The sequence below is a fragment of the Sphaerimonospora cavernae genome (assembly GCF_042435035.1).
Lineage (GTDB): Bacteria > Actinomycetota > Actinomycetes > Streptosporangiales > Streptosporangiaceae > Sphaerimonospora > Sphaerimonospora cavernae.
The window spans coordinates 55,114-112,441 of the sequence record NZ_JBHMQT010000055.1 but is presented as its reverse complement, the minus strand read 5'-3'; the positions used below and the strand labels follow the sequence as shown (position 1 = coordinate 112,441).

The 57,328-nt window shown below is 68.3% G+C and carries 50 protein-coding genes and 1 pseudogene (2 of these 51 running past the window's edge); 38 read left to right on the top strand and 13 right to left on the bottom strand.

Annotation, left to right across the window (positions count from 1 at the left end; translation table 11 throughout):
* Positions 1-560: the 5' portion of a LysR family transcriptional regulator gene (locus tag ACFHYQ_RS24535; protein WP_394303484.1), read on the bottom strand. It extends 355 nt beyond the left edge of the window; the window shows 560 of its 915 coding nt (coding positions 1-560); its start codon is at positions 558-560; its stop codon lies beyond the left edge, outside the window.
* A 292-nt stretch (positions 561-852) separates the two neighbouring features.
* Here ACFHYQ_RS24535 and ACFHYQ_RS24530 point away from each other — a divergent pair, with 292 nt between their 5' ends.
* Both ACFHYQ_RS24530 and ACFHYQ_RS24525 read left to right on the top strand, forming a co-directional pair.
* Positions 853-1,509 (top strand): CGNR zinc finger domain-containing protein, encoded by a 657-nt coding sequence (locus tag ACFHYQ_RS24530; RefSeq protein ID WP_394303483.1) that lies wholly within the window; start codon positions 853-855, stop codon positions 1,507-1,509.
* A gap of 308 nt (positions 1,510-1,817) precedes the next feature.
* Positions 1,818-3,206, top strand: coding sequence for a vanadium-dependent haloperoxidase (locus ACFHYQ_RS24525; protein WP_394303482.1), 1,389 nt, complete (start codon positions 1,818-1,820; stop codon positions 3,204-3,206).
* A 48-nt stretch (positions 3,207-3,254) separates the two neighbouring features.
* Here the strand turns inward: ACFHYQ_RS24525 and ACFHYQ_RS24520 are convergent, their stop codons facing one another.
* Positions 3,255-3,893, bottom strand: coding sequence for a CGNR zinc finger domain-containing protein (locus ACFHYQ_RS24520; protein WP_394303481.1), 639 nt, complete (start codon positions 3,891-3,893; stop codon positions 3,255-3,257).
* Between the two features lie 189 nt (positions 3,894-4,082).
* Here ACFHYQ_RS24520 and ACFHYQ_RS24515 point away from each other — a divergent pair, with 189 nt between their 5' ends.
* Together ACFHYQ_RS24515 and ACFHYQ_RS24510 are read left to right on the top strand one after the other, a co-directional pair.
* Positions 4,083-4,619, top strand: coding sequence for an HPP family protein (locus ACFHYQ_RS24515; protein ID WP_394303480.1), 537 nt, complete (start codon positions 4,083-4,085; stop codon positions 4,617-4,619).
* A 9-nt stretch (positions 4,620-4,628) separates the two neighbouring features.
* A complete protein-coding gene (locus ACFHYQ_RS24510) occupies positions 4,629-5,243 on the top strand; it encodes a pyridoxamine 5'-phosphate oxidase family protein (RefSeq protein WP_394303479.1) in 615 nt (204 codons plus the stop codon).
* A 53-nt stretch (positions 5,244-5,296) separates the two neighbouring features.
* On the opposite strand, the gene ACFHYQ_RS24505 is transcribed toward ACFHYQ_RS24510, so the two are convergent.
* Both ACFHYQ_RS24505 and ACFHYQ_RS24500 read right to left on the bottom strand, forming a co-directional pair.
* Positions 5,297-6,973 carry a DNA repair helicase XPB gene (locus ACFHYQ_RS24505; protein WP_394303478.1) on the bottom strand — a complete coding sequence of 559 codons (1,677 nt, stop codon included), beginning with the start codon at positions 6,971-6,973 and terminating at the stop codon, positions 5,297-5,299.
* 59 nt (positions 6,974-7,032) lie between these two features.
* Complete coding sequence (locus ACFHYQ_RS24500; RefSeq protein ID WP_394303477.1) at positions 7,033-9,627, bottom strand: helicase-associated domain-containing protein; 2,595 nt, start codon at positions 9,625-9,627, stop codon at positions 7,033-7,035.
* A gap of 130 nt (positions 9,628-9,757) precedes the next feature.
* On the opposite strand from ACFHYQ_RS24500, the gene ACFHYQ_RS24495 reads away from it, so the two are divergent.
* The 3 genes from ACFHYQ_RS24495 to ACFHYQ_RS24485 all read left to right on the top strand — a co-directional run bounded on the left by ACFHYQ_RS24495 (position 9,758) and on the right by ACFHYQ_RS24485 (position 14,022).
* Positions 9,758-10,156 carry a cold-shock protein gene (locus ACFHYQ_RS24495; protein ID WP_394303530.1) on the top strand — a complete coding sequence of 133 codons (399 nt, stop codon included), beginning with the start codon at positions 9,758-9,760 and terminating at the stop codon, positions 10,154-10,156.
* A gap of 72 nt (positions 10,157-10,228) precedes the next feature.
* A complete protein-coding gene (locus ACFHYQ_RS24490) occupies positions 10,229-10,987 on the top strand; it encodes a DUF3027 domain-containing protein (RefSeq protein ID WP_394303476.1) in 759 nt (252 codons plus the stop codon).
* Between the two features lie 2 nt (positions 10,988-10,989).
* Positions 10,990-14,022 carry a sacsin N-terminal ATP-binding-like domain-containing protein gene (locus tag ACFHYQ_RS24485; protein WP_394303475.1) on the top strand — a complete coding sequence of 1,011 codons (3,033 nt, stop codon included), beginning with the start codon at positions 10,990-10,992 and terminating at the stop codon, positions 14,020-14,022.
* On the opposite strand, the gene ACFHYQ_RS24480 is transcribed toward ACFHYQ_RS24485, so the two are convergent.
* A complete protein-coding gene (locus tag ACFHYQ_RS24480; protein ID WP_394303474.1) occupies positions 14,014-14,241 on the bottom strand; it encodes a DUF2530 domain-containing protein in 228 nt (75 codons plus the stop codon). The genes ACFHYQ_RS24485 and ACFHYQ_RS24480 overlap by 9 nt on opposite strands.
* 133 nt (positions 14,242-14,374) lie before the next feature.
* On the opposite strand from ACFHYQ_RS24480, the gene ACFHYQ_RS24475 reads away from it, so the two are divergent.
* The 8 genes from ACFHYQ_RS24475 (at position 14,375) to ACFHYQ_RS24440 (ending at position 22,146) form a co-directional block, all read left to right on the top strand.
* The gene (locus ACFHYQ_RS24475) at positions 14,375-15,847 is read left to right on the top strand and encodes an NCS2 family permease (RefSeq protein ID WP_394303473.1); all 1,473 of its coding nucleotides are present in this window, start codon (positions 14,375-14,377) and stop codon (positions 15,845-15,847) included.
* Positions 15,848-15,981: 134 nt separating this feature from the next.
* Entirely contained in the window at positions 15,982-16,425 is a 444-nt protein-coding gene (locus tag ACFHYQ_RS24470; RefSeq protein WP_394303472.1) for a MarR family winged helix-turn-helix transcriptional regulator, read from the top strand.
* 20 nt (positions 16,426-16,445) lie between these two features.
* Positions 16,446-17,726, top strand: a complete 1,281-nt coding sequence (locus ACFHYQ_RS24465) for an MFS transporter (protein ID WP_394303471.1) — start codon at positions 16,446-16,448, stop codon at positions 17,724-17,726.
* The gene (gene thpR, locus ACFHYQ_RS24460; protein WP_394303470.1) at positions 17,689-18,240 is read left to right on the top strand and encodes an RNA 2',3'-cyclic phosphodiesterase; all 552 of its coding nucleotides are present in this window, start codon (positions 17,689-17,691) and stop codon (positions 18,238-18,240) included. Before ACFHYQ_RS24465 ends, thpR begins: the two co-directional genes overlap by 38 nt.
* Before the next feature lie 436 nt (positions 18,241-18,676).
* Positions 18,677-18,841, top strand: coding sequence for a hypothetical protein (locus ACFHYQ_RS24455; RefSeq protein ID WP_394303469.1), 165 nt, complete (start codon positions 18,677-18,679; stop codon positions 18,839-18,841).
* A 321-nt stretch (positions 18,842-19,162) separates the two neighbouring features.
* Positions 19,163-19,804: an ABC transporter ATP-binding protein gene (locus ACFHYQ_RS24450; protein ID WP_394303468.1), complete on the top strand. Its 642-nt coding sequence runs from the start codon at positions 19,163-19,165 to the stop codon at positions 19,802-19,804.
* Complete coding sequence (locus tag ACFHYQ_RS24445; protein WP_394303467.1) at positions 19,801-21,957, top strand: ABC transporter permease family protein; 2,157 nt, start codon at positions 19,801-19,803, stop codon at positions 21,955-21,957. The genes ACFHYQ_RS24450 and ACFHYQ_RS24445 overlap by 4 nt, the downstream gene beginning before the upstream one ends.
* A 39-nt stretch (positions 21,958-21,996) precedes the next feature.
* The gene (locus ACFHYQ_RS24440; protein WP_394303466.1) at positions 21,997-22,146 is read left to right on the top strand and encodes a hypothetical protein; all 150 of its coding nucleotides are present in this window, start codon (positions 21,997-21,999) and stop codon (positions 22,144-22,146) included.
* 720 nt (positions 22,147-22,866) lie between these two features.
* Here the strand turns inward: ACFHYQ_RS24440 and ACFHYQ_RS24435 are convergent.
* Positions 22,867-23,835, bottom strand: a complete 969-nt coding sequence (locus ACFHYQ_RS24435; RefSeq protein ID WP_394303465.1) for an aldo/keto reductase — start codon at positions 23,833-23,835, stop codon at positions 22,867-22,869.
* A gap of 117 nt (positions 23,836-23,952) precedes the next feature.
* On the opposite strand from ACFHYQ_RS24435, the gene ACFHYQ_RS24430 reads away from it, so the two are divergent.
* The 3 genes from ACFHYQ_RS24430 to ACFHYQ_RS24420 all read left to right on the top strand — a co-directional run bounded on the left by ACFHYQ_RS24430 (position 23,953) and on the right by ACFHYQ_RS24420 (position 26,028).
* Positions 23,953-24,270 carry a type II toxin -antitoxin system TacA 1-like antitoxin gene (locus ACFHYQ_RS24430; protein ID WP_394303464.1) on the top strand — a complete coding sequence of 106 codons (318 nt, stop codon included), beginning with the start codon at positions 23,953-23,955 and terminating at the stop codon, positions 24,268-24,270.
* Between the two features lie 79 nt (positions 24,271-24,349).
* The gene (locus tag ACFHYQ_RS24425) at positions 24,350-24,733 is read left to right on the top strand and encodes a hypothetical protein (protein ID WP_394303463.1); all 384 of its coding nucleotides are present in this window, start codon (positions 24,350-24,352) and stop codon (positions 24,731-24,733) included.
* Positions 24,734-24,936: 203 nt separating this feature from the next.
* Complete coding sequence (locus ACFHYQ_RS24420; protein WP_394303462.1) at positions 24,937-26,028, top strand: YjiK family protein; 1,092 nt, start codon at positions 24,937-24,939, stop codon at positions 26,026-26,028.
* A 38-nt stretch (positions 26,029-26,066) separates the two neighbouring features.
* Here the strand turns inward: ACFHYQ_RS24420 and ACFHYQ_RS24415 are convergent, their stop codons facing one another.
* Positions 26,067-26,501 (bottom strand): CBS domain-containing protein, encoded by a 435-nt coding sequence (locus ACFHYQ_RS24415; protein ID WP_394303461.1) that lies wholly within the window; start codon positions 26,499-26,501, stop codon positions 26,067-26,069.
* Positions 26,502-26,608: 107 nt separating this feature from the next.
* On the opposite strand from ACFHYQ_RS24415, the gene lhgD reads away from it, so the two are divergent.
* From lhgD to ACFHYQ_RS24385, 6 genes are all read left to right on the top strand, one after another.
* Entirely contained in the window at positions 26,609-27,799 is a 1,191-nt protein-coding gene (gene lhgD / locus ACFHYQ_RS24410) for an L-2-hydroxyglutarate dehydrogenase (protein ID WP_394303529.1), read from the top strand.
* Between the two features lie 12 nt (positions 27,800-27,811).
* Positions 27,812-28,522, top strand: coding sequence for a response regulator transcription factor (locus tag ACFHYQ_RS24405; RefSeq protein ID WP_394303460.1), 711 nt, complete (start codon positions 27,812-27,814; stop codon positions 28,520-28,522).
* Positions 28,523-28,529: 7 nt separating this feature from the next.
* The gene (locus ACFHYQ_RS24400) at positions 28,530-29,924 is read left to right on the top strand and encodes a sensor histidine kinase (RefSeq protein WP_394303459.1); all 1,395 of its coding nucleotides are present in this window, start codon (positions 28,530-28,532) and stop codon (positions 29,922-29,924) included.
* Positions 29,925-30,054: 130 nt separating this feature from the next.
* Positions 30,055-30,780 (top strand): response regulator transcription factor, encoded by a 726-nt coding sequence (locus tag ACFHYQ_RS24395; protein WP_394303528.1) that lies wholly within the window; start codon positions 30,055-30,057, stop codon positions 30,778-30,780.
* A gap of 105 nt (positions 30,781-30,885) precedes the next feature.
* Positions 30,886-32,661, top strand: a complete 1,776-nt coding sequence (locus ACFHYQ_RS24390; protein WP_394303458.1) for an ABC transporter — start codon at positions 30,886-30,888, stop codon at positions 32,659-32,661.
* A complete protein-coding gene (locus ACFHYQ_RS24385; protein WP_394303457.1) occupies positions 32,658-34,340 on the top strand; it encodes a GTPase in 1,683 nt (560 codons plus the stop codon). Before ACFHYQ_RS24390 ends, ACFHYQ_RS24385 begins: the two co-directional genes overlap by 4 nt.
* Here ACFHYQ_RS24385 and ACFHYQ_RS24380 read toward each other — a convergent pair.
* From ACFHYQ_RS24380 to ACFHYQ_RS24370, 3 genes are all read right to left on the bottom strand, one after another.
* A complete protein-coding gene (locus ACFHYQ_RS24380; RefSeq protein WP_394303456.1) occupies positions 34,298-35,422 on the bottom strand; it encodes an SPFH domain-containing protein in 1,125 nt (374 codons plus the stop codon). The two genes, ACFHYQ_RS24385 and ACFHYQ_RS24380, sit on opposite strands and share 43 nt — an antisense overlap.
* A 3-nt stretch (positions 35,423-35,425) precedes the next feature.
* A complete protein-coding gene (locus ACFHYQ_RS24375) occupies positions 35,426-35,857 on the bottom strand; it encodes an NfeD family protein (protein WP_394303455.1) in 432 nt (143 codons plus the stop codon).
* Between the two features lie 208 nt (positions 35,858-36,065).
* Entirely contained in the window at positions 36,066-37,238 is a 1,173-nt protein-coding gene (locus tag ACFHYQ_RS24370; RefSeq protein ID WP_394303454.1) for a homogentisate 1,2-dioxygenase, read from the bottom strand.
* 209 nt (positions 37,239-37,447) lie between these two features.
* Between ACFHYQ_RS24370 and ACFHYQ_RS24365 the strand changes: the two genes are divergently transcribed.
* Positions 37,448-38,167 carry a CAP domain-containing protein gene (locus tag ACFHYQ_RS24365; protein WP_394303453.1) on the top strand — a complete coding sequence of 240 codons (720 nt, stop codon included), beginning with the start codon at positions 37,448-37,450 and terminating at the stop codon, positions 38,165-38,167.
* 13 nt (positions 38,168-38,180) lie between these two features.
* Here ACFHYQ_RS24365 and ACFHYQ_RS24360 read toward each other — a convergent pair whose 3' ends face one another.
* On the bottom strand, positions 38,181-38,900 hold the full coding sequence (locus tag ACFHYQ_RS24360) for a helix-turn-helix domain-containing protein (RefSeq protein WP_394303452.1): 720 nt from the start codon (positions 38,898-38,900) through the stop codon (positions 38,181-38,183).
* 78 nt (positions 38,901-38,978) lie between these two features.
* A complete protein-coding gene (locus ACFHYQ_RS24355; protein WP_204015376.1) occupies positions 38,979-39,182 on the bottom strand; it encodes an EF-hand domain-containing protein in 204 nt (67 codons plus the stop codon).
* Positions 39,183-39,804: 622 nt separating this feature from the next.
* On the opposite strand from ACFHYQ_RS24355, the gene ACFHYQ_RS24350 reads away from it, so the two are divergent.
* From ACFHYQ_RS24350 to ACFHYQ_RS24315, 8 genes are all read left to right on the top strand, one after another.
* Positions 39,805-41,190 carry a cytochrome P450 gene (locus tag ACFHYQ_RS24350; RefSeq protein ID WP_394303451.1) on the top strand — a complete coding sequence of 462 codons (1,386 nt, stop codon included), beginning with the start codon at positions 39,805-39,807 and terminating at the stop codon, positions 41,188-41,190.
* Positions 41,187-42,074, top strand: coding sequence for a terpene synthase family protein (locus tag ACFHYQ_RS24345; RefSeq protein WP_394303450.1), 888 nt, complete (start codon positions 41,187-41,189; stop codon positions 42,072-42,074). Before ACFHYQ_RS24350 ends, ACFHYQ_RS24345 begins: the two co-directional genes overlap by 4 nt.
* Positions 42,071-43,651, top strand: a complete 1,581-nt coding sequence (locus ACFHYQ_RS24340) for a prenyltransferase/squalene oxidase repeat-containing protein (RefSeq protein ID WP_394303449.1) — start codon at positions 42,071-42,073, stop codon at positions 43,649-43,651. Before ACFHYQ_RS24345 ends, ACFHYQ_RS24340 begins: the two co-directional genes overlap by 4 nt.
* 237 nt (positions 43,652-43,888) lie before the next feature.
* Positions 43,889-46,186, top strand: a complete 2,298-nt coding sequence (locus ACFHYQ_RS24335; protein ID WP_394303448.1) for a sensor histidine kinase — start codon at positions 43,889-43,891, stop codon at positions 46,184-46,186.
* Entirely contained in the window at positions 46,183-46,602 is a 420-nt protein-coding gene (locus ACFHYQ_RS24330; protein ID WP_394303447.1) for a roadblock/LC7 domain-containing protein, read from the top strand. Before ACFHYQ_RS24335 ends, ACFHYQ_RS24330 begins: the two co-directional genes overlap by 4 nt.
* Positions 46,599-47,021, top strand: coding sequence for a DUF742 domain-containing protein (locus ACFHYQ_RS24325; RefSeq protein WP_394303446.1), 423 nt, complete (start codon positions 46,599-46,601; stop codon positions 47,019-47,021). The genes ACFHYQ_RS24330 and ACFHYQ_RS24325 overlap by 4 nt, the downstream gene beginning before the upstream one ends.
* On the top strand, positions 47,002-47,589 hold the full coding sequence (locus ACFHYQ_RS24320; protein ID WP_394303445.1) for a GTP-binding protein: 588 nt from the start codon (positions 47,002-47,004) through the stop codon (positions 47,587-47,589). Before ACFHYQ_RS24325 ends, ACFHYQ_RS24320 begins: the two co-directional genes overlap by 20 nt.
* A 210-nt stretch (positions 47,590-47,799) precedes the next feature.
* Positions 47,800-48,606 (top strand): GNAT family N-acetyltransferase, encoded by an 807-nt coding sequence (locus ACFHYQ_RS24315; protein WP_394303444.1) that lies wholly within the window; start codon positions 47,800-47,802, stop codon positions 48,604-48,606.
* A 66-nt stretch (positions 48,607-48,672) separates the two neighbouring features.
* Here ACFHYQ_RS24315 and ACFHYQ_RS24310 read toward each other — a convergent pair whose 3' ends face one another.
* Positions 48,673-49,650 carry an AraC-like ligand-binding domain-containing protein gene (locus tag ACFHYQ_RS24310; RefSeq protein ID WP_394303443.1) on the bottom strand — a complete coding sequence of 326 codons (978 nt, stop codon included), beginning with the start codon at positions 49,648-49,650 and terminating at the stop codon, positions 48,673-48,675.
* A 336-nt stretch (positions 49,651-49,986) separates the two neighbouring features.
* On the opposite strand from ACFHYQ_RS24310, the pseudogene lanKC reads away from it, so the two are divergent.
* The 5 genes and pseudogenes from lanKC to ACFHYQ_RS24285 all read left to right on the top strand — a co-directional run.
* A pseudogene (gene lanKC / locus ACFHYQ_RS24305) lies at positions 49,987-52,566 on the top strand (class III lanthionine synthetase LanKC).
* Between the two features lie 79 nt (positions 52,567-52,645).
* Positions 52,646-52,777, top strand: a complete 132-nt coding sequence (locus tag ACFHYQ_RS24300; protein WP_204015418.1) for a SapB/AmfS family lanthipeptide — start codon at positions 52,646-52,648, stop codon at positions 52,775-52,777.
* A 232-nt stretch (positions 52,778-53,009) separates the two neighbouring features.
* Complete coding sequence (locus tag ACFHYQ_RS24295; protein WP_239089565.1) at positions 53,010-53,714, top strand: ABC transporter ATP-binding protein; 705 nt, start codon at positions 53,010-53,012, stop codon at positions 53,712-53,714.
* Positions 53,711-56,200 carry an ABC transporter permease gene (locus ACFHYQ_RS24290; protein WP_394303442.1) on the top strand — a complete coding sequence of 830 codons (2,490 nt, stop codon included), beginning with the start codon at positions 53,711-53,713 and terminating at the stop codon, positions 56,198-56,200. The genes ACFHYQ_RS24295 and ACFHYQ_RS24290 overlap by 4 nt, the downstream gene beginning before the upstream one ends.
* Before the next feature lie 74 nt (positions 56,201-56,274).
* A protein-coding gene (locus ACFHYQ_RS24285; protein ID WP_204015427.1) for an ABC transporter ATP-binding protein crosses the window boundary here: on the top strand, positions 56,275-57,328 show its 5' portion. It continues 743 nt past the right edge of the window; the window shows 1,054 of its 1,797 coding nt (coding positions 1-1,054); its start codon is at positions 56,275-56,277; its stop codon lies beyond the right edge, outside the window.

Sequence of the window (57,328 nt, the reverse complement as noted above, 5' to 3'; positions counted from 1 at the left end):
TCTTCCGCCTGGGCCAGAGCCGTTGAGCCCACGGGGACGACCTCGATGGGTTGCAGCGATTCGACGACCACGCCGCTTGACTCCGGCGGCCGGGCCCAACTCTCGGAGTGGATTAGCGCCAGATCCACCTCGCCGTTCCGGACTGCGTCGATCAGGTCTCCGATCACCATCTGCCGCGGGGAGACATCGAGCTTCGGATGCCTGTACCGGCATTCACGTATCAGTGCCCCGACACGCTGCTCCATAAGTAAGGATGACGCACCCACGACGACACGCCCCTTTTTCTCTCCGGAGGGATCGAGGGCTCCGCTCATCTCGTCAAGAACGCCGAAAATTCGGCTGACATACTCGTGGAATATCTCTCCCGCCGCAGTAAGCCGCACCCCGTGCGGAAGACGCCGTACCAGTTGGGTGCCGACCTGAGTTTCGATTGTTCGTATATGGGAGGTGACACTCGATTGTGCATATCCAAGGCTCCGCGCAGCCTTAGTGAAACTCCCCAGACGTGCGACTTCACGGTAAGTACGGAGTTGGTAGAGCGCAAGATCGTACGTGGTCACGCGGCCTCCATGCAACGACGAATTCCCGCTATGAGAAAACAGGATCTCCGCCCGAGGGCGACCGGTCGCTCACACACAGTTGCCGAGCTAACCGACCCCCAGCCGTACGTTTTCTCCCCGTCACGAGCGAACCGGCACGCCCGTGGTCCGTCGACCGATTACAGAAGCCGATCACTCAGAGACCAACGGTAACCGATCACGTCTAACGGGGGATAGAATACGGCGCATTAGGAACCTTTTGTCAACAGGTGGATGTCAGGGCCCTGCGCGCTAACCCTACGGAAGGATCTTCATGGCCTCACACACCGAACCCACCACGTCCGCCGAGGGGGTGCCGCCTGTACGGGGGGAACCGCTCGCGCTGGAATTCGCCAACACGCTGTATGCGGAGCATGGTGTGCTTCGGGAGGGCATCGGCTCCCCAGGGGAACTGAGGCGCTGGCTTGAAGCCTGCCGCGACCGATTCGCCGTCGCACTTGACGGCGACTGCCTCGAACACATCAAAGGCGCCGACGTCCGGTTCTTCACGTTGCTGCGTGACGCCGTCCGCGGTCTCCTTCAGGCCTACGTCGACGGCTCCATTCCGAGCCCCTGGGATGTGGCCCAACTGAACCGTGCCAGCAGCATGAACTGCCTGTGGATGCTGCTGGAGTGGGCGCCTGGAGATCGGCCGACCGCGCTCGTGGCGGGGGTCGCCTCCCCGCTGCTCGGCGTGCAGGCGGAGCTCGCCCAAAGCGCTATCAAACTGCTGACCGGGGATACGGGATCGGCGGTTCGGCGCTGTTCCGCACCGGGCTGCGTGCTCTTCTTCGACCACACCCGCTCGCGCCGTGAGTGGTGTTCAACCGCGTGCGGCAACCGCGCCCGCGCGGCGCGTCACTACGCCCGGCACAACCGCAAGTGCCCGCGGACCGACGAGCACAGTGGCGACCCTGACGGAACAGCGTGAACGGTAGCCCCGACAACAGGTCCTCTTTCTAACGGCCGCGTATAGCCACTGCGTTATAACTTGTGTCGCGATGGCCTCAGCCATCTTCAGCCATCGCCAGAATCGATATCTCCCATCTGAGTACCTCTCAGTCGTGGTGTGTGATCGAGAACTAGTGTTCCCGTCGAGGCAAGACTTCGCTCAAGCGACACGCCTTGCCCCCCACCCGCCCGCATCGAGGCACGCGTCCGCATGCCTGTGGTTCGCCATGCCTCGCATCGGGTCCGCGGGTCTGGGCCATTCACTGGGTAAGCAAGTCGAGGAATCGCATGCACCGTTCACGTCTTACGCGCAGGTCCCTGTTCAAGTTGGGGGTCGCCGGTTCAGCTCTGGCCGGCGTTGTCTCGCTGACCGTGACCCCCGCGCTCCCTGCCGCGGCGGACATCAGCACCCAATCCTTCTCTCTCGGCAAGTACGACCACGTCCTGTACTGGAACCGTGTCATCCTGGATGTTTTCCGACACACCGGTGGCACGCCGGGCCCGCTGACTCGGGGCGGCGCCATGATGAACCTCGCCGTTTACGACGCGGTGAACTCCGTCTTCCCGATCGGCAAGCCCTATCTGACCAAGGACCCGGCTGCCTTCGGTGCTGTCGGAGCACTGAACACCGCGATCGACTACGCTGCGTACACGGCGCTGAAGAGCGCTTTCCCGAGCTATCCCACCCCCGACCTCGACACCAAGCTCAACACCGCCCTGGCGATGCCGGACTTCGGCTCGACGTCGGACAAGAACAAGGGGCGCCTGCTCGGGATAAAGACCGCCAACGCGATCATCGCGGACCGGACGGGCGACGGATCTGAAGACACGACTCCCTATGTCCCCACCATCGAGCCGGGTCACTGGCGCCCGGACCCGGCCCGCCCAGCCGGCGGGGCGAACTGGGGGAAGGTCAAGCCTTTCGCCCTCACCTCCGGCTCCCAGTTCCGGCCGGGTCCCATCGGAGGGTTCACCAACGCTGAGCAGATGCTGAAGAGTCCCGAGTACGCCGCGCAGGTCAACGAACTCAAGGCCATCGGCGGCAGGACCTCGACCGCCCGGACCGCCGACCAGACCCAGGCCGCCCACTTCTGGGCCAATGACATCGAGGGCACGTACAAGCCTGTGGGCCAGCAGTACGACCACACCATCGCGGTTTACACCAAGTACCGTCCGTTCGGCACCTCGTTCAACAGCGCCAAGCTGTTCGCTCTGACCTCCATCGCCCTCGCCGACGCGGGCATCGCAGTCTGGGACTCCAAGTACAGCACCGACTGGGACGTCTGGCGGCCCGAGCACGCCATCAACCTTGCCGATCAGGTGCCCAACCCTGCGATCACCCCCGACCCCAGTTGGAAGCCGCTGGAGCAGGACCTGGCCGGGAACAGCTTCAGCCCCAGCTTCCCGACCTATACCTCCGGGCACTCTGGCATCGCGGCCGCGTGGGCGGGCATCCTGCGCAACTACTTCGGAACCGACTCGCTGTCCTTCACCGGCGCCACCGATGACCCCTTCGCCCAAGGCGTGACCCGGTCGTTCTCCAGCCTGAGCAGCGCGGCGAAGGAGAAGGCAGACAGCCGCAAGTGGCTCGGTGTGCACTTCGAGTGGGACAACGCCGCCGCCTTGGAGTTGGGCTACAAGGTCTCCGACTACGTGTACGCCAACGTGCTGAACTGAGCCCAGCATCAATCACTCGGGCGCCGCGGCACGAGCCGCGGCGCCCGCTCACTCTGGCGGGTCGCCGACGAACCTCCGGCTGTACCGGGCGACCCGCACGCGGTTGCCACAACCCACAGTGCACCATTCGCGTCGTGGATGACTCTTGATGAAAAAGAGGACGCACCCCGGCGCCGAGCAAGCTCGCAGGCCGACTGCCGAGGCTCCGGCGAGCAGCCGCACACCCTCCTGCGCGACGACACCCAGCGCGACAAGACGGGGGTCGGCCTCACCCCACCTGCGCAGCGCCACGAATGGATCCGCCGGGTCCAGTTCATCCCAGTGTGCCGACAACTGGGCGGTTCGGTTGACCAGCCCCACCGCCGCAGCGCTTGGCGCCGTGCCATCCGTCCGTGCGGTTGCGAGGGCGCGCAGCGCCCGGCGCAGGACACGGAACCGACTCAGGTGATCGCCGCTGGCGGGAGCCACGTCTCGCAGGGCGGCACCCAGCGAAGCATCGAAGTTGTCCTGATGTAGCGCAAACCACTTGTCCAGATCCTCGGGGACGCACAGCGCGTCGACCACCGAGCCCCGCATCCCACCTTTGACGTACGTGGTGTTCACCAACTCTAGAGGAAGGGGCTCACCGATCAGCGGAAGATCGTCGATCGTCCCGCAGGCTCGGTGCTGCTCCGCCGACTCGCTCATCACTCCATCCTGGCGTTTCGATCCCGCTCCCGCCACAGTCTCCTCCGGCGGCGGGCACCGGAGGAGACCGCCGCCACAGGAATATCTTGCTCCGGCAGCCGACACCCTGCTATATCTAGCTAATGCTTAGATCTTCATTTATGCATTAGGTCGCCTCAGCTCTTGTCGAGACTCCCGTAAGGAATCCACATGGTCGACACGCAGCTTTCCTCCATCACGAAGACCAGCCGCGTCCGTGTACAACTGCACGGGAAGGCGCCCGCCAGGAACCCGGCCGCGGCGATCGGCGTCGCCACGGCGGCCGGCGTGGTCGGTCTGACACTCCTGGTCGTGATCGGCGAGATCCTGAACCAGCCCGTGCTGATCCCTCCCCTCGCCGCGAGCGCGGCTCTCGTCTTCGCGGCTCCCACACTCCCCTTGGCCCAGCCTCGTAGCGTCATCGGCGGGCAGCTGATCTCCGGTGCGGTAGGCCTGATCTGTCTGGCCGCCATCGGCAACTCCCTGTGGTCGGCTGGTGTGGCCGGAGGTCTTGCCATCGGGGCCATGGCCCTGGCGCGAGCTCCGCATTCCCCCGCTGCGGCCACCGCGGTCATCGCGGTTCTCACTGAACCCCCTGCCATGAGTTTCCTCGCCCTGCTGGCGCTGGCCACGCTCGTCCTCGTCGCGGTCGGCATCGCTGCCGGCCGCATGGGCAAGACTGCCCGCTATCCCGCCTACTGGTGGTAGGAGCCGCTCATGACCAGCCGCTATGCGCAGTTGCTGTTCACCGAGGAGGTACAGCGCCACCAGCGGATGCACGGCAGTCGCACCGCATACGCACGTATGGCGGCCAGCGCCGAGGATGCGGACCGCCTCGGGCCGGAGGAGATGATGTTCGTCTCCAGCGTGGACACCTTCTTCATCGCCAGTGCCGGTTCCACCGGTTGGCCCTACGTCCAGCACCGCGGAGGTCCGGTCGGCTTCCTCCAGGCTCTGGACGACTCCACTCTGGGCTTCGCGGACTTCCGCGGAAACCGGCAGTACATCACCACGGGTAACCTGGACGCGGACAATCGAGTGTCACTGCTGCTCATCGACTACCCCTCCCAGACCAGACTTAAGATTGCCGGGTGGGCTCGTCCCGTCGCCTCCGAGCCGCATCCGGACATCGCCGAGCGCCTGCGCCCTCGTGAGTACCGGGCCATCGTCGAACGCCTCATCCTCATCAAGGTCGAGGCCTACGACTGGAACTGCCCGCAACACATTGTTCCTCGCTACAGCATGGAAGAACTGCGGCCCGCTGTGGAGTCGCTCCAGCAGCGAGTAGCACACCTGGAAAGGGAGAACGCGGAGTTGAGACGACAGCGATGACGTCGCGGTCGGCGCGCTTCCACCACCGTTCGGGGCACGCGGCCGAAGATGAACTACTCGTGTTCAGTCCTTGGGAACGGGTTCTCCTCACCGACGTCGTCGGCGTCGATGATGTGGTACGCGTAGCCCTGCTCGGCGAGGAAGCGCTGCCGGTGGGCGGCGAAGTCCTGGTCGACGGTGTCACGGCTGACGATCGAGTAGAAGCGCGCGCCGCCGCCGTCGGCCTTCGGCCGCAGCACGCGGCCGAGCCGCTGCGCCTCCTCCTGACGTGAGCCGAAGGTGCCGGAGACCTGGATGGCCACGGCCGCCTCCGGCAGGTCGATGGAGAAGTTGGCCACCTTCGACACCACAAGGACCTGGATCTCCTTGTCGCGGAACGCCTGGAACAGGCGCTCCCGCTCCCGGACCCGAGTCTCTCCCTTGATCACGGGCGCGTCGAGGTGCTCGCCCAACTCGTCGAGCTGGTCGATGTACTGCCCGATGACCAGGACCTGTTCGCCCGCGTGCCGCCGTACCAGCGCCTCGGCCACCCGGTTCTTCGACGGGGTGGTCGCGCAGAAGCGGTAGCGCTCGTCGGCCTCGGTCATGGCGTAAGCCAGCCGTTCCTCGTCGCTGAGCGTCACCCGCACCTCGACGCACTCGGCCGGCGCGATCCAGCCCTGGTTCTCCATCTCCTTCCACGGCGCGTCGTACCGTTTCGGCCCGATGAGCGAGAAGACGTCGCCCTCGCGGCCGTCCTCGCGTACCAGGGTGGCGGTCAGGCCGACCCGGCGACGCGCCTGGAGATCGGCCGTCATCCGGAAGATCGGCGCGGGCAGGAGGTGCACCTCGTCATAGACGATCAGCCCCCAGTCGCGGGCGTCGAACAACTCCAGGTGCCGGTACGCACCCTGCCGTCTCGTCGTCATCACCTGATAGGTGGCGATGGTGACCGGGCGGATCTCCTTCTTCGTCCCGGTGTACTCGCCGATCTCGTCCTCGGTCAGCGAGGTGCGCTTGATCAGCTCCTGCTTCCACTGGTGGGCTGAGACCGTGTTGGTGACCAGGATGAGCGTGGTGGCCTGCGCGTGCGCCATCGCCGCGGCCCCGACGATCGTCTTGCCCGCGCCGCAGGGCAGCACGACCACGCCCGATCCGCCGTTCCAGAACGCGTCCGCGGCCTCCTTCTGGTATGGCCGCAGCGTCCAGCCCTCCTCGCGCAGCGCGATCGGGTGATGCTCGCCGTCCACGTACCCGGCGAGGTCCTCGGCCGGCCAGCCGAGCTTGAGTAGCAGTTGCTTGATGTTGCCGCGCTCGGAGGGATGCACGGCGACCGCGTCGGGGCTGAACCGCTCACCCAACAGCGGCTGCACCTTCTTGGAGCGCAGCACCTCCTCCAGGACGGCGCGGTCGGTGGCGGTGAGGGCCAACCCCTGGGTCGGATGCTTCTCCAACCGCAGCCGGCCGTACCTGGCCATCGTCTCGGCGACGTCGACCAGCATCGCGTGCGGCACCGGATAGCGGCTGTAGGTGATCAGCGCGTCGACGACCTGCTCGGCGTCGTGCCCCGCGGCCCTGGCGTTCCACAGCGCAAGCGGGGTCACCCGGTAGGTGTGGACATGCTCGGGGGCGCGCTCCAACTCGGCGAACGGCGCGATCGCCTTGCGGCACGCGTCGGCCAGCTCGTGATCGACTTCGAGCAGCAGCGTCTTGTCCGACTGGACGATCAGCGGCCCGTTCATCCCGGTCATGTCGATGCCCACTCCCCCCTCGTACGGCTGACGCCTATCCAACACGAGACCGGGCCGAATCAGTCCCGGCTCGGGGAATCTCGGCCGGGGCCGGAGATGCCGGTGATCCGATGGAGGGCGAAGCGGTGGATGGTGGCTCGGGCCTCGTCATAGGCGGTGAGGTAGCCGCCCTCCACCCTGGCCGGTTCGAGGATGCGGCTGATGGCATGCCCCTGTGAGTCGAGGTAGCCGATCCTGACCCGCGAACCCTGCCTGATCGCCTCCCGGAGCGCCTCGATCGTGGCGCTCGACGGAGACCGCGGCACCTCGCCCTCGGGGGCCCGCTCGGGGTGCCGATGCGCCAGGCGCGCCTCATCACCGGCCCGTACGGCCCGGACGGCGGCGGCCACCATGTCGGCCTCCGGCCGTACCGGGGCCGGGGCCCGGGTGATCGGCGGGCCCTCGGTCCGCCTGGCATCGGCCCTCGTCACCAGGACGTCGCCGTCGCTCGACTCGGCCATCGGCGCGTAGCCCATCGCGCGCAGCGAGTCGACCAGCGCGGCCCGCGACGTCCTGGACGCCAGCACGGTCGGTGCGAGCCGCCGCAGCCGCAGCAGTGCGGCCCGCCGGTCGGCGAGCACCTCATCGAGGATCGCCGGATCATCACAGCGGACGTAGGCGGAGGCGGTGCCGACCCGGATGCGTCCGTGCCGCCGAGCCACGTCGGTCACCAGGTAGCGCAGCGGCTGGGGGACCGGCGTGGCCGAGTGCCGTTCGAGCATGGCGATCAGTTCGTCCGCCGACTGCCCGGCGTCGAGTGCCCGCCTGATCGACGCCTCGCGAAACCGGTAGACGGTCGCGCCTCCCTTCGACTCCACGTCGGCCATGAGCGCGAGCCCGCGCTGGAGGTCGGTGGTGAGCGGTCCCGGCGCCACGGCCGTGAGATCGGCCTGCAGCAGCACGTGGTCCACCGGCTGGGGCAGCAGCGGCGCGAGCGATTCGGCCGCCGCACGACGACGGTCGGCACCCGGCCCGGCACCCAGCGCGGCTTCCAGAGCCGCACCGTGCGCCGACAGCGCGCCGAGCCCGGTCATCCCGAGTTGCTCGGCCTCGCGCAGCGTGAACTCGACGACCCGGTCGAGGTCGGCCACCCGCTGGCGCGGCCGTTCCCACGCCAGCCCGGCCAGCACGGACTCGACGGTGGGCGCGACGCCGGCCGCCGACGCGAGCACGCCGAGCACCCGCGCACGCACCCGCGCGGCGCCCGCCCGGCGCAGGTCCGGATGCAGGGCGTTCAGCGGCCGGTCGCGCTCGTCGCGCTCGCCGATCAGGCCGGGCACGCGGTCCATGCCCGCCCAGGCGGCCGCCAGCTCGACCCACCGGTTCTCGGTGACCCTGACCCGCCACGAGTCGTAGACGTCGGTCGGCAGCCACTCCCCGTCTCCGGCCGCGACCAGCCCCGCCGCGTGCGCGACCTCCACCACCAGGCCGGCGACCCACTCGGGCACGTCGAGGACCTGTGTGACGCGCTTCAGATCCCGTACGGCCAGGCCGCCGGCCCGCAGGACCCCGGGCGGGTCGGTGCTCCACCACTCGCACAGTTCCTCGACGGTACGGGTGAACGTGAACGCCTGCCCGGCGGCCGTACGGTCGGCGCGGCCCCGGTCGCGTACGGCACCGGCCGGCTCGGGCGGGCAGGGGGACAGATCATGGTGGATGCGGCCGCCCCGCAGGACCAGGGCGACCTCGCGGGGAAGTGTTACGGTCTCCTCCCCGGTCGCGCCGAGCAGGCCCCGGGCGAGGAGCTGATCGATGGGCGACCGGGCGGTGGCGACGGTCACCTCGCGCCGGGCGTTGGGCAGCTGCCCGTTCGCCGGACCCCAGATGAGACCCTTGAGCGCGGCGCGGGCCTGGGGCGGCACCTCTTCGACGAGGTGGGCGACCGTCGCGGGATCGGACAGCCGGGCGGTCAGCCGTTCCAGCGAAGTGCCGCCGGTCCGCTGCGGTCTGTTGTGGTCGACGCCCGTTCCGGCCGGTGTTCCGGGTGGCATTCCCGGTGGCGTTTCGGGTGGTATTGCGGGGGACATTCCGGCGAGCATGGCCTCGATCTGCTCGGGCGGGTGATGGCGGAAGACCTCCGCGGCGGGTGGCCCGAGCCCGGCCGGAGGGTCGAGAGCCTCCGGAACTCCCGGCGCCGGCAGCGGAACGACCGAGTCCGCGTCGGAGTCTCGGGGCTCGGTGTTGTCTCGGGGCTCGGCGTTGTCTCGGAGTTCGGCGTTGCGAATCGGGACGTCGTAGATCAGGGCGCTTTCCCGAAGCCGTTCGAGTGCCGCTTCGAGTGCGGCTTCGAGTGCCGCTTCCAGCGTCGTTCCGTTGAGTGCGGGATCCCCACCCTCACCGGCCGTGCCGTACGAGGCCCGGGCCAGCAGCGCGCGCAGGGAGCCGTGGTCGGCGGGGCACGGCCGCGCGACCACGAGGGTTTCGAGCACGGACAGTGCGAACCGGTCGAGCCGGTCGAGCGCCCGGCTGAGGGCGGAGGGGCTGCTCGCGCGGGCGGCGAGGCTCTCGATGTTGGCGGGAACGGGCGTGACGAGTTCCGGCCGTGCCGTCACGAGCGCCCTGAGCTGCTCGTCGGAGCGGCCGCGCAGCCACTCGGTGAACCCCTCGCCCTTCATCCTTTTAATCGTATGGCCGGTCTTCTGGGCGAGGCTTCTGATTCCCGTCCGGTAGATGGGTCCACGAGGGCCCCTTGTGGGCATAACCTACATCCATCACCTTCACGACAGTCTGAACGAGGTCAGCTCTGTGCCGAGTGGCAAGGTCAAGTGGTACGACGCCGACAAGGGTTTCGGTTTTCTCACGCGCGATGACGGCGGCGAGGTCTTCGTGCATTCCTCCGCGCTGCCCAAGGGCGTGGAAGCGTTGAAGCCCGGGCAGAAGGTCGAGTTCGGTGTGGCCGAGAGCCGCCGAGGTCAGCAGGCGCTTTCGGTCAGGCTGGTCGAACAGCCGCCTACCTTGGCCAGGCCCCCGAGAAGCAAGGCCAAGCGGAAGAAGCCGGACGAGTTGGTCGTCATCGTCGAGGATCTGATCAAGTTGCTCGACGACATCTCCAACTCCTATCAGCGGGGCAAGCATCCGGACGCGGTCCACGCCAAGAAGGTCGCCACCGTGCTGCGGGCCGTCGCCGACGACCTGGACGCCTGAGCCCGAGCCCGAGCCTCCGGCCTTTCTGGGAGTCGAGGGGAAGTTTGGTCTCGGCGTGGGTGAAAATGGAGTGTGAGTCGAACCCGAATCCGTAGCACTCCAGTCGATGCGGCCTGTGCGGCGGCGGTAGATCTCGCCCGTGAGGCCGCCGAGGTGATCGCGCGCCCCGGCGAGGTGGGGGAGCACCTGGGCTTCGACAACGAGGGCGACCGGGTCGTGACCCATTACTTCGAATGCCTGGACCGGGCCTACCAGGGGTGGCGTTGGGCGATCACCGTGGCCCGCGCCTCGCGTGCCCGTAACGTGACCGTGAGTGAGACCGTGCTGCTGCCCGGGGCCGGCGCGCTGCTGGCCCCGCGCTGGGTGCCGTGGAACGAACGGCTGCGCCCGGGTGACCTAGGCGTGGGCGATCTGCTGCCTGTCGAGGCGGACGACGATCGGCTGGTCCCGGGGTACACGGCGACCGACGACGAGACCGACCGCCAGGCGGTGTTCGAGCCCGGTATCGGCCGGGCCCGCGTGCTGTCGCCCGTCGGCCGCGACCTCGCCGCACACCGCTGGCGCGCGGGGGAGCCGGGACCGGACGCGCCGATCGCGCACGCCGCTCCCGCGCAGTGCTCCACCTGCGGGTTCTACTGGCCGCTCGCCGGCGCCCTCGGCCACGCCTTCGGCGTGTGCACCAACGAGTACGCCCCGGACGACGGCCGGGTCGTCGCCGTCGACCACGGCTGCGGCGCCCACTCCGAGGCGACCACGGTCCCCTCGATGGTCACGGAACCCGCGCCCCCGATCCTCGACGACATGGGCTACGACCTGATGGACCAGTCCTGATCATGTTCGATTGCGCGCGCCTGCGTGAGACGGTCCTCGCGGCATGGACGGCCTCCCCGGCCCGGTTCCGTGAGGACGCCAACGCCGAGGAGGACTTCGCGCTCGGCGGTTACCGCGACCGGCTGGTCGTGGAGCTGGCCCAGAACGCCGCCGACGCGGCGTTGCGCGCCGGTGTGCCCGGCCGTCTGCGGCTGGAGCTACGCGACGGCGTGCTGCTGGCCGCCAACGTCGGCGCGCCGCTCGACGCGGCGGGCGTCGAGGGCCTGAGCACGCTGCGGGTCTCCGGGAAGCGGGACGAGGCCGGGACCGCCGGCCGGTTCGGCGTCGGTTTCGCCGCGGTGGTGTCGGTCACCGACGCCCCCGCCATCGCCTCCCGTGAGTCGGGTGGCGTGCGCTGGTCCCGGGACGAGACGGCCGCGCTCGTCGCCGCCCGCCCCGAACTGGCCGCGGAGCTGGCCGGCCGCGAGGGGCACGTGCCGCTGCTGCGCCTGCCGTTCTCCGATGAATCGATCGAGGGTCTGGCCGGCGGAGTCCCCGACGGCTTCGACACGGTCGTACGGCTCCCGCTGCGCGACGAGGCGGCCGAGCAGGCCGTACGGCAGATGCTGGAGGAGGCCGGCCCGGCGCTGCCGCTGGCGATGCCGGCGTTGAAGGTCATCGAGATCGAGGTCGAGGGCCGGAGCCGTACGATCTCGGCCGAAGGCCGGCACGTGGTCGCCGAGTCCGGCGTCTTCATGCCCGAGCAGGTGGCCGAGCTGTTCGCCGACCGTCCCACCGAGGAGCGGGCCCGGCCGTACTGGGAGGTCCGCTGGGCCGTACGGCAGCAGCCCGGCGAGGCGCGCGGCGGTGACGTTCGTGACGTCCCGCGCGTCGTGCACGCGCCGACGCCGAGCGACGAGCCGCTCGACCTGCCCGCGCTGCTCATCGCCACGTTCCCGATGACGACCGACCGACGGCACGTCGCCCCGGGACCGCTCACGGACTTCCTGGTCCAGCGGGCGGCCGAGGCGTACATCCGGCTGCTGGGCGAGCTGCCGAGGACACCTGAGCTGCTCGACCTCGTGCCCGGAATGATGGGCAAGGGGGCGCTCGACGCGGCGATCCGCCGCGAGATCATCCGGCTGCTGCCGGACACGCCGCTGCTGCCCGCCATCGGTGCGGCCGATCCCGTGCCGGGAAACCAGGCGCGTGCGGTCCTCGGCTCGGCCGAGTTCCTGGAGAAGATCAGCGGTGTCGTCCCCGGGCTGCTGCCCGCCGGGTGGGCGTCCCGCCATCCGGCGCTGACCACGCTCGGCGTCCGGCGGGTGGAGCTCGCCGACGTGGTGGACATGCTGACCGGCGATGCCGTTGAGGATCGGGATCCGGCGTGGTGGCGGTCGCTGTACGAGTCGCTGCCGGCCGACGACCTGGAGGCGATCGCCGCGGTCGCGGTGCCGCTCGCCGACGGCCGCCTGGTGCGAGGCGCGCGCGGCACGCTCATCTTGTCCGGCGCTGTCGACTCAACTGTGATCGGCACTGTGATCGGCACTGCGATCGACACGGCGATCGACCCTGCCGCGCTCGCGCCGCTCGGGCTGCGGATCGTGCACCCCGACGCCGCTCATCCGCTGCTGCTGCGCCTGGGCGCGGCCGAGGCGACGCCGAGGACCGTGCTCGACGACCCGCTCACCCACGCCGCGGTGGCCGAGTCGCTGCACAGCGCCGATCCCGAGCCGGTGGCGCAGGCCGTGCTGGCCCTGGTCGAGGCCGCCGGGCTGACCGCGGGGGAGGCGCCATGGCTGGCCGACCTCGCGCTGCGCGGCGCGGACGGCGAACTCTACGCGGCGGGCGACCTGCTGCTGGCCGAGGGGTCGCTGGCGGGCCTGATCGATCCCGACGTGCCGTTCGGCGTGGCCGCGCCGGAACTGGTGACGAGGTTCGGGCCGAACGTGCTGGCGGCCGCGGGCGTGCTCGACGGGTTCGCCGTCGTCAACGACGCCGACGTGCTGCTCGACCCGGCCGACTGCGATCACGATCTCGATCTCGAGGACGAGTGGCTGGAGGCGGTCCTCGATCTCGTGCACGACCAGCTTCCCGATCTCGACGTGCCGCCGGTCGCGCCGGAGTTCACCGCTGTCCGCGACCTGGAGTACGTCGCGGACTGGCCGGCCGCGCTGGCGCTGCTGTCGAGGCCGCCGCTGCGTGCCGCCCTGCGCCCGCTGCGGGTGGTCGCCGCCGGGCAGACCGTGGAGGTCCCGTCGTACACGGCGTGGTGGCTGTCTCGCCATCCCGTGCTCGGCGGCAGGCGTCCCACCTCGCTGCGGCTCCCCTCGGGCGACCCGCTGCTGTTCGGCCTGTACGGCGACGCCCCCGCGGGGATCGACGAGGCCGCGCTGGAGTTGATCGGCGTCAGGTCGACGCTCGACGCCTTGCTGTCGTCGCACGGTGGGCCGGACGAGCTGCTCGACCTGCTGGCCGATCCGGCCGTCGAGGTCGACCGGGCGCAGTTGCGCGCCCTGTGGATCGCACTCGCCGCCGTCGACCCGGCCGGGGTCGGCCCGCCGGATGCGGTCCGAGCCGTACAGAAGGGCTCGATCGTCGTGGCGGAGGTCGGGGAAGGGCCGGGCCCGGTCGTCGTGGAGGCCCCCGACCTGCTGCCGCTGGTAGCCGACCGGCCGCTGGTGCTCGCGCCGTTCGACCTGGCCGAGGCGCTGTCCGAGGTGCTCGACCTGCCGCTGGTCGGCGAGATCGTCACCGGTTCTGTCACCTCATCCGGAGGCGAGCGACCAGTCCCGGAGGAGGTGCGCTCGCTGCTTCCGTCGGCCCCGCCGACCTACGTCGAGCACGAGAACCTGCTGGTCGACGGGGTTCCGGTGCCGTGGCGGTTCTTCGAGGGCAAGGTCCACGCTTCGGGGGTCGAGGGCCTGGCCCGCGGGCTCGCGTGGGCGTCCGGACAGTGGGGCGACCGACTGGCCGTGGCCGCGCTCCTGCGCGATCCCGGCCGGGTGCCGCTGCTGCTCGCCGAGGCCGACCTTGATCCGGTCACTTCACTCTGACTGGTCGCGTCGGCGGGAGTCACGGCGGCGGACGTAGAGGAGGCCGAACACGCCCAGCCCGATGCCGACGACGCAGGTCCAGATCGGGCGGCCGTCCGCCGGCCGGACGACCAGCAGAACCACCACGAGGGCGACGGCCCACAGCCCCGTGCCCACAAGAATCGTGGGAGTGTCGCGGGTCTGCAGCGGCTGGGGGTCAGGCCGACGTGGCTGGGTCACGTGAAGCAGTTTACGCGGCGGTTCACAGGTCATGCCCTGCTGCGACAAATCGGTCACGGTGCCACTACGCTGCTTTCCTGCCCCTTTTCGCAGGTGGTATCCGCCTGACCCGCTGCGGCTAGTGAGTGAGACCGTGACCAAACCCCTCAATCCCCTTGATCGTTTCTTCTTCATATCGGCGCGTGGTTCGACCATCGGCCAGGAGGTCCGCGGCGGCTTCGCCACGTTCTTCACGATGGCCTACATCGTCGTGCTCAACCCGATCATCATCGGTACGGCCGCGGACAAGACCGGCCAGTTCCTCGGGGGCGGCGAAGCCCCCAACCTGCCCCTGGTGGCGGCCGCCACGGCGTTCGTGGCGGGCATTCTGACGATCGCGATGGGCGTGTTCGGCCGGGTGCCGTTCGCGCTGGCGGCCGGGCTCGGCCTGAACGCGTTCGTGGCGTTCGGCATCGCGACCCAGATGTCGTGGGAAAGCGCGATGGGCCTGGTCGTGCTGGAGGGCATCGTCATCGCGATCCTCGTGGTGACGGGCTTCCGCACGGCCGTCTTCCACGCGATCCCGGCCCAGCTCAAGACCGCGATCAGCGTCGGCATCGGCCTGTTCATCGCGCTGATCGGGTTCGTCGACGCCGGGTTCGTACGGCGCATTCCGGATGCGAGCAACACTACGGTCCCGGTCAAGCTGGGGGTGGCCGGCACCGGGTCGCTGACCGGATGGCCGACCTTCGTCTTCGTGATCGGCCTGCTCATCATGGCGTTCATGGTCGCCCGCAAGGTCAAGGGCGCGATCCTGCTCGGCATCGTCGGCACGACCGTGCTCGCGATCGTCGTGGAGGCCATCGCCAAGCTGGGCCCGCAGGTCGCCGAGGGCAAGCCCGCGAACCCCGACGCGTGGTCGCTGATCGTCCCGACGTGGCCGTCGAAGGTGTTCGAGTTGCCGGACCTGTCGCTGCTCGGGCGGTTCGACCTGCTCGGAGGTTTCGCCCAGATCGGCGGACTCGCCGCCGTGATGTTCGTCTTCACGCTCATGCTCGCCGACTTCTTCGACACGATGGGCACGATCGTCGGCGTCGGACGCCAGGCCGGCCTGGTCGGCCCGGACGGCACCGTCGAGCGCACCCGCGAGATCCTGCTGGTGGACTCGCTCGCCGCCGCGGCGGGCGGCGCGGCGAGCGTGTCGTCGAACACCACGTACGTCGAGTCGGCCGCCGGCGTCGGCGAGGGCGCCAGGACCGGACTGGCCAGCGTGGTCACCGGCCTGCTGTTCCTGCTGGCGATGTTCTTCGCGCCGCTGACCGAGATCGTGCCGTTCGAGGCGGCGACTCCGGCGCTCGTGATCGTGGGCTTCCTCATGATGACCCAGATCAAGGAGATCGACTTCAGCGACTTCGAGATCGCGATCCCGGCGTTCCTCACGATCGTGCTGATGCCGTTCACCTACTCGATCACCGCGGGCATCGGCGCCGGCTTCGTCAGCTTCATCGCGATCAAGGCCTTCCGAGGCAAGATCCGGGAGATCCACCCGCTGATGTGGATCGTGGGCGTGCTGTTCGTCGTCTACTTCACGCTGGAGCCGATCAAGAGCCTGCTCGGCGTCGGCTGACGGGAGCCCGAGGGCGTACGGCGCGGCCGCCATGGTGAGGTGATCACCATGGCGGCCGTTCCATGTTGGTCGACGAGGTCGGTGGGTCGGGGGAATGCCCGCGTGTGCGGTATAGTTAGCAAAGGTAATGACCTATGCTAACGAACCCAGAGAATCTGCGCAGCGATGCGGGGCTCGCCGCGGCGCTGCGCGTGTCACTCGCGCGACTGACGCGGCGGCTGCGCAGGCAGGCCGCCCACCACTCGCTGACGCCCACCCAGTTCGCGACGCTGTCCGCGGTCGGGCGCCACGGCGCCATCACCCCTGGCGAGTTGGCGGAGCACGAGAAGGTGCAGCCGCCTTCGATGACCCGCGTGATCGCCAAGCTGGTGGAGCGGGGCGTGCTGGAGCGCAGGCCGCATCCGACCGACCGGCGCCAGGTGACGGTCAGCCTGACGGACCAGGGGGCGGTGCTGCTCAAGGAGGAGCGCCGCGCCAAGGAGGCGTGGCTGGCGCAGCGGATCAGGGAGCTGACGCCGGAGGAGAGGACGACACTACGGGCGGCGGCGCCGATCCTGGAGAAGCTCTCCAAGATGTAGGGGGCCGGGAGGTAGGGGGGATGTTCCGCTCGCTGCGGAACCACAACTACCGGCTGTTCGCCGTCGGCGGCGTCGTCTCCAACACCGGCACCTGGATGCAGCGGACCGCACAGGACTGGCTCATCCTCGATCTCACCCGCGGCAGCGGCTCGGCCCTCGGCGTGACGGTGGCGCTGCAGTTCCTCCCCGTGCTGCTCTTCGGGCTGTGGGGCGGCATCGTCGCCGACCGCTATCCCAAGCGCCGCGTGCTCGTCGTGGCCCAGTCCCTGCTCGGCCTGCTCGCGCTGATGATGGGCGTCCTCGTGGTGACCGGCACGGCGCAGGTGTGGCATGTCTACGTCATGGCGTTCCTGCTGGGCCTGGTCGCCTGCGTCGAGGTGCCGACCCGGCAGTCGTTCGTCGTGGAGATAGTGGGCCGCCGCGACCTGCCGAACGCCATCGCGCTGAACAGCTCGTCGTTCAACCTCGCCAGGATCGTTGGTCCGGCCGTGGCGGGTGTCCTGATGTCCTGGACGGGCACCGGGCAGATCTTCCTGCTGAACGCCGCCTCGTTCCTGGCGGTGATCGCCGGGCTGCTACTGATGCGGCCGTCGGAGCTGCACACCCCCGAGCCCGTCCCACGGGCCAAGGGCCAGCTCAGGGAGGGCCTGCGGTACGCCGCCGGTCGGCCCGAGTTGCTGCTGCCGCTGCTGATCGTCGCGTTCGCGGCGATATTCACCCAGAGCCTGTCCACCGGCATAGCGCTGATGGCCAGGCAGGTCTTCGGCGCCGGGGCCTCCTCGTTCGGCATCGCGTCCAGCGCGTTCGCCGTGGGGGCGTTCGGCGGCGCGCTGCTGGCGGCCAAGCGGGTCAAGCCCAGCCGGCGGTTTCTGATCGCGGGCGCACTGTGCTTCGGCGTGTTCCAGATCGCCGCCGGATTCGCCCCCGCCTACTGGGCGTACCTGCTGCTGCTCGTCCCTGCAGGGATGGCCGTGATCACGGTGAACACGACGGCGAACACGTTCGTACAGCTCGGCTCCTCGCCAGAGATGCGCGGCCGGGTCATGGGGATGTACGTGCTGGTGGTGACCGGGGGAGCGCCGATCGGGGCGCCGCTGGTGGGCTGGCTGGCCGAGCTGGCCGGTCCCCGGGTGGCCGTGGCGACCGCCGGGGTGCTGACCGTCGTCGGTGTCGGCCTGGCCGTACTGCTGACCCGGGCGATCGCTTCGCGTGCCGTCACACGCGAGGGGGCATCGCGTGACCGGGTGGGGGGACAATCGCCGGGTGAGCAGATTGTTCGTGGCGCTGCTGCCTCCGCCTGAGGCTCTGGCGGAGGTCGCCACGGCGGTCGAGCCCGTCCGCGCCGGCTGGCCCGAGCTACGCTGGATCGATTCGACGCTGTGGCATGTGACGCTCGCCTTCCTCGGCGAGGTGCCCGATCAGGCGCTGCCCGAGTTGAGCGTACGGCTGGCCCGGGCGGCCGCCCGATACCGGCCGGTCACGCTGTCCTTCACCGGGGCGGGAGCGTTCCCGTCGGCTTCACGTGGGCGGGTCTTCTGGCTCGGCCTCGACGCCGTGCCGCCGCTGCCGAGGCTGGCCGACTCGGTCGCCGCCGGCGCGCGGCGGGCGGGGGCCAAGGAGACCGACCGGAAGCGGTTCCATCCCCATCTGACCTTGGCCCGCTCGCGCTACGGCGACGACCTGCGGGACCTGGTCGGCTCGCTGAGCTCGTTCAGCGGCCTGCGGTGGCGGGCCGACGCCGTACACCTGGTCCGCAGCCACCTCGGCTCGTCCGTACGCTACGAACCCCTCGAGGCGTACCCGCTAGGGGAATGACCCTCAAGGGTCGCCGTGAACGGCTCGCAGAAGCCTCGAAACGTCCGCGACGCCATCTGCCGCGAGGACCACTCAAATAGTCCGGGCCGGTCCCTCGCCATGGGTGAGGTGACTCTCCGCAACCATGCGATCGGCCTGCCCCGCCTGATCGGCTGGGACGAAATCGCAACGGCCACCGACCGCCGCCGAGCACATCCCGACCACGGCCTTCAGCTACTCCGTCGCACGAATCGAGGACGCAGTGGTCCCGGTCAACGGCCCTGTGACGGCCCTGTTGAGGGCTGTGGCATATGTAGGACCATTTCCATCCTGTGAGGAATTGACTCTTTATGTGTAATCGATACAATCTTGGTGTCGACGCTGCGGGTCAGATTTCCACGGCCGACCCGCAGCGCGGCGTTGACACAACCGAAAAGATACATCGGTGGAGCACAAAATGGGATCCCGCCTGATCCGTGGTGCGGCCGTTCTGGCTGGCAGCATGTTGGCGGTGGGCGCGCTGACGCCGTCGCTGGCAGCGCTTGCGCTGACCGCGCAGAAGGATTCGGCCTACGCCTGGACCGCTGCCAATGGAGTGGTCAAGCTCACCAACAACAGTTGACAAACCAACCCCGACGCGGTGTACGCGCAGTACTACCGTAGCGCCGCAGTCAGCACCGTGCGTGTTCTCAACAACAAGGCGGCGGGCACGACTGTGCAGTCAGGGACGGGGACCACGGTAATCGACCTTCGCGCTTGCGTCACTGTCATTGCCCTTCCCGACCGCTGCAGCGGCTGGGTGACGGGCAATCACGGGTAACCGTTAATCGACCGAGCTGGGAAAGGAAGTGGGGCTGAAATTCTTCGGCCCCACTTCCTCATCTGGAAGGTGTACTCCATAATGTCCCCTCTCCGTAGCTCAATCGTACTGAAGATCGCTGAGATGAGCTACGCAGTCTCTGATTCTCCACTCTTTGACAACCTTGATTTGGCGATCCGTTCGGGCGAGTCGGTTGCCCTACAAGGGCCTAGTGGTAGCGGAAAGACGACACTTCTGAACTGCATCATGGGTCTGACCCGGCCCGCCACCGGCAGAGTCGAAGTATGTGGCCACAATCTCTCATCCTTGTCGGCACGTCGGCTTGCCGCGGTCCGTCAGCAACACGTCGGGATGGTCTTCCAGTTCGGGGAGTTGCTCTCCGAACTATCGGCGATCGACAACGTCGCCATCGCGGCTCTGCTGGCCGGGCAGCGGCGAAATGCTGCCTATGAGCATGCGGAAGGCCTTCTTCGTGAGCTGGGTGTGCCATCGACGGCCACTCCGGCGGGCATGCTGTCAGGCGGAGAGCGGCAGCGGACAGCTGTGGCGAGAGCCCTGATCACAAATCCTGCTTTGTTGTTGGCTGACGAGCCGACCGGGGCGCTCGACTATGAAAGCCGTGAATCCGTCGCCGATCTTCTCTTCGGTCTGCCCGGCAAGCACAGTTGTGCTCTCCTGGTGGTGACGCACGACGATGCCGTAGCACGACGAGCCGATCGGACGTTCCGCCTGCGGCAGGACCGTCTGCTGGAGGCTGCAGCATGACGCGCGCAGCGCTGAGGTACCATTTGTTGCGCGTCGGGTTTTCCGCTGGGTCGGGGACTCACGGCAGCAAGATACGGTTCGCAGGCCTCATGATGGCTGCGGCGGCACTGACCGCGACATTCCTCTCCGTTATTGCCGCAGTAGCCACCTACGACGGACGGGCTCAGCGTGATTTCGCTCGTGGATGGGCACTGTCCCATCGCCACCCGGCGGCGATGGTCAAAGAGGTAAACGACTCCATTGGCGGAGTATCGCACGCTGTGGTCTATGTCGTGCCGCTTTCAAGCGCGATCAAGCCGCCACCCGGCCTGCCACGATGGCCAGGCCCGGGCGAGGTGTTCTTGTCACCCGAATTGGCGCGAGTCGGCGTAGCGGAGGAGATCGGCTCACGCTATGGGCGGGTTGTTGGCCACATTGGCAGTGAAGGACTTGCTTATCCGAACGAGAGATTTGCTTACGTAAGGCCCAACGTTGAGGCTACTCGAGAAGGCGGGTGGTTCGGCATCAGGCGTTTCGGTGCGGATTCCCTACCCCTAGGTGATTCTCGGGATGCTGCCCCGATCGGTCAGTTCCTGGTCATGCTACTCGCTACTTTGGGCTTTGCCACGATGGTCCTGATCGTGATAGCTGCGCGTTTGGGGTCGGCGGCTAGGGACCGGCGTATCGCGTTGTTAGCTGTGCTCGGGGCTACGTGGCGACACCGAGCACTGGTGAATATTGGCGAGGCCGCTGCCCCTGCCTTTATTGGTGCGATCGTCGGCACACTTCCGTTCATCGCATCGACTTTCATTCCTCTCCGTTTACCAGCGACTGGTTTCGTGGTAAACCCAGATGATGTCCGGTCTTGGGTGTGGGGTGTGCCGACGGCCGTTGCCGTGTCCGTGCTCGTGATACTGCTGGCAGTCGTCCTGCTCCACCGCACCTCGGCGCTCGGAAGGGCGAACGCGTATCTGGTTCCGCTCCGACGAGTCCCGCGATGGAGATTGTTTTTCGGCTTGTTAGGGCTAGTGACCATTGCCGCCACTCCATACATGCCACGGCTGGGCGGTTTTGCGGCTTATCTAGGCGGTACGGCACTGCTGTGGGCGGCTCTACCGTCTGCAGCGGCACTTATGGTTCAGCGACTGGGCGAGTGGCTGACGAGACGAGGCCGCCATGCTGGGTGGGTGGCGATGTTAATTGGTGGCCGCTGGGCGGTTGCCAAGCCCGGTGTGATAATTCGGATCACGGCTTCCTTGATCATCGGTATAGGTGTGCTGGTGCAAGCACAGGTATGGACCAGCCGGCTTGAGGAGCCCGCAGCACAGTCCCGCCTCCAGCAGAGTGAGATAAGGGACAGCGTGCTCTTTGTCTCTTCGCCGTACCTGACCCCTGATGCGGTTGCTGCGTTTGCCGATGGGTTGCCCAGGGATACTCATTGGTTGGCTGTCACACAAGGGAACCCTGACGAGCCGGGCGAACTGTGGGGAAGCTGTGCGGAATTGACTTCCATCGGCCTGGAATGCGCCCGGACGGTGGACCTCGGCGGCGGGGATTTGCGCGCCCGGTCGCTCACGGAAGTTACCGGAGCAGAGACCGGTGTTCGCGTTCACCTGACCGACGTCCGCAATCGGTGGCCGGAGATTCAGAATCTGGATCTGGTGCTACTGTCGCCGATCGGTACCATGGACCTGGCACCTTCTGTGAAGGCTGCGGCGTCGCAATTCTTCGGCGTGGCAACGGTGGTACGGCCGGGCGAGATATGGGCCTGGGGTGATCAGAACCTTGTTGCGATGGCCAGATGGGTGGTTCTGCTCGTATCGGTTATGATGGCCATTCTCGTAGTGGTGATGATGTTGAGCGCCGCTGCCGAGTTCATAGCACTTAGCCGGTCCCTATCCCCCGTGGCGGTTCTCACTCAGGGGCGGCGGTTCTTAATGGGTATCGCGTTGTGGAACCTTACCGTGCCGGGCCTGGTCGCGGTGGTCACCGGGGCAGGAGTTGCGACATGGCATGGCTTATTCTTTGTCGGTCTTTCCAGATCTGGGCAGTTTTCCTGGGCCTGGCTCTTCAGTATTGTAATCGTGTCAGGGATGATTTCTCTGGCCCTTGGACTGGCGGGGGGGCTTAGTTCACTCCGACTGGCATCAAGGTGGCGCCCCGTCGCAGACTAGGGAGTAGTGCGAATAGACCGCCATAACTAGTCGAAGCCGGTGGCTGTCGGCGATCTGCGTGATCTCGTCGGCTCGCTGAGCTCGTTCAGCGGCCTGCGGTGGCGGGCCGACGCTGTACACCTGGTCCGCAGCCACCTCGGCTCGTCCGTACGCTACGAACCCCTCGAGGCGTACCCCCTGGCGCCCTGAGCGGCGGCCATGCCGTTACGGATATCCAAGCGTCGACCAGTTCAGAGGCCGCGGCCTCAAGCCCGGCTAGCTTGGCGCTGACCCGCCGGTCGGTGTCCGCCACCTCGTCGACACTTCTGATGATGCTGTTGAGGAACTCCTCGACTGCTGTGATCAAGTTTTCGGTGACTTCGACCCGAGTCCAGTGGTCTGCGGTCCGATCGTCTCTGGCGAGGGTCAGAACAGCCTCTTTCCCCAGGAATCGATCTTCTACGAATTGACGTAGCGCGTCGAGGGAGTCGAAGCAGACGTTGGTAGCCACGTCCGCCTCCTCAGGGGTGAGGCAGGTGTCGACATCGGGCATCACGTCCCGTCAGATCCTGACGGTCTCCAGTGACGGCCGACGTCCGTGGCGAGCCAGGTTGCGTGGTCCTCGGTTCCACCCGCCGCCGCGTGACATCTGTCCCGCGCGAGCCCTACGCCTGTCATCCGTGAAGGTTTGCACACCCCGGGGAGGTGATGAGGCGTCCCCGGGGCGGGCGCCCACTGACGGCACGAGGCCGTACGCATGGTGGGCCGGTGACTTTGGTCCCTGGTGAGCTCGGCCTTCAGCGCGATACGAGCGCCGGGAGACCCACCCATTAGGGTAGAGACGTGGATCGACCTCGACATTGGGTGCTGCCCGCGGTGCTGGTGCTGCTTTTGCTCATCGTGGTCGTCGGCGCTCTGCTCAGGGGTTGATCACCAGGCGTACTCCTCCGGAGCGGTCCGGTAACCGGGGAAGATTTCGTCGATGCGGGCCAGCGCCTTGTCGTCCAGCCTGACCTCCAGGGCGCGTACGGTGCCATCGAGCTGGGCGATCGTACGGGGACCGATGATGGGCGCGGTGACGGCCGGCCGGGTCAGCAGCCAGGCCAGCGCCACGTTGGCCGGGTCCTCGCCGATCTCATCGCAGAGCGCCTCATATCGCTCGATCTTGTCCCGGTGCTTGTCCAGCTCGGCGACCATGTGGTCCGTGGCCGACCGGCCCTTGTCGATCTTCCGCAGGATGCCCGCGAGCAGGCCGCCGGCGAGCGGGCTCCACGGGATCAACCCGAGCCCGTAGTCCTCGCACGCCGGGATGACCTCCAGTTCGGGGGCCCGGACGAGCAGGTTGTAGTGGGACTGCTCGCTGACCAACCCGAGGAAGTTACGGCGGCGGGCGGTCTCCTGTGCCTTGGCGATGTGCCAGCCGGCGAAGTTGGAGGAGCCGACGTACAGGATCTTGCCCTGCTGCCGCAGCACCTCCATGGCCTCCCAGAACTCCTCGAACGGCGTGTCCCGGTCGATGTGGTGGGCCTGGTAGACGTCGATGTGGTCGGTCTGCATACGCCTGAGCGAGGCGTCGGCCGCCCGCCTGATGTTCAGCGCCGACAGGCGGCCGTCGTTCGGCCAGTCGCCCATGTCGCCGTAGAGCTTGGTGGCGATGACCGTACGCTCCCGCCGGCCGCCGCCCTTGGCGAACCAGCGGCCGATGATGTTCTCGGTGACCCCCTCACCCTTCTTCCAGCCGTACACATTGGCCGTGTCGAAGAAGCTGATCCCGAGTTCGTGGGCGCGATCCATGATCGCGTGGGAGTCTTCCTCCGTCGTCTGCGGGCCGAAGTTCATCGTGCCCAGGCAGAGCCTGCTGACCTTGAGTCCCGTGCGTCCAAGCTGTCCGTACTCCATGCCGTCCACGATAAGAACCTGGAGTGGACTCCAGTCGAGCCGGACGCGCGGTTGTTCACTCAGCGGTTCACCGACAAAATCGCTCCGCCTTGTATTACGCCGTGTTACGCTGGTTGCGTGGCTAAGATGCGGATCTCTATCAGTCTCACTACGGACCAGGCCGAACGGATCAGGGCCGCGGCGGCGGAGGGCGGGCAGGACGTGTCCGCGTTCATGGTCTCAGCGGCCCTGAGTGAGGCTTTGCGGCGTGCACGCGTGACGGCCGCTTTCGCCGACATCGATGCCATGATCGCCGCCGCCGAGGCGGAAGCGGAGAGCGTGGAGTGGCCGGTCGCGGAGGACGTGGCGCCAGAGGAGGCGGAGCGTATCCGCCAGGAGATCGCCGTGGCTCGCGCGCGGGCGACGGCCGCCCGTGCCCGCCGGTCTGCCGCGTGAACCGGCCTGCTGCATGAATTGGGGCTGTCCCACGTGCCCGGCCGCCGAGTCACTCGGAGATGTCGTCTACGACACCGGCATGCTCATCGCTCTGGCCACGCCAGGCGATGCGCGGGCCAGGCTGCGGCACGCCGAATACTGCCTGGCAGGGCGGCCTGTCGTGCCGGCCCCGGTCATCGCCCAGGCATGGCGGGGTGGAGCGAAGACGGCGCACCTGGCTCGCGCGCTCAAGGACTGCGCCGTGGTGTGCTGCTATACGGAGACCGAGTGGCGGCGAGTCGGTGAACTGATCGGGCGGGCGGGGCTCCCGCCGAAGAAGAAGCCAGACCCCATCGACGGCCTGGTCGTCTTGACCGCCATCGAGATCGACGCGGCGATCATCGCCACCTCGGACCCCGACGACATCCAGGCGTATCTCGATCAGGTTCTCGGCAACGGGACGACGAGCGTACAGGCGGTATGACCAAAGCACCCGGTGGCCCGAAGGGTGCCGCCTTCCATCGCGCTGCGTAGCGTTCGCGTACCAGGGTCTTGGGCTGGTACGGGTCGTTACCGGATATCGCTGATCGCGGCACCCGGGGGTCCATCGGGGATGATGGCGGCATGCGGAGCACGGCGGCGGAATCGGTAAGGCGGAGCCGGAGGAATGGCCGGCGCGGAGGGCCGGTGTACCGGAGGCTGGTGCCGCTCCCGGTGTCGTTCCTCGCGGTGTCGTTCGTCGTGATGGCACCGCCGGCTCTGTCGCCTCCGGCGAGTGCCCATGCGGGGGCGCGTACGGAACAGGCGCAGGCAGGGGACGACGGCGAGCGCCTGCTGTTCAATTTCCAGGATCCGCGCATCGACGAGTCGAGCGGCCTCGCGGTCTCGCCCACCCACAAGGGCATCGTCTACACCCACAACGACAGCGGTGACAGCCCGCGGTTCTTCGCGGTCGGCATGGACGGGCGGACCCGGGCGACGTTCACGCTCGCCGGCGCCGAGGCACGGGACTGGGAGGCGATGGAGGCCACGGTCGACCCCGAGACGGGCCGGGGAGTGCTGTGGTTCGGCGACACCGGGGACAACCTCGGCACCTGGCCGGACATCTCGGTCTACAAGGTCATGGAGCCCCAGACCATGCGGGACGCGACGCTCCAGGCGACCCGGTACCGATTTCAATATGAGGACGGCCACTCCCGCGACGCGGAGGGCCTGATGGTGCACCCGCGCACCGGCCGCCTCTACATCGTGAGCAAGGAGTTCGCCGGGTCGGTCTACGCGGCCCCCGCCAAGTTGCGCACCGATCGGGTGAACGTGCTGCGCCGCGTCGGCCCGGCCCCCCTCATGGCCACCGACGCGGCCTACGCCCCCGACGGGTCGAGCTTCGTGATCCGCACGTACTTCTCGGCCTCCCTCTATCGTGCGCCCGGCAAGCTCCTCGCCCACCTGGACATGCCGCCGCTGAGGCAGGCTGAGTCGATCACCTACACGCGGGACGGCACCGCGCTGCTCACCGGTTCCGAGGGCGTCTCCAGCCCGGTCTACCGGGTGCCGCTGCCGCCGGAGGCGCGTCCGCCCGCCGCCACGCCCTCCGCCACGCGCGCCGCCTCCTCCGCCGCGCGTACGGCAAGGCCGACGCCCTCTCGCGCGGCGGCGGCGACGGAGTCGGGTCAGTCGGCGGACGGCGGCGTGACCGTGCCGATGGGCCTGCTGTGGATCGCCGTGGCCGCCGGAGCGATCGGCGTCATTGGCGTGATCGCGTACCGGACCGGCCGCTGACCCGATCGCAGGCTCGATCGCAAGCTCGATCAGGCCGGTCAGGACCGCGCGTACACGCGGTGGACGAACTCGGCGAGCTTGCTGTCGGGCAGTTCCTTGGCCAGATCGGCTTCGCTGATCATGCCGGCGATGCGGCCGTTCTCGATCACGGGCAGCCGCTTGATCTGGTTCTGCTCCATCGTGAGCAGCGCCTCCTCGACGCTGGTCTGGGCGTCCACCCAGACCAGGCCGACGGCCAGCTCGCCCGCCGTGCATTCTTCGAGGTCCTTGCCCTCGGCACAGCATTTGATCACGATGTCGCGGTCGGTGATGATCCCCTTGAGACGGTCGTCGGCGCCGCAGATCGGCAGTGCGCCGACGCCGAGGTCGCGCATCATCTCGGACGCCCGGCGCAGGCTCTCGTGCTCGCCGATGCACTGCGCGCCCTCATGCATGACGTCGCCGGCGGATTTCCCGACACCCTGCGTGGTCATCTGTGACCCCCCGAATAGGAGTTGCGGATTGGTTCGAGGGCCCATACCCGGTTTGGGCGCTTGGATTCCGTACCCGTGGGTGCGAGACAATGTGCGGCATGCCGTCCATGCGGATCGGAATCATCGGCGCGGGGATCCTGGGCCTGGCGGTCGCCCGGGAGCTCGCGCGAGCCGGTGCCGAGGTCACCGTGCTGGACAAGGAAGCCCACGTCGCCGCCCATCAGACCGGCCACAACAGCGGTGTCGTCCACGCCGGGATCTACTACCCGCCCGGCTCGCTCAAGGCCAGGCTGTGCCGGGACGGCGTCGCGATGCTCAGGGAATACTGCGCCGAGCACGGCCTGCCGTACGACGAGGTGGGCAAGCTCGTCATCGCCGCGAACCGCGGCGAGCTGCCGGGTCTGCGGCGGATCGCCGAGCGTGCCAGAGAGAACGGGGTGCCCGGCGTCGCGGAGCTCGACGCGCTGGGCCTGCGCGAGATCGAACCCGGGGCGGTCGGGATCGCGGCGGTCCACTCGCCGCACACCGCGATCACCGACTTCGCCGCCGTCGCCCGCGCGTTCGCCGCCGACGTCGCCGCGGCGGGCGGTGCCGTACGGCTCTCTCATCCGGTGCGGGCGATCAGAGAGACCTCGCGCGGTGTGGAGGTGGCGGCGGGGCGGGCCCGCTTCACGTTCGACCGGCTGATCTCGTGCGCCGGCCTCGGGACCGATCGGATCGCGGCGCTGGCAGGGGCACCGGGAGACGTACGGATCATCCCGTTCCGTGGTGAGTACTACCGGCTGGCCGCGCCGGCGAGAGGGCTCGTGCGTGGACTGATCTATCCGGTGCCCGATCCCCGCTACCCGTTCCTCGGCGTACATCTGACCAGGCGGATCGACGGCGAGGTCCTCGTCGGGCCCAACGCGGTGCCCGCCCTGGCCCTCGAGGGCTACTCGTGGCGGCACGTGTCTCCGCGCGACCTCAGGGACATCGTGGCCTGGCCGGGCGCCCGGCGGCTCGCTGTGGAGCACTGGCGTACCGGGATCCGGGAGGTGTACGGCTCGCTGGCCCGCCGCGCCTTCCTGTCGGCCGCCAGGAGGTACGTCCCCGCGCTGGGGATGGACGACCTGGTCGGGACCGGCGGGGGAGTGCGGGCGCAGGCCGTGGCCAGGGACGGACGGATGGTCGACGACTTCGCCATCGATGTGCGGGGCAGGATGGTCCTGGTCAGGAATGCGCCGTCGCCTGCGGCCACCTCCAGCCTGGCCATCGCCCGCCATATAGCTTTAACCGTGCCCTTACCGCATATGCCCTAGAGTCTGCGCGCCATGGTCACTGAATCTCCCGAAGCCAGGTTGCTGATCGTCGAGGACGAGCCGAACATCCTGGAATTGCTGTCCGCCAGCCTGCGATACGCGGGATTCGAGGTCCACTCCGCGTCCAACGGGACCGAGGCGGTCGCGGCGGCCCAGCGGCAGCGGCCCGACCTCATCGTGCTCGACGTCATGCTGCCGGACATGGACGGTTTCGACATCGTGCGCCGGATGCGCGGCGGCGGTGCCCGCACGCCTGTGGTCTTCCTCACGGCGCGGGACGCCACCGAGGACAAGATCCGAGGTCTCACGCTCGGCGGGGACGACTACGTGACCAAGCCGTTCAGCCTGGAGGAGGTCATCGCGAGGATCCGCGCCGTGCTGCGCCGTACCGCCGGCGACGCCGTGACCTGCCCGCCGCGGCTGACCTTCGCCGACGTGGAGCTGGACGAGGAGTCGCACGAGGTCTGGCGGGCGGACGTCCCCATCTCGCTGTCGCCGACGGAGTTCAAGCTGCTGCGCTACTTCATGGCCAACGCGGGGCGGGTGCTGTCCAAGGCGCAGATCCTCGACCACGTGTGGGACTACGACTTCCGGGGCGATGCCGGGATCGTCGAGTCGTACGTGTCCGTGCTCCGCCGCAAGCTCGACAACAGCCATCCCCGGCTCATCCACACCCTGCGCGGGGTGGGGTACGTGATGCGGATCTCGCCCTACGGCGACTGAGATCGACGTGTCCGGACGAACGCCGCTGCGCATCAGGCTCAGCGCGGCCATGCTCGCGCTGGTCGCCCTCGCGCTGACCGTGTTCGGGGTGAGCAGCATGTCGGTGCTCCGCGACTACCTGGTCACACGGGTGGACGGGCAGTTGCACAGCATCGCCACCGACGCCGCCCTGCGGGCTCAGCGCGGCCCGAATTCGTTCGGCAGGCTCAGGGTGCCGCCCGATGGACGGGTGGAGGTCCGCGACCGCGAGGGCAGGACCATCCTGGAACAGACCGGGATGGCGGTCGAGGACGTGCCGGGCCCGCTGCCGGTGACATCCACGGTCCCCCAGACGCTTCCCGCCGTTTCGGGTGACGGCCGCTGGCGTGCCAAGATCCTCTCCGTCGACGGGAAGGGCACCGTGGTCGTCGCCATGGACCTGGCCCCGGTCACTCAGATCGTCACCCGGCTCGCGATCATCGAACTGCTGTGCGGCGGCGTCGTCATGACCGTGCTGGCCGTGGTGGGGGTGGTTCTCGTACGGCGCAGCCTGCGGCCGCTGACGGAGATCGAGGCGACGGCCGCGGCCATCGCCCAGGGCCACCTCGGCAGCCGCATTCCCGACCGCGACCCGCGTACGGAGGTCGGCAGCCTGGCGCGATCGCTCAACGGCATGCTCACGCAGATCGAGTCGGCGTTCCAGGCGCGCGCCGCGTCGGAGGCCGCCGCACGCGAGTCGGAGGCGCGGATGCGGCGCTTCATCGCCGACGCCTCTCACGAGTTGCGCACGCCGCTCACGTCGATCCGGGGATTCGCCGAGTTCTACCGGCAGGCGCCCGAATCCGACGCGACCCGGCTGATGGAGCGGATCGAAGGCGAGGCGTCCCGGATGGGGTTGCTCGTGGAGGACCTGCTGCTGCTCGCGAGGCTGGACCAGCAGCGCCCGCTGCGGCAGCAGCCGGTGGATCTGCTGGCCATCGCGGCGGATGCCGTACACGACGCGCGGACGCTCTGCCCGGATCGGGACGTGTCGCTGGTGATGGAAGGGGAGAAGGCGCTGATCGTGTCCGGTGACGAGGTGCGGCTGCGTCAGGTCGTCGGCAACCTCATGAGCAATGCGACCACCCACACTCCCGACGGGACCGCGGTCACGGTTCGCGTCGGCGCCACCGGAGATCACGCGTACATCGAGGTGGCCGACGAGGGTCCGGGGCTCACCGCCGAGCAGGCGGCCAGGGTCTTCGAACGCTTCTACCGTGCGGACCCTTCGCGGAAACGGCCCGCGGGAGGGAGCGGCCTCGGGCTCGCCATCGTCGACTCCCTCGTGCGCGCCCACGGCGGAAGCGTGAGCGTGCGGTCGGAACCGGGAGCCGGGGCCGCCTTCCGAGCCGTCCTCCCCCTGGCCCCCGAGGCCCTCTCCTGACCACCTACCCCCACGGATGGGTCGAAGCCCTGAGCTTTACAGGAAACCCTCAGGAACGGCCAAGGTAGCCCACAGCGGGGTTTGCCAGGGTTTCAGCATTATGAAGCCAGTGACCACCACCATCGGCGCGATGAGCACCGGAAGGTCTCCGAACAGCGACAGCACCGCGGACGCACCGGCAGGCCGCCTGCTCGTCGTCGACGATGAGCCGAACATCCTGGAGCTCCTGTCGGCCAGCCTGCGGTTCGCCGGCTTCGAAGTGATGACCGCCTCGAACGGCGGCGAAGCGGTGCTCGCCGCCGAGCGGGAACGGCCCGACCTGATCGTGCTCGACGTCATGCTGCCTGATGTGGACGGCCTGACCGTCGCCGATCGGGTCCGCGGGTCCGGGCCGCGGATCCCGGTGGTCTTCCTGACCGCCAGGGACGCGACCGAAGACAAGATCGCCGGACTGAGCAAGGCCGACGACTACGTGACCAAGCCGTTCAGCCTGGAAGAGGTCATCGCGCGGATCCAGGCCGTGCTGCGCCGAACCCGTGGCGAGGACACCCCGGCGAGGCTCGAGGTAGCCGATCTGGCGATGGACGAGGACACCCGGCAGGTGTGGCGGGCGGGACGGCCCGCACGGCTCTCGCCGACCGAGTTCAAGCTCCTGCACTACTTCATGGTCAACCAGGGCAGGGTGCTCTCGAAGGCGCAGATCCTCGACCACGTGTGGCACTACGATTTCGGCGGGGACGCCAACGTCGTCGAGTCATACGTCTCCTATCTCCGGCGGAAGATCGACAGGGTCGAGCCGAAGCTCATCCACACGATTCGCGGCGTGGGCTACGTGCTGCGCGCGCCGCGCCGCTGAGCCGTACGGAAAGCTCCGCTGAGCCGTACGGGAAGCGGGGAAGCACGGAAGTAACCGGGTGGTGCCGGGCGATTCGATGGCCTTCCTGCGGGAAGGCCATCTTCCATGGCGGGCGACGACGGGCCGCTCGGGACTCACGGGTCGCTCGGGACGCAGGGGCTGCTCGAGGCGCTTCAGGGCCTGCGGCGTCACCTCGACCAGGACCTGTTCCCGCTGGCGATCGGTGACGTCGCGGCCGATCGGCGCATGCTCAAGGAGCTGAGCGGGCAGCTCGACGACTACCTGCTGCCCCGGCTGGCCGCCATCGACGCGCCGTTGCTGGTCGTCGTCGGCGGGTCCACCGGCGCGGGCAAGTCCACGTTGGTCAACTCCCTGGTCGGCGCCGATGTCACCGAACCCGGTGTGCTGCGGCCCACCACGCTGGCCCCGACCCTGGTCGCCAACCCCGCGGATGTCGCCTGGTTCACCGCCGCCAACGTGCTCCCCGGCATGCCCCGGATGACCGGGGAAGGGGTGGCGGGCGGTGGCCGGGGCGAACCCGGGACGCTCCGGATCGTCGCATCGGACGGCCTGTCGGCCGGACTCGCCCTGCTGGACGCCCCCGACGTCGACTCGGTCGTCAGCGCCAACCGCGAGTTGGCGGCACAGCTCCTGGCCGCCGCCGATCTGTGGCTGTTCGTCACCACGGCGGCCCGCTACGCGGACGAGGTCCCGTGGGGCTTCCTACGCCGCGCCCGCGAGCGCAGCACCGCTCTGGCGGTCATCCTCCAGCGGGTGCCACCGGAGGCGCGCGATCCCGTGACCGCGGACCTGGCCCGTCTGCTCCGGGAGAACGGTCTCGCCGAGGCGCCGCTGTTCACCGTGTCCGAGCTGGATCTCTCCTCGGAACGGGCCAGGCTGCCCGTGCCGGCCGTACGGCCGATCTCCGACTGGCTGGCCGGGCTCGCCGCCGACGCCCGCTCACGCGCCGCGGTCGTACGGCAGACCCTGACCGGGGCGCTGGACAGCCTCGCGCTCCGGGTGCCGGAGCTGGCCGACCGGGTCGACCGGCAGCAGACCGGCATCGCCGAACTGCGCGACGCGGTGGATGGGGCGTACGCCTCGGCCCTGGTCGGGTTCGACGAGGGCATGCGGGACGGCGTGCTGCTGCGCGGCGAAGTTCTGGCCCGCTGGCAGGACTTCATCGGCACCGGTGATCTGATGCGGTCGCTGCAGTCCCGGGTGGGGCGGCTCCGCGACCGGGTCACCGCCGTCATCACCGGCCGTCCGCCCCCCGAACGAGAGCTGCGGGTGGCGCTGGAGACCGGTGTCGAGGCGCTGATCCGGGCGGTGGCCGACGGCGCGGCCGAACGATCGGTCGAGTCGTGGCTGGCCCGGCCGGCGGGCCGGGACCTGCTGGAGAAGTCCGGCGTGGTGGTCACCGGCCGTCTCGGCCGCGCCTCCCCCGAGTTGCCCGGCCGGGCCGAGACGGCCGTACGGGCCTGGCAGGGTCACGTGCTCGACATGGTCAGGTCGGAGGGGGCGGACCGTCGGACCCTGGCCAGGGCGGCGTCGTTCGGCGTCAACAGCCTGGGCGTGCTTCTCATGCTGGCGGTGTTCTCCGCGACCGGAGGGCTCACCGGCATCGAGGTCGGCATCGCCGGTGGCACCGGCGCGCTGAGTCAGAAGCTCCTGGAGGCGGTCTTCGGCGACCAGGCCGTGCGTGAGCTGACGCGCGCCGCACGTGAGGACCTCCGCCGCCGGGTCGGCCTCATCCTCGACGAGGAGCGCGTACGGTTCACCTCCCTGCTGACGGGGATCGGAGGCGTGGCGGACACCGCGGCCCACCTGAGAGAGGCGGCCGGGGCCGTACGGAAGCGACGGGAAAGGCAGCCCCTGTGAAGCTTCTCGGCAGGAAAGCGGAGCTCCCGCTCGACGAACGGCTGGCAGCGCTCGGCGAGGCGGCGGACCTGGCGGAGGGGCGGCTCGGCGGGGCCGCGGTCGAGCGGGCACGCGCTGTGGTCGCGCGAGCCGGGGTACGGCGGAGCCTGTCGGTGGAGCACACGGCCGTCGCGCTCGCCGGGGCCACCGGCAGCGGAAAGTCGTCGCTGTTCAACGCGTTGGCGGGGGTCGACATCGCCGAGGTGGGGGTGACCCGGCCGACGACGGCCCACGCCCAGGCGGCGCTGTGGCAACCGGGCCGCGCGGAGTCAACCGGCGCGGAGTCAGTCGGCGCGGGGGCGAGCGGCGCGGGTCCGCTGCTCGACTGGCTCGGCGTTCCGCTGCGGCACATGGTCGCGGGCGGGGGAAGCACCGCGAAGCGCTCCGGTTTGGTCCTGCTGGACCTGCCCGATCACGACTCGATCGAGCTGTCGCATCGGCTGGAGGTCGACCGGCTGGTCGGCGTGGTCGACCTGCTGGTGTGGGTGCTCGACCCGCAGAAGTACGCGGACGCGGCCGTGCATGAGCGGTACCTGCGCCCGCTCGCCCGCCACCGGGACGTCATGGTCGTCGTGCTGAACAAGATCGACAGACTGCCCCGGCGGTCGGCCTCCCGCTGTCTGGACGACCTGCGCGGGCTGCTGGCCGCCGACGGGCTGCGGGACGTGCCGGTGCTGGGGGTGTCGGCACGGACCGGTGAGGGCGTCGCCGAGTTGTGCGCCGAGCTCGACCGGCGGGTGTCCCGTCGCCGGGCCTGGGCGTCGCGGCTGGCGGCCGACGCCGCGACGGCCGCTTCCGCGTTGGCGGACGCTACGACGGCCGGTAACGGCTCGGCAGACCGCATACCGGCCGGCGGCGGGGCACCTGCGGTCCCCGTGAACCGCCCGCGAACTCGGGAGCTCGTCCGGGCCCTGGAGCAGGCGGCGGCGGTGCCGACGGTCGTCCAGGCGGTCGCCAAGGCCCACCGGCACCGGGCGGTCGCCGCGACCGGGTGGCCGGTGACGCGGTGGATGCGCCGGCTGCGCCCCGACCCGCTCCGCCGCCTGCGCCTGTCGGGCGCCGGCGACGGGCGCACCTCGCTTCCGGCGGCGACCGCCGTACAGGTCGCCGCGATGGACGTGGCCGTACGCGACGTGGGGACCGCCGCGGCGGCCGGCGTGCCGGAGCCGTGGGCGACTTCCGTACGGCACGCGGCACGGTCGCGGACGACGGAGTTGGCCGACGCCCTGGACCGGGTGGTGGCCACCACCTCGGTCGGCGTGTCGCGGACACCCCGGTGGTGGCGGGCGGCGGGAGCCCTGCAGTGGCTGCTGGCCGCCACCATGGCGGTCGGGGCGCTGTGGCTGGGCGTGCTCTTCGTGCTCGACTACCTCATGCTGCCCCGGCCGCCGACACCCACGGTGGGACGGGCGCCGTGGCCGACCGTGCTGTTGGCGGGCGGGGCGGTGGCGGGGGTGCTCGTCGCGGCGTTCTGCCGGGTGGCCGCCTGGTTGGGCGGCCGCCGGAGAGCGCGCAGGGCCGCCCGCGTGCTGCGGGCGGTCATAGAACAGGTCGGGAACGAGCTGGTCATCGCGCCCACCATGGCGGAGCTGACGCGCTATGGCCGATTCGTGGAGCGGGTCGCGCTGGCCGGATCCTGATCTTCGCCGAGCGCGTCGGACCGCTGCGTGCCGGGCAGGCCGGACATGCCGGAGAGATCAGCCTCCCGCCTGCGGGCCTCGATCTGGCGCGGTCCCAGTTCACTGTCCTCCGCCGCGGCCTTGGCCTCGGCCGCCGCCGCCTCGGCGGCCGCCACGGCCGCGCTGCCCGCTTCGCTCCGCGCGCGCTCGCGCGTGGCCGGCGACGCGGGCAGCGACTCGGTGAACGCCTTGGAGACGGTCTGCAGCGCAGAGGTCACCTCGCTCGGGATCACCCAGAACGTGTTGCCCTCGCCCTGCGCGAGCTGAGGGAGAACCTGCAGGTACTGGTACGCGAGCAACTTGGGGTCGGGGTCGTTGCGGTGCACGGCCTGGAAGACCTCGTCGATCGCCTGCGACTGGCCCTCGGCCTTGAGGATCTGGGCGGTGCGCTCACCTTCGGCGCGCAGGATCGCGCTCTGCTTCTCGCCCTCGGCGGTGAGGATCTGCGACTGCCGCTGACCCTCGGCGGTCAGGATGGCCGCGCGCTTGTCCCGCTCGGCGCGCATCTGCTTCTCCATGGCCTCCTTGATGGTCCTCGGCGGGTCGATCGCCTTGATCTCGACCCGGTTGACCCGGATGCCCCACTTGCCGGTCGCCTCGTCCAGCACGCCCCGGAGCTGGCTGTTGATCGTGTCGCGCGAGGTGAGCGTCTGCTCCAGGTCCATGCCGCCGACGACGTTTCGCAGCGTCGTCACCGTGAGCTGCTCGACGCCCTGGATGAAGTTCGCGATCTCGTACTCGGCCGCCCTGGGGTCGGTGACCTGGAAGTAGAGCACCGTGTCGATGTCGACGACCAGGTTGTCCTCGGTGATGACCGGCTGCGGCTGGAACGAGACCACCTGCTCACGCAGGTCGATCAGGTGATGGACCCGGTCGATGAAGGGGATCACGAAGTTCAGGCCCGGGCCCAGCGTGCGATAGTAGCGCCCCAGGCGCTCCACGTTGCCCGCTCTGGCCTGTGGGACGATGCGGATCGCGCGCAGCACCGTGAACACCACGACCAGGGCCACGATGATGCCGCCGATCAGGACAGAATCGCCCATACTTCACTCCCTCGGATAGACGAGGGCCGTCGCGCCCTCGATCTCGATCACGTCGACGGTCGCGCCGGCGGGGATGACGAGGGTGTCGTCGTAGGCCCGGGCGGACCACTCCTCGCCGCCGATGCGCACCCTGCCGCCGTGCGCGGTGACCTGGCTGGTCACGTAGGCGGGCTTGCCGATGAGGGCGGACACGCCGAAGCGTCGTAGCGGCGGCTGCCTGATGAGTCGCTGTGCGAGCGGCCGCGCGACGGCGAGCCCGGCGGTCGAGGCGGCGGCGAACACGGTCAGCTGGAGACCGACGGGGAGCCCGATGAGGGCGGTGCCCGCCGTGACCAGCGCCGCCGCGGACAGCAGTCCGAGAGCGGCGGTCAGTGTGAAGATCTCCGCGACTCCCAGCACCGCCGCCAGGATGAGCCAGACGATCCAGGACTCCATTGCCCGCCTCCATAAGCAATAACGAAGTCCGCTAGGTGAGGGTTCCCTTTTAAGTTATCCCTGTCCAGTTCCGTCCGGGGTAATCGTTCGGAAGCGATGGGCGGGCCGAGACGTGACGCCGTGGCGCCGGTCGCCACGGCGTTCACCGCGTATACCGTGCCGGGCGCAGCGATCGCCCGCCTGGCGGGCCGTCTCGCCCCGGGTGGTGTCAGCCCCGGGTGGTCCACGTCCAGGCGTAGGCGGGATCCTCGCAGGACAGTGCCGCCGGGCCGAGGTCGAGCGGCCGGAACGTGTCGAGCATGACCGCGACCTCGGTGGTCGTCGTCAGGCCCTGCCGTACGGCCTCGACGACCGCCTCCACCGCGCCCGGCTGCGGACCGTGTGTGAAGCCCGCCGGGTGCAGTGAGATCGAGCCGACGTCGATGCCGGACCCCTTGCGTGCCGTGTAGTCGCCGCCCACGTAGAACATGAACTCGTCGGAGTCCACGTTGTGGTGGTTGTACGGGATCGGCACGGCCTCGGGATGGAAGTCCAGCGGCCGGGGGCAGAACGAGCAGATGACGAAGCCCGGGCCCTCGAACGTCTGGTGGACCGGCGGCGGCGCGTGCGTCCGCTTCACGATCGGTTCGAAGTCGTGAATGTTGAAGGCGTACGGGTACAGATAGCCGTCCCAGCCGACCACGTCGAACGGGTGGTTCGCGTAGGTGAGCCGGGTCAGCCCGCCCCTCGTGCGGACCAGGACCGGGACCTCCTCGCCGTCAACGAGCAGCGGCTCGGCCGGTGAACGCAGGTCCCGCTCGCTGTAGGGCGCGTGCTCCAGGAACTGCCCGTACTGCGACAGGTACCGCTTGGGCGGCCTGATGTGTCCCGCCGCCTCGATGACCAGCGCGGTCACCGGACCCTGTGGCACCCAGCGGTGGATCGTCCCGGTCGGGACCACGACGTAGTCGCCCTCGCCCACGTCCATCGCGCCGTACGTCGACTCGAAGCGCGCCCGTCCGCTCGCGATGTACACGCACTCGTCGCCCATCGAGTCGCGGTAGAGCTCGCTCGGCGTGTCCGTCGCGGCGTACGAGATCCGGACGTCGGCGTTGCCGGCGAGCAGCATCCGCCCGGAGACCAGGTCGCCGGTCGTCGAGAGATCACCGGTGCGGAAGTGTCGCGGCGAGAGCGGGAGGTTGGGCGCGAGTTCGACAGCCCCCCCGTCGACGGTCTCGGCCTTCACGATCGCCGTGGGCGCGTGGCGGTGGTAGAGGAGCGAGGAGTCCGAGGAGAACCCCTCCTCGCCCATCAGTTCCTCCTGGTAGAGCCCGCCGTCGGGCCTGCGGAACTGTACGTGGCGTTTGCGCGGCACCTCGCCGACGCTGCGGTAGTACGGCATGGCGATCCTCCATAGCCGGTGATGTCCGAATATCGGACGCTTGTGTCCCCTATACGTACGACGATCCGTCACTGAGCCACGGATGTCAAACGACGTGCGCGGACCACCCGGTAACAGGGGTGAGCAAGGTGGCTACAAGGGCATCGCAAGGCGGCTGTAAGGCCCTCGATTTATCTCCTAAGGGACATTCCGACCTGAGGAGCCCCCCAATGATCAGCCGCATACAGCCCGCCATCGTCACCGGTGCCCTCCTGCTGGGCCTGACCACCGCCGTCTCACTGGCACAGCCGGCGGCCGCCGTGGCCCCGACGCTGCAGGGCGCCGGGGCCTGCGCGAAGATCGACATGGTCTACCGGCCGCTATCGGCTTTCCCCGACACCGCACGTGGGCGGGGAGACTTCGGCACTCAGTGGATCCACATCCAGAACGCGGTTCGGTGTCTGGTCAACGCCGAGCGGACCAGCCGCAACCTGCCGCCGCTGAAGCAGTACATCGGGCTGCGCCGGGCCCCCGCACTCAGCGCCGCCACGAGCAAGCATGTTGAGGCCGCCGTCAGCCTACGCTGGTGGGGGAAGGTGGAGCCGGGCAAGAACTGCTACCCCATCACGGGCAACCCCGGCATGTGCGACCCGCACACCAATCCGCAGACCGGCTCGACCCCGCTCAGCCGCGCCCAGGCAGAGGGCTATGGTCGCGGCTGCGCCTCGTTCTCCGTCGCCGAGAACACGTACGTGGGGTGGGGCCACGGTTATGTCACGCCGCGGGCCGCTGTCACGTGGTGGATGAACAGTGCGCCGCACCGCGCCAACATCCTCAACCCCGCCTTCACCGAGTTGTACACCGAAGCGGCACTGGGCAGCGCGGATCCGGCCGCCGGGTCCGTCACCCCGGCCGTGACCTACGTGCAGATGTTCGGGCGGTGCGGATGACGGCGTGCGCCGGTCACCCGGCAGGCTGAGCGGGTGAGGGCTCCGGCCGGGCGAGCGCGGCGGCGAGATCCTCGGCCGCGGAGAGCACGAGCGGGCCCACCGTCACCACGTCGAGGTCGGCGAAGCTGACCACGCCGACCGACGCCTCCAGCCACGAGAGGCCCGTGATGGGCGCGGCGATGCCCGTGGCGCCCTCCTGAAGCTGGCCGCGGCTCGTGCGGAGCGGCGGATCGCCGCCGTTCCCGATGCCCTCGCCTGATCGTTCCTCGTTTGAATGGCCGCGGCGGGACCGCAGCGCGAGCAGCGCCAGTCCGGCGGCGCCGCGGGTGAGCGGATGCCGCGAGCCCTCCCGGTAGGCGAGGTGCAGGTCGGTCCACGACGGCTCGACCACGGCCACGGCCAGCCCCTCGTCGCCTTCGGCGATCGTCAGGTGCGCGGTCGCCCCGGCCCGCTCGGCGAGCGTGCGCAGCACCGGGAGCGCCGTCGCGCGCAGCAGGGGCTGTACGGCCTGGGCCAGCATGAGGACGCCGAACCCGAGATGGACCCGCCCGTCGGTGTCCCGTCTGGCGAAACCCTCGGCCTGCAGGGTGGTGAGCAGCCGGTAGACGACCGGGCGGCTGAGGCCGAGCTCGCCGGCCAACTCGGTTGGCGTGCGCCCCCCGTGGCCCTCCGCGAGCAGCCGCAACAGCCGTAATCCCCGTTCCAGCGTCTGCGCCGACTCGGCCGCCATCATGTGTCGATTATCCCGCCCAACCGCGGAGGCGAGAAAACCTACGTCCGACGTAGCCTACGGCCTGTGTAGGTTGTTCTCTCAGCGGCCGCGCAGCCAGGTGCTGAACTCGTCGAGGTCGATCAGGCCGTCGCCGTCGGCGTCGACCTTCGAGATCGCTCCGCGTGCACCGTCGATCGTGAGGGGCTCGTCGAGCACCGCCATGAGCCGGACCAACTCGTCGGCGGAGATCCGCCCGTCCTTGTCGGCGTCGATGAGTTCGAAAGTGGCAGCGTATTCGCTCATGCCGTACCTCCACGGGATCGATCGGCGCCGGGGCACACTCCCCGGCCGAACAATCATGCACGAATCGTCCGTCGTTCAGGCGACCGTCAGGCCGCCGGGCACGCGGGACACGACCTGGATCCGCACGGCCCCGCGGCCCGGAATGACCGTCCGTTCATCCGCCTGACCTGGACAGACGGATGTAGGTTTCATTCGCCGCCAGGCTCCGCCCACGGTGTGTCGACGGCCGATCGCGGTACCGCTGTTCCACCAGGCCGCGCGAGCGAATATGCTCGGGTCCACTTACGCACGTCAACTGGAGGATGCGGTCGTCATGTACAAGGAGTTCCTCGGCGAGGTCGTGGTGTGGCTGATCCCCGTCGTCGTCCTTGTCGGGCTGGCGCTGCTGGTCGTCAACACCGCGTAGTCCAGTCTTCGAAGAGGGTCGGGCCGCCAGGGCTCGGCCCTCTTTCGTGTGCCCGGGTTGAGACGCCCGGACAACCATCATTTCTCCCTCACCAACCACTCAAACACCGCTGGTTCTCCACAGGTCACCTTGACCGTGACAAAAGTGTCACTTCACCGCAAGATTGATCAATCGGTGTGGATCATGTGATACTTCGCGAATGGCATGATCGTCACCGTGGGGGAGCGAGCCCAGATGTCCCTTGATGCCGTCGTTGACGCCGCCGCCGGGTCGGCCCGTAGCGCGGCCGCGCTTCCCTTCTATCGGTTGCTGGCGAAGCACCCGCGAGACCCGGTCAGCGCCTTCGAGGAGGCGGGCCGGCAGGCGGGCGGACAGATCGTCCGGCTCAACATGGGCCCCTTCCGCCCCTATTTGGTGACCCATCCCGACCACGTGCAGCACGTTCTGAAGACGAACCAGCCCAACTACGTGCGCGAGGGCATGTTCTGGGATCCGCTGGCTCCGTTGATCGGTGGCGGCATTCTGTCGGATGGGGAGAACTGGCGGGAGAGCCGGAAGATCCTGCAGCCGCTGTTCACCGTCAAGTATGTCGACTCGCTGGCCGAGCGGATGGCCGACATCCTGGTCGAGCAGATCGACGAGGTCGTACGGCCCGGCGAGCCGTTCGACATCGTCGGCGGCATCGCCGAGATCGTGCAGAAGACCATCGTGCGGCTGTTCTTCGGCGACAAGATCTCCGATGAGGACATCGCCCGGCTGATCCCGGCCTACGAGGTCGGCGTCACCGCGACGGCGATCCGCCTGGTCCTGCCTTTCGTCCCCGGCTATGTCCCGATGCCCGGCGACCGCGCGTTCCGCCGGTCGATCAGGACGATCGACGACGTCATCTACCCCCGCGTCCGGGCGGCCCGCGAAGACCCGGGCGACGGACTGGACGTCGTTTCCGCCATCGCGCGTGCCCGGCGCGACGATGTCGGACCGGAGGGCGACCGGCGGATCCGTGACGACATGGTGGGCATGCACGGCGCCTCCTCCGAGACCACCTCCACCGCGCTGGCCTGGGCTTGGGTGATGCTGGACGAGCATCAGGAAGTCGCTGAGCGGATCTACGAAGAGATCGACAGAACTGTGGGCGATGGTCCGGTCCGGCCCTCACACCTGCCCGAACTGCAGTACATGCGCAGATTCCTTACGGAGGTGGTGCGCTTGTACCCCTCGGGGTGGATCCTGCCGCGGCGGGTGCTGGAGACGGACGTCATCGGCGGGGTCACGGTCAAGGCGGGATCGACGGTCGTGCTCAGCCCGTACATCACCCACCGGCTCGAGGAGTTCTGGGAGCGGCCGCTCGAGTTCGACCCAGAGCGCTTCGCCCCGGGGCGGGAGCGGCGGCACCGGTGGTCCTACATCCCGTTCAGCGGCGGCCCGCACCAGTGTCTGGGACAGCACCTCTTCATGATCCAGGCGCAGTTCCTGCTTGTCAGCATGCTGAGCCGCTACCGACCGGTGCTGCATGGCTCCGGTCCGAAGCGGGCGCGTTTGGCCTCCACCCTGAGACCGGGCGGAAGGCTCCAGATGACGATGGTCGAGCGCTCCCGGGCATGAATCCACAGGACATGGGCCTCGGCGCCGGGAAATTCTCGGCCGCCGCCGAACTGGGGCGTACGTGCGCGCTCGCCGCCAGGTCCCAGCGCGATCTCATCGCCTGCGCCGACACGTACCGGGAGCTGTTCCCGGTCAAGCCGTTCGACCCGGGGTTCTTCAGCGGACTCGCACTCGTCGGCGCGTTCGGTTCGCCATGGGCGGCTCCCGAGGAACTGCGTGTGGTCAACCGGGCCTCCTTGTGGATCTTCGCGGTGGACTACCTCGCCGATGTCGTCGCAGGATCGGCGGCCGAGATCGACGCGCTGGTGAGTGACTGCCTCGCCGCCGCCGGGGGCGGCGACACCGGTCGCCCGATCGCCCGTTTCCTCGCGGAGATCCGCGACGAACTGGCCGTGGCGCCGTCGTTCCCCGCGCTGCACCCGATCTGGCTCGACCAGCTCGCGCGCACGCTGCTCGCCATGGCCGCGGAATGGCGATGGAAGAGCGGAGGGACGTCGCTCACGCTCGACGAATACCTGGACAACGCCGACGGCTGCGGTTCGTCGTTCGTCAATGTCTCCCACTGGATCGCGACCGGTGATCCCTGGACGCTCGATCACCTTGAGGAGTTGCGGGAGGTCAGCGCGGAGGTGCAGCGCTATCTGCGCCTGCTCAACGACCTGGCGACCCATGGCCGGGAGATCGAGTGGGGTGACCTGAACGCGCTGACGCTCGGCGTCGGCCGTGACGAGGTGACCGCACGGATGCGCGAGATCGTCGACCGCTGCGCGACCCTCCTGGAACCCGTCCGGGCCGGCAGTGCCCGTACGGCCGACTACCTGGAACGCCAAATCGGTTTCAACACCGGCTTCTACGGCCTCGTGGACTACTGGGGTGAACTTTGAGCTCAACGGATCTCATCCTCGGAGCGCAGATCGACGTGACCGCGGCCGCCGACGAGTTGGTGCGCGGTCTCATGCTCCAGCCCTGGGGGCAGGTGTCACCGTCGGTCTACGAGACCGGCAGGCTGGTGACCCTCGCCCCCTGGCTGGTGGGCCACCGTGATCGGGTGGCGTACCTGACCGGGACACAGCGACCCGACGGGGCATGGGGGGCGCCGGACGGGTACGCCCTGGTACCGACCCTGAGCGCCACCGAGGCCCTCCTCTCCGCCCTTATCAGAGGAGACGACTGCGGCCTGGCGGCGGAGGTCCTGATGGAACCGGCCATGCGCGGGCTGCACGCGCTCACCCGCCTGCTGGCGGAGTTCGAGGCCGCCCGCCTCCCCGACACGCCCGCCATCGAGATCATCGTCATGTCGCTCGTCGCGCTCGTCAACGCGCACCTCGATGTCCTGCCCGGCGCCGGGATCGAGCGCCTGCCACTGCCCGCGGGGCTCAACGAGGCGCCGCTGACCATGATCAGGCGGCGGCTCGAATCGGGGGAGACCCTCCCGGACAAGCTCATGCACGCACTGGAGGTGGGTGGCCGGTCGGCCGCTGGCGCGCCCGCCGTGTGGCCGACCGCGGCGGGAACGATCGGGGCCTCGCCCGCCGCGACCGCCGCGTGGCTCGCCGTCGGCGATCCGCCCAATCCGGGTGATCCAGCCCGCAGGCACCTGGAGGCGGTCGCGCTGCGCTATGGCGGGCCGGTGCCCGTGGGTCTTCCGATCACGGTGTTCGAGCGCGGCTGGGTGCTGAGTTGGCTGGTCCGCGCCGGGATTGAGTGCCACGTCCCACCCGAGATGCCGGCCGACCTCGCGGCGGCGATCGGTCCGGCCGGCACCCCGGCGGGGGCGGGGCTGCCACCGGACGCCGACACCACGTCGGTCGCGCTGTACGCGCTCTCGCTGCTCGGCATGCCGTACGAGCCGGAGAGCCTGCGGGCATTCGAGACGCCGACGCATTTCTGCACCTGGCAGGGCGAGGAAGGGGCGTCGGTCAGCGTAAATGCCCATGTTTTGGATGCATTCGGACATTTCGCGAGGACGCGGCCCAGCCGGACCGAAGGCTATGCGGCGGCGATTGGGAAAGTGGCGGCCTGGCTGCGTGAACGGCAGCGGGCCGACGGGAGTTGGGACGATCGCTGGCATGCGTCGCCGTACTATGCGACCGTCTCCTGTGCGCTCGCGCTCGGCGAATTCGGCGGTGCGGAGTCACGGGTGGCGGTGCGCCGGGCCGTGCGGTGGACCCTGGACACTCAGCGCGAGGACGGCTCGTGGGGTCGATGGGACGGCACCGCCGAGGAAACGGCGTACGCGTTGCAGCTCCTGCTGCTCGTCGGCGGCGACGAACCGGTGACCGAGGCGGCGGCACGGGGGTATCGCTACCTGCGGCGGGTGGCGGACCCCGGCGAGGGGCCGCCGTTGTGGCACGACAAGGACCTCTACGTCCCCGTGGCGGTCGTCCGGGCGGCCGTGCTCGCCGCCCTGCACCTCGCGCAGGCGAACCCACGTGTTGTCGAGATCGCCTGTCAAGGGTGATCCTCCCAGTGTAAACTCAGAAGCCATGCTCATAAATTCGGACATTTCCCCCTAGGGTGCGCGATAGAGGTAATTTCGGACCCTTTGCTAGGGTGTCCGTAATGTGGCGCGTCAAATTGACGGAGCGGCACTTGCCGCCCTGTCAATTGGGCTATTGTTCATAGCCGGAAGCGTGCCATTCACGATTTTCCTACTTTTACCTGGGTGGTACTGTTTATGCGCTTCCGGAATTCGCGCGTGCGAACCAAGGTCGCGGCTCTGCTGGTGTCTCTCACAGCGCTGTGGGCGTTCGCGGCCTGGGTCACGCTCCGGGAGGGCACGAACCTTGTGTGGGCCGCCACGATCAACAGCGACGTCGCCCAGCCGGGCGATCTGCTGGTGCTGGACCTGCAGCGCGAGCGCCGTCTGTCTCTGACACGACTCGGCGATCCGACACGCCTGCCGCGCAAGGATCTCGACGACCAGAGGGCCCGCACCGACAAGATCGTCGCCGAGTTCTCGGGGTCGGCCCGGAGCGACAACGTCAAGATGGCGGCCGACGACGTGCTCATGTCGCGCATCAACGAGACGATGCGGCGGCTGGACGGCCTGGATGACATCCGCGCCGCCGTCGACAGCGGGCGGTTCGACCTGATCCGGGCCGATGGCGCCTTCACCGACATCATCGATTCCTTCTACCACCTGTACGACTCGGTCGCCGCGCTGGACGACGCCACCGTCGCCAAGGACGGCCGCACGTTCGGCACGATGAGCCGAGCACGTGAGGTCCTCGCACGGGAGGACGCGCTGCTCGCGGGCGTCTTCGCGGCGGGGAGGTTCAGCGAGCAGGATCACCAGCGGTTCACCAGGCTTGTGGCGGTCCATCGGTTCATCCTCGACGAAACCGTCGGGCAGCTGCCCAAGGCGGACCAGGCGGCGTACGAGAAGTGGCGTAAGTCGCCGCAGGTGACCACGCTGCGCAACCTGGAGGACCAGCTCACCCGATCCGGTCAGGCCGGTCGCATGCCCTTCGTCACCGACGCGCAGTGGCGGGCCGTCTCCGAGCCCGCGCTGACAGGACTACAGAAGATCATCGGCGACGGAGGCGAAAGGCTGGTGGAGCGGGCCGGGACGGTCGCCGTCAACGTGATCATCCGGCTGGCGCTGGCCGGCGGGCTCGGGCTGGTCGCGGTCATCGCGTCCATCGTCCTGTCCATCACCACGGCACGCGCCCTGATCCGGCAGCTCGAGAAGCTGCGCACGGCCGCGATGGAGCTCGCCAACGAGCGGCTGCCCAGCGTGGTCGCCCGGCTCGCGCGGGGCGAGAAGGTCGACGTCCGCACCGAGGCGCCGCCGCTCAAATTCGGCAAAGACGTGATCGGCCAGGTGGGCACCGCCTTCAATGTGGTCCAGGAGACCGCGATCCGCACCGCCGTCGAGGAGGCCCAGCTCCGGCAGAGCATCCGCGACATCCTGCTCAGCCTCGCCCGGCGCACGCAGTCGCTGGTCCACCGCCAGCTCACGCTGCTCGACGTGATGGAACGGCGCGAGTCCGAGCCGTCCGAGCTGAAGGACCTGTTCCGGGTCGACCACCTCGCCACGCGGATGCGCCGCAACGCGGAGAACCTCATCGTCCTGGCCGGCGCGTCGCCGGCGCGGGCCTGGCGCCGATCGGTGCCGATGGTCGACGTCGTGCGCGGCGCCCTCGCCGAGGTCGAGGACTTCACCCGTGTGACAGTTCCCCCCATGGGGGAGACCGCGCTGTCCGGCCGGGCCGTCGGCGACGTGATCCACCTGCTCGCCGAGCTGATCGAGAACGCGGTTTCGTTCTCCCCGCCGTACACCACGGTGCAGGTCGGCGGCCAGGTCGTGGCCAGCGGCTACGTGATCGAGATCGAGGACCGCGGTCTGGGGATGAGCCCCGAAGACCTGACGGCCGCGAACGAGCGGATCTCGAATCCGCCGGAGTTCAACCTGACGAGCACGGCCAGGCTCGGCCTCTACGTGGTCAGCAGGCTGGCCGAGCGGCACGGCATCCGGGTGGCGCTGAAGGCGTCGCCGTACGGCGGAACCACCGCGATCGTGCTGCTGCCGCGCGACCTGGTCACCGAGGGCGGGAGCGACCCGTCCGACGAGGCGACGGATCGCGGACGTGGTCCCCTGCAGGAATGGGGTGCCCGTGAGACCGCGCTCGTGGGCGCGCCCGAGGTGTTCGCAGCACCAGTCCAGGAGGTGGTTTCCGTACCGAAGCGCGCCCCAGAACCACAGCGGCCCGAACCACAGCGGCCCGAACCGAAGTTGAGTGAGCCGGCCGGTACCGATGCGCCGAGGCTGGAGTCCCCGGCCTCGTTCACCCCGTCCGGCCTGCCGTTCCGCGTGCCGCAGGCGAGCCTGGCGCCGGAGTTGGCCGCCGGGCCTCCGGCGACGCTCGACGACGAGGACGAAGATCGATCGCCGGACGAAATCAGAAAGATCATGGGCTCGTTCCAGTCGGGCACCAGACAGGGCAGATCCGAGGCGGCGAAGCTGCTGGATGAAGGGGGGGACGACCAGTGACGCAGAAGACGGGCACGTCCGCCGATCTGGCGTGGTTGCTCGACGATCTCGTCGACCGGGTCCGGGAGGCCGAGCACGGCATCGTCCTGTCCAGGGACGGCCTGCTGCTGGCCTCCTCGCGCGGACTGCGCATCGAGGACGCCGAGCACCTGTCCGCCGTGGCCTCCGGGCTGCAGAGCCTGGCCCGGGGCGTCGGCGAGCGGTTCGACGGCGGCACGGTCAGGCAGACGATCGTCGAGATGAAGTCGGCCTACCTGCTCGTGACCGTGGCCGGACAGGGCGCCTGCCTCGCCGTACTGTGCAGCGGCGACGCGGACGTGGGCCTGGTGGCCTATGAGATGGCCATGCTCGTCGCCCGTGTGGGGCAGTACCTCACCTCGCCGGCCCGTACGGTGACGAGAGAGGCGCGTGGATGAGCGGCAACGAGTGGGGCCCGGGTGAATGGGGCCCGGGTGAATGGGGCTCGGGTGAATGGGGTGCCGACGACGACCGGCTGTTCGACGCCCCCACCATCCGGCCGTACGTCATCGCTCGTGGCCGCACCGAGGCACAGGATCGGTTCGACCTGGTCGCGCTCGCCGTGACGATCCGTCCCACCACCGGGCACGAGGTCGGTCTCGATCCCGAGCACCAGGCGATCGTACGGCTGTGCCGTAGGCCGCTTTCGGTCGCGGAGATCGCGGCGCACCTGGACCTGCCCGCCGGGATCGTCCGGGTCCTCCTCGGTGACCTGTTCGATCGGGGCTTCGTCGCCGTGCAGCAGCCGCAGCCGGAGATGGACGTGCTCGACGAGAGAATGTACAAGGCGGTGCTCGATGGCCTTCGGGCGCTCTGACCCGCCCAAGATGCCGAAGGCGATCAAACTGTTGATCGCCGGCGGCTTCGGCGTGGGCAAGACCACGATGGTGGGGGCGGTCTCCGAGATCCGGCCGCTGCGGACCGAGGAGGTCCTCACCGACCGCAGTGTGGGCGTCGACGACCTGGCCGGGGTGGAGTCCAAGGCCACCACCACCGTGGCGATGGACTTCGGCCGGATCAGCATCGGCGACGAATTCATGCTGTATCTGTTCGGCACGCCGGGCCAGGAGCGGTTCTGGTTCGTGTGGGACGAGCTCGCCCGGGGCGCGCTCGGCGCCGTGGTGCTGGCGGACACGCGACGACTGGCCGACTGCTTCCCGTCCGTCGACTATTTCGAACGGCGCGGCACCCCGTTCGTCGTCGCGGTCAACTGTTTCGAAGGCGCACCGGTCTTCGAACTCGACGAGGTGAAGCTCGCACTCAATCTCGGTGCGGACATTCCCGTCCTGCTGTGCGATGCGCGCAGGCGCGAGTCGGGTAAGGAGGCCCTGATAACGCTGGTCAAGCACGCGTATCACAGGCGCCCCGCAACGCCCGTCGGGTGACCCCGGCGATGTCGATCGCCGGCGGCAAGGTGACCGGGCGGCGGCGGCTTCGCCGCCGGCACGAACGCGCTGTTCGTCACCGGGCTGATGTTCCCGTTCGCGGTGGCGATCCTGCCCCAGTTTCTTCCGGGCCGTCCCGGGTGCGACGAAGGGATGAGCGCCCCTGGTGTGCCGTATGGGAGGATTGTCCCATCAGCGCGGGGGGTGGCGATGACGGTTCCGACCATCCGTGTCGCGGAGGACGCGGACATGCCCGGTATACGCGGCGATGTCGGAGCGCATTTCGGGCTCCTGACCAAGTGGCCGGAGACGCCGGATTTCCTGGACGCGGAACGGGCGTACGGAACGCTGTGCGTGAGCGAGGTCGGCGGCCGGATCGTGGGATTCGGCGGGACGGTCCACCGGGGTTCACTGACGCACCTCGGCGACCTGTTCGTGCTTCCCGATCACCAGTCAACGGGCCTGGGACGGATGATTCTCACCCGCCTGCTGCCCCGGGACGTTCCAAAGATCACCTTTGCCGCGAACAACACGCGCGCGTTCGCGCTGTACATACGGCACGGCATGCGGCCCCGGTGTCCGCTGCTCTATCTCGAAGGCCCGTTCGAGGGCGGGCCCCCCGCCGCCGCGGAGGTCGGCCCACAGGAGGCGGCGGCCCTGGACGCCAGGATCTCCGGGGGCGACCGTACGGAGTGCCTCACCTGGTACGCCGGGCTGCCGGGAGCCGGGGTACGGCTCGGCGACGGCGGATACGCGTTCACCCGGATGATCGGCGACACGCTGGTGATCGGACCGGCGGGGGGTGAAACGCCGCAGGACAGCCTGGACGTGATGCTGCGGACGATAGCCGCGCATCCCGGTGCCGAGCTGATCCAGGTGGCGGTGCCGGGCGTGCATCCGCTCCTGCCCATGCTGCTCGACGCCGGCTGGCGGATCACCGACATGGACACCGTGATGACCAGCGAGGAGGGGCTCGTCCAGCTGGACCGCTACCTTCCACACCCCGACCTCGGCTAGAGATCGTCTGTCACATACGGATCTCCGGGAGCCCGAGGGCGAGTCTCTCTCTGGTTTCCCAACCCTTTACGAAACGGACATGGATTGGAGAATACGGGTGCGATATTCGATGGGAGACTCGCCGTAAGCGGCACGGAATGCCCGGCTGAAGTGCGCGGCGTCGCCGAAGCCCCAACGAGCTGCGATCGCATGGACTGGACGCGTATGGTGCCGCGGGTCGGCCAGGAACCGCCGGCACTGCTCCAGACGGGACCGGCGGATCCAAGCCGACAGCGTAACGCCCTGGCCATCGAAGATTTTGTATAGGTAGCGCAGCGAAATTTGGTGCGCTGCGGCGATGGTTTCCGGGCTCAGGTTCGGATCGCCGAGTCGCTGGCGGATGTAGTCCCGAATCTGTGCCTGCCGCAGGAGCTTTCGAGATTCCGGAGGCTTCCCGCCATTGCCGGTGAGGCGATGGGGCAGCACAGCGGATAACAGGTCAACCGTGACCGAGGCCACTGTGTCGGTGTCCTGTGCGCTCAACTCGCCAGCTTGCTGACCGAGTCCGACCAACCACCGGGCGAACACGCCACCCAGTCCGCGGCGGCAGGAAAAGGGCACAGCCGCCAGGTGGTCGGCGATGTTCGACGGCAGAGGAAGCCGTTTCCGGGGGATCTGGAGAACCACGGCCGTGGTGGTGCCCGAAGTACAGGCCCGCCAGCCCTCGAAAGGGCGAGAGGTGTCGATCAGGGTGAAGTTGTCGGCGGTGAGCACCGTTTCCCGCCCCGCTTGACGGATCCCTGCCTCGCCTTGGAGAACGAGGTGGATTTGAAAGGCTTCCGGATCGCGCTGCCGGATCAACTTCGCGGACCTTCGTACGGTCACCGATGGGTGCGCAAGAGTGGCGATCTGCATACCCCCCAACTCCATGGCCTGAGTCCGGGCGCGGAAGGTCTCTCTTTGCTCAGTGTGCACCCAGGAAGGGGTAAGGGCATTCCCGCCATGTTCGAGCCAGCTCGGGAACCGGTCCCGCGCCGGTAGATGTTCGGTGTCGAACTCGCTCACCAACAAGATCGTCCCCCGTCTCTCTTCAGATGACGCTCTCTTCGGATGATCTAGGATCGAAGATCCATTTTCAACCGGATTCACGCTTGTCAGCCTCGTTTACTCAACCCTGGATATACCTGCCAATCTGGGTTTGGGGTCATATGTACCCTCTTGTCCGATTTTTGGTTACCGGGGCCACGAAGGGTGAGGCGAGTGCGCAGATGGTCAACTGGTGGGCATAAGACATCAAAGACATGCCGCTCGTCGAGCGGCAGGATTGCGATCTGAGCGGGGGGCTCGGGAATCGGTTTCCTATTCGAGAGAACTCCGAGCAGCGGACGAGAATGGTGTATAATGGCTGACCCTCGGTATGGTGCATACTGCCTCTCCGATCCGGAGTTCTATGATCGGATGGACCGACTTACTTCTGCGGCGGATGAGTTGGCTGTTCACCAGATGCCACTGCCGGCAGGATGGGCGAGAGAGACTCTGGGGCCGTGGATTACCTACCGGCCTTCGGCGGTGGATATACCATCACAAGGATGGAAGGTTCACGCATCGGCGACGGCGCGAAACGCACAGCGGGTGGCTTCCGCCGTGTGGGACTATTGCACGGGCAACGGTATCGCTTTCAAAGTCACCGCAGGCGTCAAGGAGTACATCTACAGCAACTCCAAGTAGGCTGACCGGTCGGCCGGCGGAAAGCTGGCTGTGATCTATCCGACAGACGAAGCGCAGCTGGAGAAGGTCCTCACTGAAATGGGATCGGTTCTTCAAGGTGAGGAAGGGCCGTACGTGCTAAGTGACCTTCGTTGGAAGGGCGGCCCGCTGTACGTCAGATACGGCGCGTTTCTGGAACGGACACACGTCGACGAGAATGGTGTGGTGAGGTCTGTCATCGCGGACCCTCGCGGTAATCTTGTTCCCGATCCTCGAGGCCCTGTATTCAGTCCGCCAGACTGGGTGCACATCCCCGATTTCCTGCTGGGAGAGCTTGAACGGCGCGGAGAATCGAAGGTCGAGGATTTTCCTTACCAGATAGTCGATGCGCTGCACTTCTCCAACGGGGGTGGCGTATACGAAGGCAGGGACCGCGCGACGGGGCGTAGGCTCCTGATCAAAGAGGCGCGTCCGTATGCGGGCCTGGATACGGCCGGACGTGATGCGGTCATGCGCCTGCGGGCCGAGCGGGACGTCCTGGAGCAGTTGCAAGGTCTCCCATGCGTTCCCGAACTGGTGAATTACTGCACTCTGGGCGACCACGAGTTCCTGATCGAGGAGTTCGTCGAGGGGACACCGCTCAATCGGCTCTACGCCGTGAAGACTCCCCTGACTGGCGATCTACGCAATCGGGCCGAAGTCTCTGAGTACCGCCGGTGGGCTGTGCGTGTGTGGGAGTCGGTCGCCGCCTCGGTACGGGCGGTGAACGGCAGAGGGATCATATTCGGCGACCTCCATCCTTTCAACATCATCGTTTTCGATGACGGAGAGGAGATACGTACAACCCTTGTCGACTTCGAGGTGAGCTGGCGGGTGGGCGAGGAGCGGCAGATCACGCTGGAGCACCCAGGATTCGGAGCGCCGAGGGACAGGCAGGGAACCGATGTCGACGAGTATGCACTGGCTGCCCTGAAGCTCTCCCTCTTCGTGCCGTTGACGATGCTCGTCCGGTTGAACGTGGAGAAGGCCGGTCACCTCGCCGCAATGATCGCTAAGACCTTCGATGTGCCGCAGAGCTTTCTGGATGACGCCGTCGCGACGGTCTCCGGCGCTGGCCGGGAAGGCCATGGAAGGTCCAACGATCTCGGTATCGAACTATCAGCCGAGTCGTGGCCGCACACGCGGGACTCTATGAAGCGGGCGATTCTCGCTAGCGCATCCCTCGACCGCACAGATCGTCTCTTCCCCGGAGATATCGCGCAGTTTGCCGAGGGTGGGGGATTGGCGTTCGCCTGTGGAGCGGCCGGCATCCTCTGGGCGATGGATATCGCCGACGCGGGGCGTTACCAGGCGGGGGAGCGCTGGCTCATCGAACAGGCGCTGCGCGATCCAGGCCGGCTTCCGGGTGGTTTCTACGACGGTGCTCACGGGGTCGCCTACGCGCTGTGGAAGCTTGGTCACGGTGATGCGGCGACGGATCTGCTGCGCAGCAAGATGAAGGACGACTGGGAACGGTACGGCAACGGCCTCTACGACGGCTTGGCCGGAATGGGACTCAACTGGCTGGCATTCGCCGACGGCACCGGTGACGGGGCGTACCTGGATCGAGCGGCGCGGATCGCCGACATCTTGCGGCGACGCCTCGGCGGGCCGGAGGACGTGCCGGAGACGAGCGGTGGGGAGGGGCCTGTCGCCGGGCTCATGCACGGGTCGTCCGGAATCGCGCTTTTCCTGGTGCGCATGTTCGAACACACGGGTGAAGAGGCATATCTGAAAAGCGCCCGGACGGCCTTTGACCAGGACCTCCGCCGATGTGTCGTCGATGACCGCGGAGCGCTCGTGGTCAACGAGGGATGGCGGTCGGTACCGTACCTTCGTGTCGGCAGTATCGGAATAGGATTCGCGCTCCGCCACTACCTGCGAGTCCGTCATGACGACGAGCTCCAGAAGAAGCTATCAATGATTCAGACGGCGGCTCAGTCTGACTTCTATGTATTTTCCGGCCTATTCGATGGCAGGGCCGGGATGCTCCTGTTCAACGCGACCGCGGGGCAGGCTCGCAGGCCGCTGGAGAATGACGCGGTCATGGCACAGGCACGAGGCTTGGACTGGCACTCACTTCGGCGTGACGAAGATATTGTGTTCCCCGGAAACGAGCTGCTCCGCTACTCCATGGATCTCGCGACCGGCTCCGCCGGCGTCATGCTGGCGCTCGCGGCGGCGAACGGCATCCGCAGAGATGGTGAGACCGTCTGTCTTCCGTTCCTGTCCTGACCCATACAGGCTTCCGGGGCCGCCCGGTTCCGGAGAAGTTCCTTCTTCAACCTGAAGAAGGAAGAGAAAGGAGATAGAGATGTCCGTGTACGACCTGCAGGGCATGGCCGCCCAGTCCCACTCGGTGGGTGCCCTCGCCAACAGCGGTGTCAGCTGGTGGTCCTGTGGAGACCACAAGCCGAGCGAGATCTCGCTCTTCGCCTGCGGTTGATCCATCGGGCAGTGCCCATTGAGCGAGAGACGGCAGATCTCAGGGTTGCCCGTCGTCTCTCGGTGATGAAATGAAGAGGGCGGGTGGTCCAGGTGATAGCTGGACCACCCGCCTTCCGAAGGTTAGCAAGGTCGGCTAGCGAGGAGACGGGATGACGGCGGAACGTTCGGTGAGGAAAGCAGGACCTGCGAGAGTGGACACGCCCCAAAATCCCGTCGTTCTGTTGGCCGATGTGGATGTCACGTACGGAACGGGGTCGGCGGCTGTGGTCGCCCTGCGGAAGGTGAACATCTCCTTCACGGCCGCGGAGTTCACCGCGGTCATGGGCCCCTCCGGCTCGGGCAAGAGCACCCTGCTGAAATGCGCAGCCGGGTTGATGAGTCCCACATCTGGATCTGTCCGCCTCGGCGACCTGGAGCTGACGGCAATGCCAGAGGCGGAGCTCGCGGTGGTGCGCCGACGGAAGATCGGGTTTGTATTTCAGGCGTTCAACCTGCTGCCCGCCCTGACCGCCGAGGAGAACATCACCCTGCCGTCGCTGCTGGACAAGCGCGAGATCGACAGGGAGTGGCTGGCCGAACTCATCAGGAAGTTCGGCCTCGAGGAGCGGACGGGGCATCGCCCCCACGAACTGTCCGGCGGGCAGCAACAGCGGGTAGCCGTCTGCCGGGCGCTGCTGGGCCGTCCCGACGTGATCTTCGCCGACGAGCCGACCGGCGCTCTGGACAGCCACGCAGGTCAGCAGGTCCTCGACGGGCTGCGGACGGCCGTGGACACCATGGGCCAAAGCGTCGTCATGGTGACGCACAACCCAGTGGCCGCCGCGCACGCCGACCGGGTGGTGTTCCTGGCCGACGGTACGGTCGTCGACAAGCTGGAGAAACCCACAAGCGATGCAGTCGCCTCCCGTATGAACAGGCTGGAGCGACGCGCATGATACGCCTGGCGTGGCGCACGATCACCAAGACCAGGAGCACTGTCGTCGGCGCGTTCGCCACGCTCGCGCTCACCGGAGCGCTCATCTGCGGAATCGGGTTCCTGCTGGACTCCGGACGGCACTCCCACCTTCCCACGGAGCGGTACGGCGGTGTGCCGATCGTGGTCCATCCGAAAGACCCGGACATGCGCCGAGGCGCCATCCCTGACGACCTGCTCACCGACCTGCAACGCGTTCAGGGCGTGGAACGGCTGGTTCCTGAACGGACCTTCCCGGTGAGCCTTCTCGACGATCGGGGGAACCCGGTAGCCGTACCCGGTGCGCGATCGCTCGGCCATGCTTGGGACAGTTCGGTGCTCACGCCGTTCACGGTTCGGACGGGAGCGCCGCTTTCGAATGAGAACGAGGTCGTCCTGGACGCCCGGCTCGCGGAGCGGAGCGCGGCGCGCCCGGGTCAGTGGGTCATCCTGTCCGTCAACGGCACCACTGGCAGGTTCCGCGTCGCGGGGGTCGCGAGCGCTGCGGCCGGAGCGGACTGGATCTATCAATCGGCTGTCTTCTTTCACCCCACGCAGGCCGTACGGCTGAGCGGTACGGGGAACCACGTGGATGCGGTGGGTGTCTATCCGGCCGCGGGCTCCGACACGCTCGTCCTGGCTCGGAGGCTGGACAGCGTGATCGCTTCCCGGTCTCTTCTGAAGGTGTCGAGGGGAGAGGACCTCGGAGCGGCCGAAGGCAATCTACGTGATGATGCCTCGACGAGTGAATCCGCAGTCATCACCGTGGCGGTTTTCACGGTGATGCTCTCCGCCGTCGTCCTCACGGGGGCGATGGGTCTGTCCGTGCGACGCAGAGGGCAGCAGATCACACTGCTGCGTGCGATCGGAGCGACCCCCCGTCAAATCCGGGCGATGCTCGCAGGCGAGGGCCTCCTGATGGCCGTCCTCGCCATGGTGGTCGCTGTGCCGGTGGGGGCTCTGGTAGCGAACGGGCTGGCCATGTTCTTTGTCGGCATCGGCGCTCTGAGTCCCGCCTTCCGGCTCTCCTACGGGATAGCACCTCCGCTGGAGGCGGCGGGGATCATCCTGGTGGTTGCTCAGCTCGTCGCGTTGGGCGCCACCCGGCGGGCACTGGCCCATCGCCCTGAGGACGTCATCGGTGAGGTGCAGACGGAGGGGCGCCGCGTTGGGAGATGGCGGACCGGGATCGGCCTGGTTGCGCTGGCCGGTGCGGGTGCGATGTTCGTTCTGCTCGCCGGTACGGAGGCGGGTGCCGGAGCAGCCAGCCTGCTTCTTGGGCTCCTCCTGCTCACACTGGTCGCGTTCGGGCTTCTCGGACCCTGGCTGATAATGGGGGTCGCGGCCGCGGGTCGCCGGAGAGTGCGGCGCAGCGCCTTGGGTTTCCTCGCCGTGGCCAACATGTCGTTCAGCCACCGCCGTTATGCTTCGGTCGCGATTCCCCTGATGGTTGGGTCGATCCTGGGCGGGGTGCTCCTGGGCATCCAGCCGGTGACAGATCAGCGGATCGCGGAAGAGGGCCGCTCCCACATGCACGGCAGCTATGTCATGACAAGTGACGGTGGGCTCGCGGAGGCGGTCCGGTCCGCCATCGAGAAGATTCCCGGGGTGGCTGCCGCAGTCGGCCGCGAAGGTCTCCTGCTTCCGACATCACTGGTCACCGCCGAAGCCCGGGGCCTGGATCGGATCGAGGTGGTGTCCGGTTCCGTCTCCGACATCGCCGACCTGCGATTGACGAAGGGATCACTGGCCGAGATGGGGGCCGAAACGGTCGCCGTCAGCACCGCCTATGCCGTCGAACGGAAAGTCACGGTCGGCGACCGGATCGCCATCGTCGCCCCCGGGCAACCGCAGCCGGTCACACTGCGAGTCACCGCGATCTACGAAAGATACGCCTGGATCGGAGACGTGCTGGTGGACGTTCGCGCTCTTACCGGCAAGTTTCCGGTCGCTACGTACTCTTCTATACATGTACGGCTCACTCCGGGCGGTGATCCGGCCCGCATCGCGGCTGATCTGGGCCGTGCCGGCGGGACCCCGTCATCAATCAAGGTGAGCGACCAAGACGAATGGCGACGCTGGCTCAGGGACGAGAACAGCAGGTCCAACCAACCGTCGCAACTGCTGATCCTGGTTTTCGTGGCATTCCTGGTGCTGGCGTCGGCGAACAACCTGCTCGGCTCGTTCGGCGGCAGGGGCGCGGAACTGGACAGCCTTCGGCATCTCGGCGGTACACGGGCGCAGATCCGTACGATGCTCGCCTGGGAGTCGGTACTCGTTACAGGTACCGCCTTGGCTGTCGGTGCGGCGGTTACCGTGGCTCTTCTGACCCCGTTCTCGCTGAACGCCGGTGTGGGATTTCCGCCGATTCCCGCCTCCCTCCTGGTCACGATCGTCAGCGGACCTGTCGCCGTGATGCTCGCAGCCCTCGTGTTCGGCGTGTGGATCACTAGAGAGGTGACGAGGTGACAGCGGATAGTGGCTTGCTGACTCCGTCCTTACTTCTGAGGCCTTTCCGGACCAGGATTCTGTTTCTCCTGTCGGTGGTCGCCGTCAACGCGGTGCTCGCCGTCGTGCCGGCGATGCTCGGGCAGCGACTTATCGACGAAGGGGTGCTGGAACACGACCTGTGGCGAATCGGCATCCTGGGCTCCGCGCTGGTGGCTGTGGGGATCCTGGCAGCGGGGACGACCTTGGTCGAGCGGAGACTGAGATTGAGTCTCGGCGAGGGGGTGGTGGCGACGCTGCGCGTCGATCTCTTCGACCATCTCCAACGACAGTCCGCCGGATTCTTCGCCGCATCCAGGACCGGGGCGGTCGTTGCCCGACTCCATGGAGACGTTCAGGGCATACGCAATGTGATTCACCGTACGCTCCCCACGGTGGCATCCGCGTTGATGACGCTGGTGTTCGCGGGGACCGCGATCATCCTGATCGAGTGGCGGGTAGCTCTCGCGGTTCTCCTCCTCGCACCGGTCGTATACGGGTTGACAATGGTCTTCGGCAGAGCCCAGCGCCCTCTTGCCCAGCAGGCGCTGGTGGCGACTGCCGATCTGGACGCGATGGCCGCCGAACGGCTGAGCCCGGGCGGAGCAGAGATCATCCGTCTTTTCGGTGACCGGGACAGGGAGGTCGATCACTTCCGGGGCCGGGCTCATCGCCTTCGTGATGTGTCGGTCCGTGCCGGGATGATCGAGGCGCGGCTTGGAGTGTCTCTGACCCTGTTGATCGCACTCGTCACCGCGGCTGTTTATGTCGTGGGTGGGCTTCTGACCACAGTAGGTCACATGTCCGTCGGCGGACTGGTGGCGATGATCGCCCTAATCGCGGGCGTCTACGGGCCTATCACCGCACTGCCTGGAGCCAAGTTGGAACTGGTCGCGGGGAAGGTCAGTTTTGAGCGTATACAGGAAGTCCTGGATTTCCCTCCTGCGGTCACAGAGCAGCCCAGGGCGCGGCCGGTTCACGGTTCCTCTGTCACTTTCTCAGATGTGGGCTTCTCATACCCACCGAGGGAATCGAGCGTGCTCGCTTCACTGAGCGTCGAAACTGAGGAAGGAGCGATGGCGGCGCGTGGCGGTCGTGCCAGAGTCCTCG

Bases quoted from the DNA above. Each gene is read 5' to 3' on its own strand.
- ACFHYQ_RS24450 (WP_394303468.1), top strand. From the start codon at position 19,163: ATGAGCTACGCAGTCTCTGATTCTCCACTCTTTGACAACCTTGATTTG.
- ACFHYQ_RS24375 (WP_394303455.1), bottom strand. From the start codon at position 35,857: ATGGAGTCCTGGATCGTCTGGCTCATCCTGGCGGCGGTGCTGGGAGTC.
- ACFHYQ_RS24395 (WP_394303528.1), top strand. From the start codon at position 30,055: ATGAGCACCGGAAGGTCTCCGAACAGCGACAGCACCGCGGACGCACCG.
- lhgD (WP_394303529.1), top strand. From the start codon at position 26,609: ATGCGGATCGGAATCATCGGCGCGGGGATCCTGGGCCTGGCGGTCGCC.
- ACFHYQ_RS24435 (WP_394303465.1), bottom strand. From the start codon at position 23,835: ATGGAGTACGGACAGCTTGGACGCACGGGACTCAAGGTCAGCAGGCTC.
- ACFHYQ_RS24455 (WP_394303469.1), top strand. From the start codon at position 18,677: ATGGGATCCCGCCTGATCCGTGGTGCGGCCGTTCTGGCTGGCAGCATG.
- ACFHYQ_RS24425 (WP_394303463.1), top strand. From the start codon at position 24,350: ATGCTCATCGCTCTGGCCACGCCAGGCGATGCGCGGGCCAGGCTGCGG.
- ACFHYQ_RS24520 (WP_394303481.1), bottom strand. From the start codon at position 3,893: ATGAGCGAGTCGGCGGAGCAGCACCGAGCCTGCGGGACGATCGACGAT.
- ACFHYQ_RS24345 (WP_394303450.1), top strand. From the start codon at position 41,187: ATGAATCCACAGGACATGGGCCTCGGCGCCGGGAAATTCTCGGCCGCC.
- ACFHYQ_RS24525 (WP_394303482.1), top strand. From the start codon at position 1,818: ATGCACCGTTCACGTCTTACGCGCAGGTCCCTGTTCAAGTTGGGGGTC.
- ACFHYQ_RS24315 (WP_394303444.1), top strand. From the start codon at position 47,800: ATGACGGTTCCGACCATCCGTGTCGCGGAGGACGCGGACATGCCCGGT.
- ACFHYQ_RS24390 (WP_394303458.1), top strand. From the start codon at position 30,886: ATGGCGGGCGACGACGGGCCGCTCGGGACTCACGGGTCGCTCGGGACG.
- ACFHYQ_RS24500 (WP_394303477.1), bottom strand. From the start codon at position 9,627: ATGAAGGGCGAGGGGTTCACCGAGTGGCTGCGCGGCCGCTCCGACGAG.
- ACFHYQ_RS24445 (WP_394303467.1), top strand. From the start codon at position 19,801: ATGACGCGCGCAGCGCTGAGGTACCATTTGTTGCGCGTCGGGTTTTCC.
- ACFHYQ_RS24465 (WP_394303471.1), top strand. From the start codon at position 16,446: ATGTTCCGCTCGCTGCGGAACCACAACTACCGGCTGTTCGCCGTCGGC.
- ACFHYQ_RS24510 (WP_394303479.1), top strand. From the start codon at position 4,629: ATGACCAGCCGCTATGCGCAGTTGCTGTTCACCGAGGAGGTACAGCGC.
- ACFHYQ_RS24530 (WP_394303483.1), top strand. From the start codon at position 853: ATGGCCTCACACACCGAACCCACCACGTCCGCCGAGGGGGTGCCGCCT.
- ACFHYQ_RS24515 (WP_394303480.1), top strand. From the start codon at position 4,083: ATGGTCGACACGCAGCTTTCCTCCATCACGAAGACCAGCCGCGTCCGT.
- ACFHYQ_RS24365 (WP_394303453.1), top strand. From the start codon at position 37,448: ATGATCAGCCGCATACAGCCCGCCATCGTCACCGGTGCCCTCCTGCTG.
- ACFHYQ_RS24380 (WP_394303456.1), bottom strand. From the start codon at position 35,422: ATGGGCGATTCTGTCCTGATCGGCGGCATCATCGTGGCCCTGGTCGTG.
- ACFHYQ_RS24360 (WP_394303452.1), bottom strand. From the start codon at position 38,900: ATGATGGCGGCCGAGTCGGCGCAGACGCTGGAACGGGGATTACGGCTG.
- ACFHYQ_RS24290 (WP_394303442.1), top strand. From the start codon at position 53,711: ATGATACGCCTGGCGTGGCGCACGATCACCAAGACCAGGAGCACTGTC.
- ACFHYQ_RS24470 (WP_394303472.1), top strand. From the start codon at position 15,982: ATGCTAACGAACCCAGAGAATCTGCGCAGCGATGCGGGGCTCGCCGCG.
- ACFHYQ_RS24415 (WP_394303461.1), bottom strand. From the start codon at position 26,501: ATGACCACGCAGGGTGTCGGGAAATCCGCCGGCGACGTCATGCATGAG.
- ACFHYQ_RS24355 (WP_204015376.1), bottom strand. From the start codon at position 39,182: ATGAGCGAATACGCTGCCACTTTCGAACTCATCGACGCCGACAAGGAC.
- ACFHYQ_RS24485 (WP_394303475.1), top strand. From the start codon at position 10,990: ATGTTCGATTGCGCGCGCCTGCGTGAGACGGTCCTCGCGGCATGGACG.
- ACFHYQ_RS24505 (WP_394303478.1), bottom strand. From the start codon at position 6,973: ATGACCGGGATGAACGGGCCGCTGATCGTCCAGTCGGACAAGACGCTG.
- ACFHYQ_RS24370 (WP_394303454.1), bottom strand. From the start codon at position 37,238: ATGCCGTACTACCGCAGCGTCGGCGAGGTGCCGCGCAAACGCCACGTA.
- ACFHYQ_RS24320 (WP_394303445.1), top strand. From the start codon at position 47,002: ATGGCCTTCGGGCGCTCTGACCCGCCCAAGATGCCGAAGGCGATCAAA.
- ACFHYQ_RS24300 (WP_204015418.1), top strand. From the start codon at position 52,646: ATGTCCGTGTACGACCTGCAGGGCATGGCCGCCCAGTCCCACTCGGTG.
- ACFHYQ_RS24405 (WP_394303460.1), top strand. From the start codon at position 27,812: ATGGTCACTGAATCTCCCGAAGCCAGGTTGCTGATCGTCGAGGACGAG.
- ACFHYQ_RS24325 (WP_394303446.1), top strand. From the start codon at position 46,599: ATGAGCGGCAACGAGTGGGGCCCGGGTGAATGGGGCCCGGGTGAATGG.